The following is a 57,671-nucleotide window of genomic DNA, read 5'->3' as shown; positions in this document are numbered from 1 at the left end:
CACAAACTTCGCATGGCCAAACTGGCGTTTTTTTACAACGCACGCACACGATTGCCATTTGAAGGTGTTGCTTCTTTTTATCAGGCATTGCAGAAAGGGACTTCAGCAGGTGTATTTAATCCTATCTTTTATGTTTCGAGCAGTCCCTGGAACCTGTTTGATATGTTGACAGAGTTCTTTAACTGGCAGAAAATCCCACAAGGGCCATTAATGCTCAAAGATATTGGCATAAGCAGAACCCAGGTAGGTGGCGCCTCACACCACACCCATAAACTGGCACAAATCAAACTCATCATGTCTATGTATCCCAATCTGCCATTTATACTGATAGGAGATAGTGGTCAGCATGATCCGGAAATTTATCGGCAGGTAGTATTAGACTATCCCGGACGTATCCTGGCTATTTATATTCGGGATGTTAGTAAAGACAAACGTGATCTTGAAGTAGAAACCATTATCTCTAGTATAGCTAATTCCAGTGTTCCAATGTTTTTGATCCCGGATACAGAGGCAGCTGCCCAACATGCAGCAGCCAATGGATGGATTGCCAGAGAAGAGATTTCAGAAGTAAAGGAAGAGATATCCGAAACAAAGAAAGATGTGTCTTCATCTATTCTTCAGTCTGACAACATGACAGAAGAGAAAGGATAAAACAAATTTTCTATAAAATCATACATCTGCTTCTTTGGTCCTGGCAGTCAAACCTGCCCTTTTTCCAAAAAAGTCTAGTTTTTCTGATCAGAACTTTCTAACTTAAACACTATCTTAATATGTTTCAATTAGCAGATGAGCGCATCATCCACATTGACTAACAACTTGTTATCTTTTGTTAACCAGACTTTTCTTCAGGAACTTATACAAGAACTTCCTGTGGTTGTCTTTGCGATCTCTCCCAATCAGACTATTACGTGCTGGAATAAGGAATGTGAACGAACATTGGGATATTCCTCAAAGGAACTTCAGGATACTACAATACTGGCTAAAAACTTATTTGGTCATACACCTATACTAAAAAGTATCACAGAAGCATGGGATAACCCGAACACTACTCTTCCCTACTGTTACTGGGAAGGGGAAATCAAAGCCAAAGATGGTTCTGTAAGATATTTGTCCGTCAACTACCATGTTCGGAATAATTTTGTGCTTGAAGGCCTTCATCTTTGGTGCATTGGTACAGACCTTACAGATAAGGTACAAGGCCAGCGAATTATGCAGGTCAATCAGGAACGCCTTTCCTTGGTTACCAAAGCTGCTAAAATAGGCTTCTGGGACTGGAATGCTCATACTAATGAGGTATACTATAGCCAGGAATGCTTTGACATTATGGGATATAAATGCGATGAATTTAGTCATGCGTACGAAAAATGGATGGAGTTCATTCACCCGGAAGACCGAACCAGGGTTCAGAACAAAGTAAGGGATTGTCTTCATACTAAATGTGACTTTTATACCGAACTCCGTTTCAAAGCCCAGAATGGTAACTATATCTGGCTATTTCTACAAGCCAATGTTTTTGAATGGGATGCACAGGATAAAGCAGTCAGAATTGTAGGTATTATATCTGATATCACATTACGAAAACGGACTGAACAAGATCTTCAGGAAGCTTTGGCTAAAGTAGAAGAACTAAAAGAATCACTAGTAGAAGAGAACCTTCAGCTCAAACAAGAGTTGCAGGAAAGTTTCCGGTACGAGGATATAATTTCAATAAGTGATACCTATAAAAAAGTACTTAGACAGGTAGAACAGGTAGCACCTACTGATGCAACTGTTCTGGTGTTAGGTGAAACGGGTACAGGTAAAAGTCTTATAGCAAACACCATACACCGCCTAAGTCCACGCGTTAATCAGCCACTGATAAAAGTCAACTGTGCAGCACTTCCTGCCAATCTGATCGAAAGTGAATTGTTTGGATATGAAAAGGGAGCCTTTACAGGTGCTTATACAAAAAAAATCGGACGATTTGAACTGGCAGATAAGGGAACCATCTTTCTTGATGAAATCGGAGATCTGCCAATGGAACTGCAGGCTAAGCTGTTGAGAGTCTTACAGGAAGGTGAATTTGAACCCCTGGGAGGCAATCGCACACACAAGGTTGATGTACGTATTATAGCTGCTACCAATCGCAATCTGGAAGAACTTGTACAAAAGGGAAGCTTCCGTGCGGATCTGTACTATCGACTCAATGTCTTTCCTATTGTAAATCCGCCTTTACGCGAAAGGAAAGAAGATATACCACTGTTGGTAAAGTACTTTGTAAATAAATACAATGCCAAGACAAAAAAGCAGATCACTGTTATTCCCAAAAAGACTCTGCAACAACTGGAAAGCTACAACTGGCCAGGAAATATCAGGGAGTTGAAAAATACAATCGAACGGGCTATCGTTTTAAGTACCGGTTCCAAACTGGAAATGGATGCATGGTTTCAAAACCCTGCGAATACCATTTCGCCAGATATATTTTCTGAAACAGCATTTGATACACTGGAAGACCACGAAAGAAAACATATTCTTGAAGCGCTTAAACGTACAGAAGGACGTGTAACTGGTCCTAAGGGGGCAGGTAAACTATTGGGTATAAATGACAAAACACTCCAATCCCGCATGAGAAAGCTGGGTATCAACCGGTTACATGAATTTAAATAATATTTCCTCTTTGCTTGCTTAAATTTAAGCAATTATTCTTTTCTCCTTTTTTTGAAAAAAAATTTTATCATTCAGGTATAACTGTTTTTAAACCAAGCAAAGAAAAATTACTGAGAAGAAGGCATTAATTGTACTTAGCCAATATAGGCACTGGATCTTTTAAGGAATATTTTTTTAGCTTGTTTCCTACCTGCCTTTATACTTTTCAATCCACCTATCCATCTGGATAAAAATGCTTAAATAAAAGCAAAAACTCTTTTGTAAGCATTTTTCGCCCACAAAGAACCTACAGAAACCACCTCAACCATCTGTAAAATAAACACTTACACAAAATGGCACGATTTTTATAATATAGTATCTCAATAACTATACAAAACTAAAAACAGCGAGGACATGAAAAAGATATCAGAATTGGACTTCTCCAATGAGGTAATTCAGACAGACGGGCTACAGATCGTTCATTTTTATAATCCTTATTCCAGTCATTCAAACGACACTGACACTATACTGGAAGAATTGTACAAAACTCATAATGATGTTAATTTTTTCAAAATCAACCTGCTGCATTGCGGAATGCTTTGTGAGCGCTATGGGATATCACTTCCCTGTGTATTGGTTTTTGAAAATGGAGTATTACAGGACTTATTACAAGATGTGATTACAAAAGATACACTGGTAACTAAACTTACCTCCCTTTTGTCAAGCAATTAAAAGACGAGTGACTAGATGAGCAGCTAGATTGTATTCATTACTAATTAAACTATAAACCTAAACTTTCCAACCCTATTTTTTTTAACTGCTATGGAAGAGGTAGATCAACCAGAAGCGATGCAGATTGCTAACCACCAACAGTTTATTAACTGGGAATCCCTGTCTAAAGAACTGGAAAAAGTAACATTTGAGTTGAATACACTGACATATCGCCTAAGCCATGATTTCAATGCTCCTCTTAGTTCTATCCTGGGCCTGATAGATCTGATAGAACTAGAGCATGGTGATATAGCCAGCCAATATCTTCATATGATGCGTGGACGCATCAATCGTATGAGGGACATTATCCGGGATCTTGTATATTCTTCCCGGATGCAAAACCAGACATCTGTACTTGAAAATGCAGATTTGAGTACTATTATACAGCGGGAAATTCTGGAACTAAGTGATTTGAATAATTATCATAAACTAAAAATTACTACACAGATTTCAGGAGACTGTCCCGTTAGAACAGATTTATTTCGGCTACGGATTATTCTTAATTGTCTTGTATCCAATAGTATTAACTATGCCAATCTGATTAACAAAAAACCGACAGTAAAAGTACATGTTAAATGTAGTGCTAAAGACCTTCAGATCTTAATTAAGGACAATGGCATAGGTATCCCTCAGGAACAACAGATTAAAGTTTTTGAGATGTTTTACCGGGGTACTCATGCATCCAATGGTTCAGGTTTGGGGCTGTTTCTTGTACAGAAGGCCGTTCATCAGATGAATGGCACCATCACATTAAAATCAGAATCAGGCAAAGGTACCACCGTTAAAGTTACAATACCCAATCATTTCTCATAAGACAGAGAGAGTATATCTTAACTTTTCTGGTTATTCTACCTTAATACCATATTTTGCTAAAATGCCCGCAGCTCCAAATAATGAGATACGGGCATTTTTTAATAGGTTCCTTTCCGGATCAATAATATAATTATAGGCTGTTACCAAATCAGCATCTTTCAGATTGGTTCTATCAAACTCAGCATTTTCCAGATCGGTATTGGCAAATACCACATGATGCAGGTCTGTATTACCAAATGCCACATGTTTGAGTGAGGAGTTCACAAAATGCGTTTTTGGCATCTTCTTCTGAACAAAGGAGGCATAGTCCAGCACACAATTTTCAAACCGAACACTAAAGAGAAAATCTTCACAAGTACTAAAATTTACCCCAATCAGTTTACAATCTTTAAAAGAAGCATTATGTATAGTACATCGGGTTAGCTTCATCATTGCCAGATTGCAATTTATAAAAACACAATCGCTAAAGCGGCTTGAACTAAAATGGCTTTCAGAAAAATCGCAGGAATGAAAGGCACATTTCTCAAACTCTCTATTGCGAATATCTTTTCCTGAATAGATTACTTTCTCAAAAGTTTTGTTCTGGTGTGTTAATTCCATTGACGTCAGTTCTGATATAAAATTTATTCCAGTTGCTATCCTTTTCGAGGAGCAAACAAACCAGAATCGTATTTAAGTAATGTTTTAAGTTGCAAAACAGCAAGCTTTTCTGCGCCACTATCTCCTTCCACCGGATAAATTTCCTGAATTACTTTAGGTACAATATCTTCAATCTTTAGTAGCTCCTGCATTACGGTCTCTGGACGTAATGACATCCGGTTTCCAGCCTGTGCAGCTTCTACCAAAAAGTCCGGGGACCAGTCTTTTGTTTTGGTAGCATGCTTATTAAGCAAATGCATTACTTTCTTCAGACGAGAAATCTTGCCTTGTACACCGTTGAGTAAATCCAGATTATCAATAGGTTGAAGCTTTAAAACAACTTCTACAGGCTCATGTACAGAAAGCTTATCCAGCGTAATAATTGTAGCAATCTGATTGCCTTCATACTGCCAGTGAAAGTCTACAGAATCTACATCTTCTTCCATAAACTCATAGGGGACCTCATTCTGGTTGCAATATATGGCTTTAGGTGGTAAAATGCCACGTACATGAATTTGATAACTACGTTCAGAAGGACCAGATGGATAAGCCCCTTCAACCGGATTAATGCGTATGATCAATGTATCATCATCTGGCATGTGTTGAGCTATGGAAGTCCAGGTATATCGCCCTTCCAAATAACCATTAGTATTGTATTCGTCCTCATACAAACGGGTTTCACCATGCCGGGCTGGTAGTACGGTCAGTACCAGATGCTCCAAAGGTTTCTCAGCTACAGGAGTTATTTTTTGCGTACTCATCATTGGAATAACAGAACCAGCCCGTACATATAAAGGAATCTCATCTAAATCAAAATGACGTTCAATCACCCTTGGTCCAACAAAATATTGTCCACTAAACCACTCTACCCAGGTACCCTCCGGAAGCCATATTCTTTGTTTGGCGAGTCTGTTATAGTCTGATACCGACTCTGTAACTGGTGCTACAATCATATTATCACCAAACATGTATTGCTGGGTAAATGTATATGCTTCTTCTGCTTCCGGATAATCATAATACATAGGACGCATAAAAGCCACCCCTGTCTCATATGTTTTACGGGCTTCTGTATAGATATATGGGATCAGCGCATAACGAAGGAGAATCACTTCACGCATCATCAGAAAATACTCATGTGGATAAGCCCATATACGTCTCTCGGCGTTGGCATTTTTAGAAGTGTGGGTACGTAGCACAGGACTAAATGCCCCAAACTGTAGCCATCGCAGAAATAATTCAGGCGATATTGGTCCAGGCATGTGTCCACCTATATCATGGCTCCAGTATGCACAGCCAACATTGGCTGCAGTAGCTGTAAAATAAGGCTGAAAATCAAGGGACTTCCATACACAAACTGAGTCGCCAGAAAATCCAATCGGATATCTATGGTTACCTAGTCCACCCCAGCGATGGAAAATTAATGGACGTACTTTGCCTTGTCGCTCCATATCTGCATAATGCACATAATTAAGCCACATCGTTGGACTCATACCGGGTATGTTTGTAGTACTCCATTGTTGCCAGTCCAGCCACCAAAAATCTACACCCTCTTCTTCCAGAGGCCGTAATACCAGATCCAGATAGGCTTGAGCAAATTTTTTGTCAACAATGTCAAAGGGAACATATTTTTGAGAATCCGGATCTATCCCCATAGCTTTTGCTACTGCCGGATAGGCGTCTTCGTGTGGCTGAATCCCTGAGGCTGGATGCAGATTCAATGTCACTTTCAGATCTTTTTTTCTAGTCCAGTCCAGAAATGCTTTGGGACTTGGAAAAAGCGTTTTATTCCAGGTAAAGCCTGTCCACCCTTTTCGTTCTCCTGCCTGATCCTTTTCTTTCTTCCACCAGTCTTTCAGAAAGGTAGTGTGCCAGTCCATATCCACCACAAGCACATCGACAGGAACATTATGAATCTGAAACTCTTTTACCAGATGGCGCATCTCTTCTTCTGTATAAGGCCAGTAGCGTGACCACCAGAAGCCAAAAACAAACCGTGGAGGCATAGGAATCTTTCCAGCTACTAGTGTATAATCATATAGAGCCTGCCGATAGTTATGTCCATACCCGAAGAAATACAAATCCTGACGATTACGTTGCGGACGTGCTTTTATCCATGCCCAATCTCCATCTTCAGCCAGTAATGGCCGTTCAGAATCATCCACAATTGTCCACCCATCTCTTGACAAGATGCCAGGCTCAATCTCTACAGCACCTTCCGCCCTATCCAGTGTACGATTTGTACCTCTCAGATTACCTGTATCTTCCTTGCCTGGCTGCCACCTGATCTGTCTGCCACTCAAGTCTAACCCAATAGACAAATTATCTTCTTTAAACTCTCCAGACCCTATTTTATACTTTAATAACAGCTTCTCTGTATGAATAATCAGCCACTCACCATTCTCTTCTATCGTATAGGGAGGCACTGGCATATTCCGATTGATAAATACAAAAGAGGCAGAATCCTCAAAAGTAGCTTCAGGAGCCCACTCCATACGAATCATCTGTGATGTCAGTATAGTAAACCGGACATCACCGCGAATGATCATTGCATCAGGATTCGCTACAGGATCTATAGTATGAGCAGAAACAAAAGAAGTCGACGAGATCATATCAGATAAGGAATTAGACAAAAGTGAATAAAGTTATCTATTCTTTGCATACACACAAAGAATATACCTACTTCAGGATATAAGTATTTATTCCTTCAACGACTGGATCTTCAGAATGTTTGAAATAAGTGGATGGTATAGCTATTGAAAAGACAAGCGCTACCTGTGATATACAGATCACAGATAGCGTTGAATTAATATTCAGTTATAACTTACTTGTGAGCAGCAATTTTGGATTCACTGATCTCACGAGACTTCCCATCAAAGGAATAAATCTTTACAGCAGACACACCTTCTGGAATCGTCAGCACTCGAGCTGATTGTGATAAGTAAGAACCTCCATAGGGTAAATCCACCTTTCGTTTTCTTCCATCTTTCAACATCATCTCAGCCCAGGCATCCATTGCTTGTAACCGCACAATCTGCTGAGCGGGTTTACTAACAGAGGTAAATACTTTCAGACTGTCCAGATTTTGGGTAGCTAAGTATAGCTCATCCCCCTTACTGGTGTATATTCGCGCCAAAGCTTTAGCGTCTCCATCTACAAAAAAGTTACTTTGACGAATAGAAAGAGGTTTAAATCCACCCTTCCCATCTCCTTTCAGATATAGTCCAACAAAAGCATCATACCGACCCGTAAATGTTTCTCCTGCATAGTTGTTTCCAGTCAAAAGCAGATCTGCATTTCCGTCCTGATCCATATCCTGTGCCTGTATTCCAAAGACAGGAGCCACCTGTGCCTGAATTGGTAAGATGTGAAGTTCAAACTTTCCATTCCCTTTATTTTCCAGGTAACTGGAAGCAAACTGGGTAGCATGATAAGCAATAGCATTCTTCTGTTCTTCTTCTTTCAGAATCTTATTAATATCTGCTTTTCCATAAATATTATAATAAGGAAACTCACGTCGTACCCGTAAAAGCAGTGTTACCAGATCATCACGAGAATGAATTGGGAATGAGTGTATCTCTCCTGTTTCATCTTTTCCATAACATACCAGAATCGGGTCCATTTTACCATTATTATCAAAGTCATTGGCATACATACTAAATGGAAGTTCTGGAGAACATTTGTAATTAGAGTTTAGCCCCAGATTACCTGCTATGTAGTCCATATCTCCATCATTGTCTATATCAGCAGCAGCCAGGCTATTCCACCAACCTATTGATTTTTCTACACCTGTTTGGCCCTGTTTTACCAGTTTTCCATTCTGTGTTTTAAAGAATGTAACCGGCATCCACTCTCCTGCTATAATTAGATCAACCCAACCATCATTATCATAATCAGACCAGATTGCATCTGTAATCAAGCCAGCTTTTTTCAATTCCGGAGCCACTTGCTTTGTCTGATCTGTAAATTTGCCTTTTCCATCATTCACTAGCAAATAACTATCAGGAGTAATAGGATAATGTCCGGGAACAACACGTCCGCCCACAAATAAATCCAGATCGCCATCCCGATCATAATCTGCAGCTCTAACACAGGAGCCTGCTGAATAAAAGACAGGTAAGGCGTCCGGATCAGGTATGAGTTTACCATTCCCTGCATTCCTGTAAAAACGATGTCTTAATGACAATGTATCAGCAGCAAACTCATAACTACCACTTACCACATATAAATCCTGATCGCCATCCTGATCTGCATCAAAAAACAAAGCACCTTCATCTTCTGACTGCTTCCCTTTTTCAGTTATTGCACTTACCTGGTTAAACTTACCGTCTGAAGTTTGCTGATATACAATTCCCTCCTGAGAAGCCGCTCCACCAATATATATGTCATCCAATCCATCATTGTTTATATCTCCGACTGCAAGCCCGGGACCATCCTGAGAGAATTTATGTGGAAGGGTACTTTGAACGTTAAAATCTATTTTATCTTTTTCTGTATGAATAAATACAATACCTGATGCCGTTGTAACATCTTTCATTAGAGGCATTGTAGTGTTACTCGGATAGGGTTGAAAGACCAGTTCTTTTCCAGCTTCTTTGTAGTGTACAGTAATAACCTGATCTGCTGACACATTTTGTAGTAACTGATACTTACCATCCGGCCAGAATACTTCCAGAGAATCTATGGTTGTAACGTTTCCTAGCCCAAAATGGGCTACACTTTCCACTGTAGATGTATACCCACGATACGGAGAATGTTCGTAAAACTGTTGTTTACCCTTTCCATACAGTATACGTATCTTTGTAGCCAGACCAGAAGTACGACCAGGTGCGGCATCCAGTTTTACTCTTAGATAATGTGCTTTATCTTTATTTTCGGGTTTATTCAACTGATTCTCGTAGACAAACGCAGGGTCGTTGATATTATTAATTACTACATCCAGATCACCATCATTATCCAGATCGGCATAGACAGCTCCATTAGAGAAAGCAGGTACTTTCAATCCCCATTTCTCTGATACATCTTCAAACTGAAGATTGCCATTATTGCGAAAAGCATAATCAGCCACCCGAGCAATTGGGATAGAATCAACCAGCATCATCGGACTAGCCACTGCTCCTGCCGGACCAGCACGATACATAGCAAAGTCGCGGTCGGTTACATCTCTGGGAAATCCATTGGTAATAATAATATCCCGGTTACCATCATTATCAAAATCAGCTACCAGAGGCGCCCAGCTCCAATCGGTTTGATAAATACCTGCGAGTTGCCCAATTTCACTGAATGTCGGATGCCCATCCGGAGTTATTCCATTATTAATCTGTAATACATTTCGTACATATTGGTGCAGATAGCCATATTCCTTATTATTAATATAATCGGTATATTTATTTGCACCAATCATTCGTTTTTTCCGCAGATTGTCTTCTGGTAGCATATCCAATGCTACAATATCTACCAATCCATCATTATTAATATCCACCACATCGTTGCCCATAGCAGAGTAACAAGTATGTTTGAGATATTTCTCGGCCTGATTGGTAAATGTTCCATCATGGTTGTTGATATACAACAAATCATTAGATATATAATCGTTGGTTACATAAATATCCGGCCAACCATCTAAATTTATATCTGAGATATTCAATCCAAGTCCGAAGCCTTCATAGATGATACCTGCCTGTTTGGTAACATTGGTAAATGTACCATTGCCATTATTTCGATACAACTGGTCATTATTGGCAAAAGAACCATCCGTGACTTTCTTCCGGTAGTTGGTAGGAATATTTTTATTAATTACATCTTCGAGCACATACAAATCCAGATCACCATCCTTATCATAATCAAAAAAAGCCGCAGTAGTAGTATGTCCTTTGTCATCAATGCCATATTTGGCAGCCTCTTCTGTAAAAGTAGGCACTCCATCAGCATTATTTCCCTGATTGATATAAAGTAGGTTAGCCCGGCTGGCGGAGTCCGCTTTTATTGTTGCTCCAACATAAATATCCTGGCGTCCATCCTGGTTTATATCTACCACAACTACACCTGAACACCACTTTCCACTACCATTCACTCCTGCTTGCTCTGTTATATCTTCAAAAGATAAATTTCCCTTATTGATGTAGAGTTTATTTGGTACCATATTTCCACTGAAATACAAATCCACCAATCCATCTCCATTAAAGTCTCCTGCTCCCACACCACCACCATTATAGATAAACTCCTGAACCAAGATATTCATGGTGTCGCTCTCTGTAATTGTGTTGGTAAAAGTAATATTTGATTGATCTGCAGGCACAAGTCGGAAAAGTGTATCAGGGTTTTGCTTACAGGAAACGAATCCAACAAAAACAATAAATATACAAACTACTATTTTCATAAGTACAACTGACAGGCCTTTGCAAGCACTTCTGTTTTTAAGTAATAGCTAAGAAAAACTGTATTATTCAGACAATAATATAGTACTTTATAAAGAGACAAAAAAGTTTATGACTTTTTATCTGACAGAAAAAAAGAGATGGTAATATATACCATCTCTTTTATGAGATTTTCACTTATATCAACTATTAGAAACCTGGATTTTGTGTCAGGATATCTTTTCCTTGAAGGTCAATTTCTCTCTGTGGAATCGGCAATATCGAATGTTTTGTTGTAAAAGTAGCACCATTAAAGTGAGATGGAATCTTTGCCGATTCATAATTCAGATAAGTATTAAGAGTTTCCTCTTCAATACCCCATCTTACCAAATCATAGAATCTATGACCTTCTAGTGCAAGTTCCAGTTTACGTTCAAACCGAACCCGTTCGCGAGCTTTAGCTTGTGTATCAAAATCAGATGCAGGATAAGGCTCAATCTGATAGTTAACAGTAGCACCAACAAATCCAGCAGGATTTGCCGCTCTATCACGAATCATATTTACATATTCACGGGCTTTTTCCAAGCTTCCAACCTCTACTTCACATTCAGCAGCCATTAGCAATACATCTGCATAGCGAATGATCATGAAGTTAACTGCCAAATAACCGGGAGTCCAGCCACTACCATCTAATGTTGAAGTTTCAGATTTTGCGTAAGTATACTTCTTAGGTGTGTACGGTCCAGCATACGACTGATCCCGTATCCAGGAATACCCAGCATGTGGGCCCCAATCCAGAAATTCAACACCTCTGCGACCTATAGTAATATCTAAACGAGGGTCGACAGGACCTGTATCAGGCGTAAAAGGAGCATCGCTCTTTAATCCCTGATCAGTCTTTAGTTCATTTGCAGGCAATCTATAAGAACCATCCAGTAATGGCAATCCGGATGCATTGGTACGGTATGAACTAGCTAATTCAAAACTAGGGGCAAAGAAACCACAACAGTTACCAGGCAAAACGTTGTAAGGATAATTCATGGCCATGTCTTGGTTTGAATTATTTACGTTTTGAGCCTTCCCTGTTGCCTGATAGGCAAATACAGATTCAGCAGAGTTTTCATTTGCAAAACGAAACAATCCATTAAAGTTTGGATATAGTGCATACTTTTTACCATCTGAAGTCTTGCCATTAGCAATCACCTGATCAAGAATTGCTTTTGCCTCAGTAAATTTCTCTTGAAAAAGAAGGCACTTGCCCAAATATGCACCAGCAGCCCACTTATTAGCTCTACCAACTTGTGCCTGCGCTTCAGGTAAATTATCAAAAGCAAATTGAAAATCTGCTTGAATATTAGGCCACAGGTCTGTATCATTCTTCACATCAGCTATACCTGTAGAGTAATCTAACGTTTCATCTACCCAAGGAGCCATGTTAAAGTTTTTCTTTAGCTCAAAATAGTAGTGTCCTCTGAGGAAGCGAGCCTCACCTGTAATCCGAGTCAGCACAGCTTCATCCACATCAGTAGCCAATGGAATTAAAGAAAGAAGTTTATTGGCACGGGCAATTCCTTCAAAACAACCTCTCCATTTGCCAAGTACTTCCGTATTGTTTGGATCTGTTTCAAAGCGTTCAACAGGGTTCATACTGGAAAAGTCACCAGAGTTTGTACCTTTATTAGCATCTCCTCCCCGAATACTTCCCCACATCCAGTTAGAAGCACCTGCATGCCAGGCTGCACTGGCATCACGACCATTCATTACAGAATAAACACCAACCAGCAAACCTTCCAACCCTTTTTGAGTGGCTAGCTGAGCATCTGTAATTTGTCCTGTAACAGGTTGATCTAGAAAGGAATCTTTACAAGCAACAGGCCCTAGAAATAAGGCACCCAGTGCAAGATAAATAAGTTTATTTTTAAATATTTTTCTCATATAGATTCAGTTTTTTGGATGATTGGAAATCACATACTTTTATTTAACAGGATAACCAATCGATTAGAAGCCAACATTAAGTCCAATATTAAAACCTCTTGTTACAGGAGGGTTACCAACATCAATTCCCAGGTTCTGGTCAGCAGCACCACCTACACCAGGATCTAATCCAGAATATTTGCTTATAGTAAACAAGTTGGTACTTTGAACATATATTTTCGCTCTTTCAATACCAAAGCGATTTAACAATGTCGCTGGCAATTTGTAAGCAATTTGTAGGTTGGTTAATCTGGCATAATTTCCTGATTCTACATAATAAGAATTGGAAACAGTGTTAGTACTTAAATTAGAAGCATCTTCAAAAATAGGCACAGTGTTACCACCATTCTCAAATGTGAAAGATTCTTTTACCCGATTTCCAATAGCAGCACCTTTGAAAGATGGATAGAAATCAGTATACCATCTTGACAGGTTAAATACTTTAGCTCCCAGTGCGGCATATAAGTAAGCTACTAATTCAATATTCTTATAGCCTAAAGTTAAGTTAAGTCCCCCATTGAACTTAGGTACAGGGCTACCCAGAGGAGTTCTGTCATCAGGAGTAATTTTGTTATCTCCATTGATATCTGCATACCGGAATCTTCCAATACCTTTTCCATCCTGTGAGGGAGCAGAATTCACTTCTTCCTGATTCTGGAATAGACCAATCACTTTATAGCCAAAGAATGCAGAAATTGGTTGACCAATTTGGTTTCGAACAGGTGTGATACCCCGCATAGAATAAGGCTCAAAATAATCAACGCCAGGAGCAAGAGCTATTACCTCATTCTTTAACCAGGAACCTGTAACATTTACTTCATAAGTTAAATCAGAGACGATATTACCTCTATTGATGATCTGCAGATCTATCCCTTGGTTTCTCATTTTACCAATGTTAATTGCCGGATCTGCTGCCAGAGGACCAACCACAGCAGGAGTTTCCAAAGTATATAGTAGATCTTTGGTATCTTTTCTCCAAACATCAAGAACCAATTCAACTTTTCCATCCAGGAAAGTTCCATCAACACCAATATTTGAAGTAGTACTTGTTTCCCATTTAGCATTTGGGTTACCTATCCGACTGCGATAAAACCCTTCTGCTGGAGCACCGTTTCCACCAGCTATGTCATAATAAGCTCTACCTAAATTTGACTCGAATAAGCTAAACTGGTTATAAGGATCTACGTTATTGGAGTTACCCATTTGTCCCCATCCACCTCTTATTTTCAAATCTGAAATAAAAGGGATATCCTTCATGAAAGGTTCGGCAGAAATACGCCATGCAGCAGATACGGCAGGGAATACACCATAACGGGTGTTAGCACCAAAACGAGAAGAACCATCACGACGCAATACACCATTCAGGATATATTTTTCACTAAAGTTATATTGAACCCTTCCAAACAGTGAATAAAAATTAACTCCCAATGTATAGAAAGTAGCATCTCTGTTAACGTTCTGGTTACCCACATTAGGCAGTATAATATAATTAATATCTGTAGAAAACGGATTTTGACCTCTTGCTTCTAATTGTCTTCCATTATTAGTGTTCAAGGCCTCAACACCCGCTAACACATCGATACCATGGGCGCCAAATTTATTCTGATATCTTGCAGTATTTGTAAATACCCAGTTTTTATAGGCACTTGCACCTTCACCATATGTGAATGTACTATTGTTCTCAGAGTTCTCATAAGATGGTCGATTATAGTAGTTATAATAACCAGCACTTATTCCACCTCCAAAACTACTGCGTAGAGTCAATCCTTTAATAACATCTACTTCTGCATACACATTGCCAATCGCTCCGATATTATATCCTCTGTTATCGGCTGCTCTATTCCGTTCAGCAACAGGGTTACGAGGGTTGTTGAATCCACCAGCCAGTGTACCGGCATATCCACCAAATTCATCATATACCGGAATAATAGCAGGCATACGAAAAGCAGATAATACCTGTGTTTCTTCACCAGATGCACCACGACCACCGTTTCCACCAATCAATCCTTGTCTGGAAATATAAAGACCTACAACGTTTTGGCCAATACGTATATTTTTTGATAGATTGTGTTCAGAATTTATACGAAAGCTATACCGTTTGAAATTCTGGTGAATGATAATACCCTGCTGATCCTGCATACCAAAACTTAAGTAAAACTGGCTTTTTTCACCACCTCCAGAAAAACTTAATGTGTGTCGGTTAAGTATAGCGTTCTGAGTAATAGCGTCCCACCAATTAGTACCAGCCTTGTTTGCCTTCATTACAGAATAGATAGAACCTTTATCCGGATTAACATTGTATTTGGCACGCTCCTCTTCCAGATTGATTGTACCTCTTACACCTGTATTGGAACCAACCAGGATATAGTCAGGAAGAACAGGAGTAGCACCATTACCGTACTGCTGACTTTCAAAAACAGGAGTTTTACCCAATTGTGTGGCAGTGTTACGAATGGCATTCCAAGTCCAGTCAGCCTGCTCCTGAGGATTTAGTATGTTATCTACTTTTCCAGGAGTTGTTACACCAAACACCCCGTCATAGCTTACATGTAGCTTACCATCTCCTTTTTTGCCTTTTTTAGTGGTGTAAATAATTACACCGTTAGCAGCACGAGCACCATAAATAGAAGCAGATGGCGCATCTTTCAATGCTGTAACAGACTCAATATCATCTGGCTGCAAAAAGTCGGTAGAACCAACAGGAATTCCATCAACAATATATAGTGGCTCATTTCCACCAAAAGCGCCAAATCCACGCAAACGCACAATACTATTTGTACCAGGCTGTCCATTAGTAATAACAGTTACCCCTGATATACGTCCTTGCAAAGCCTGCTCAACGTTACCAGAAGGTACAGCAACAAGGTCTTTGGATTTTACAGTAGCAACAGCACCTGTTACTTCGCGTCTGTTTTCCGTTGTATAACCAGTTACGACTACTTCAGACAATGCCTGCAAGTCAGCAGTTAATGGTACATCTACCACACTACGATTTCCTACTGATACTTCTTCAGTAGTGAAACCAATAAAACTAAAAACCAGAACGGATGTAGGACCATCTACAGCGATACTATACTTACCGTTAGCGTCAGTAGTTGTACCACGAGTGGTTCCTTTTACAGATACACTTACACCAGGTAGTACTCCGCCGTCTTCCTGAGAAGTTACTTTGCCGGTTACAGTCGTCTGCGCAAAGGCGCCAACTACTGAACACAGAAATACCAGGCAGAGCAATACACTTGCTCGTAGATAATTGTGTTTCATGGAAAAATTGTTTAGGGGTTATAATATAGAATTTTTACTATCGATCAATTTCACAAAATTGTATATAAAGTGTATTGATCTAGTACAAATTTATGTTTACGATTATAATAATACAATTTTTTGCAGAAAAATTTAAAATATTTTTTCAAAAAATATTCTTTCTACAAAATATCCTTCATATAAGGTGTTATACTCTGCCAACTAAGACACAGGCCGAATACAGCTTTATTATTCAGAATACAATTAAATTAAACCGTAAATGAATAAGTAAACAGTATTGATAATACGTTGTTAACTTACAGATAGATTAGTTCTCCCATCCTGCTTTTGTTATAAAAATATAATTACAAGATTAACAGCCTATTACATATTATATATACAGCCATATTTCTACGTATCTACATTCAGGTCTATACTATAGAGTTAATAAACAACAGACACTTCCAGACCAATCAGGTTTTTAATACCTTTGCAGCCTGTTATTAAGGAAAGTCGATTATGATTACTGAATTTGAAATAAAATATGAAACAGCGGCTTCTATACCGCCTCCCTATTGCTATTACTATCATATCAAGGGATTAGTAAGCCCCAACGATATTAAAATCGATTTTGCATGGGTATACCATAATCGGGAAGGACTTACACAGGAAGATATAGAGGATGAAGGTTTTACAGGTCAGGATGACTTTTCCTGGAAAGGAAACATCTCCAAAATATGGTTACCACTCATGGAAACGTTATTAAAAAGTAGTCGTACATCCACCAAAACAGATAATAATGATCATCCTTTTTTGGAATTAACCTTCAAAACACAGAAAAACGTCCTTTTTCAAGGAAGCCCTGATTCGATATGGGATTGGGAGTATTTTCTGCAGGAGTTTATTCAAGGTATTTATGAAACCTCAGGTAAAGAAGCTCCACTTCTTATACGCTATAAAAAAATAGCGGTACAATCAACACTTTTCTGCTCTCTTAAGATACAATTTAAAGATCGTAGCGTAGCTATCCAGACGCGTCTGAATGATGCCAAAATGCAACAAAAATCAGGTAACTGGGACGAAATGAAAGACCTATTGGAATTAATATTTTCATTATCCTATATCTCAGAAAAAGCAGAAAAAAGAGAACCCCATCTGCAAGGCTCTTATATTGACATTGGAGAAAACCTCTGGTATGAGTTAGGAAAGGTTGCCCTAAACCCTTCTTTGAAAGTAAATACGATAGCTCAGATAGAACAATATATTAACAAAATTGTAAAATTCAGATAGGTTTAATCCTACAAATTATTACATCAACTAGTAACTACCTATTAACCAACGAAATATACATTAACATCAAACTGATTTACTAACACATCAGATACTAACATAGGTAAGCTCATGCATAACAACTATTATTATTTGCAACAAGTTTCTTCTGCACTGGCACCTATATTGATCGGACGCACAGTAGACAGCGCGTTTAGTCAGGATAAAGATGAACTGGTGGTTAGCTTTTTGAGTAAAACTGACCTTTTCTTTATCCGAGCTATTTTAAAGAATAGTTTTGTCTGCCTCACCTTTCCATCTGAATTTCATAGAGCACGTAAAAATACAGTGGAACTATTCTCCAAATTAACAGGGAGAACTGTTGAAAAAATCATTCAGTATCAAAATGATCGAAGTTTTGCCATTCAGCTAGATTCCGGTCTATTACTTTTGTTTAAGCTACATGGGAATCGTTCTAATGTATTATTATATCAGGATAATAAGGTAATAGAATTATTTCAGAATAATATCGAAGCAGATCTTTCTCTTTCACCAGAATCGCTGCATCGGGATATCAGCCCTACATTTGAAGATTTTATTCAAAACAAACAAAATCCTGCAACTGTTTATCCAACTTTAGGAAAACCAGTTGCAGCCTATCTGAAGCAGGAAAAATTTCCTAATAAATCAGCTCAGGAACAATGGACAATCTTGCAACAATTTATATATAACCTGGAAAATCCTTCTTCTTTTTATGTTGTGCGTTCCCCAGCACACCTTAGCACAGGCAATAGCAGTTTCCAACTTACTTTATTTCCAACAGGTAATACAGAGTTTGAATCATCAGACCCTTTGGAGATTGCCAATCGCTTTTATAGCTTATATGCTAGAGAAAGTACTTTCGATAGAGAAAAACAACAGGTATTACACAAGCTAGACAAGCAAAAGAAGCAGACAGAAAGTTATCTGGCCAAGACTTATGAAAAGCTAAATCAAATTCAAACAGAGGCTCGTCATGAACAATTAGCCAATATCCTAATGGCTAATATTCATCAGATCCCTTCTGGTAGCGAAGCAGTAGAATTATTTGATTTTTACCATAATCAAACAATTCGCATAAAGCTAAAAAAAGAATTCTCTGCTCAAAAAAATGCAGAGACTTATTATAGAAAAGCCAAAAATGAAAAGATTGAAATAGAGATACTGGAAAAAGCTATTACTCAGAAAGAATTAGAGATGGCTCAAATTAAGAAGTATATGGCTGATATAAGTGCCATTCAAAACTTGAAGGTTCTACGCAATTATGTAAAAGATCACGATTTGGCATCAGCCTCAACTATTCCTACTATACAGGAATTATTTAAAAGGTTTGAATATCAAGGATTTGAGATTTTAGTTGGTAAAAACGCAAAAAATAATGATCTGCTAACACGAGAGTATGCATGGAAAGAAGATCTGTGGTTGCATGCCAAGGATGTTACAGGGTCACATGTAATTATTAAATACCAGTCCGGCAAGAAATTTCCGGAGCCAGTAATTGAAAAGGCAGCTCAATTAGCGGCTTATTATTCCAAACGAAAGAATGATACTCTTTGTCCTGTTACAGTTACCCCCCGCAAATACATTCGGAAACCGAAAGGTCTTCCGGAAGGAGCTGTTATCATTGATAAAGAACAAGTTGTTTTGGTTGAACCTGCAGATTTCTCCGGATTATAATTAACCACACTATTCTTCTTTCTAATTAATTACTTTACACAAACAATACATATTTCCATGATTGCAGTTATTCAAAGAGTTACAAGTGCATCAGTTACTATTGACAATCATATAAAAGGACAAATAGAAAAAGGCTTACTTATTCTATTGGGAATTACTCATACAGATACAGAAGAAGATATAGAATGGTTAAGCAAAAAAATAGTAAACATGCGCATTTTTGGAGATGAGGAAGGAAAAATGAATCTCTCCGTTTTGGATGTAGATGGAAATATATTGCTTATCAGCCAGTTTACTTTATATGCAAGCACTAAAAAAGGAAACAGACCTTCTTTTATTGATGCAGCTAGACCTGAACAAGCTATACCATTGTATGAGAAGATGATCTCATCCCTTAACACTGAAATCAAAAAAACAATCGAAACAGGCACCTTTGGAGCAGACATGAAAGTAAGTTTGCTTAACGATGGTCCGGTTACGATTGTTATAGATTCAAAAAGTAGAACTTGATACTATAAATAAAATCCATTATAACCTATTTTCGCTGATCTTGCATCATGCATAGACGGCTACCTTGGATTTAGTCTTAACTTCTTGTTCAGCAAAGAAATAAAAAAACAGAAGGTAGCTCATAAAACCAAAAAACACAATTCCCTTTTGTCTCTGTAATAGTGCTTCTGTCAAACAATTCAAAAAGACATATAGAATAAAAGTCATATAAAAATAATTTTTCTGTCTCCAAGCCAGAAAAAAGCTTACCATAAAGATTCCTAATAGGACCAAAACTCCTACTAACCCACTTGCCATCATTGTTTGTAAAAACTGATTGTGGGCATTATATCCCTGATATCCATTTTCAAATACATAATTATTTTTGTAAAACATCTTTACCAGTTCTTCCTGAGTATCTCCCACTCCAACACCTGTAAAGAAATTGTTTTCGATCACACCTAATGATGATTCCCAAATGGCAAATCGTACAGCAGAACTACTGGACCATGGTAGGTTCATTTTTTGGCGAGAGTGTACATTTTCAGTTACAGCATTTGTATTCAGGTTTTTAATATCTGAAAAACGCTGCATAAGAAATGACGACTGAGAAATTAAAATAACTACTAGTAAAGGAGCAATCATCAGAGAACCAAGGGTCTTCATATTTTTACCTTCTGTCTTTATCAGATATAGCAAGCAATTTATTGCTCCTAATACAAGAGTAGTTATCAACGTAGTACGAGATGTAAGCAAAAGCATTACACCCAGAAAGTAGATAATCAATAGAAACAAACCTGTTCTCTTCAAAAGAGAAAGTTCACGGATATTATCAAAAAGATAAGCACCTAAACAAAGAGTACAAAAGCCTAGGAAGAAAGAAAAATATATAGAATTTAAATCAATAGGCCTTGTAAAAATATCATAAAACCAATGATCATTTGTTTGTAAATTACCCCATAATGATATATTTACTGCAGTTAGCACACAAATAAGAGTTGCAACAAAACAGGAGGCAATAAACAGAGAGACAATAGTATAAATGTCTTCTTTCTTCAAAGAAGGCATAGAACCTAAGACTAAAGGAAATAATAGCAATGGTATGTAGTCTAACAATGTCTGAAGACCTCTCATAATATTGTGACTATATAATAATCCTATAACATGTAACAGGAAAAATGAAACAGCAAGTAGTATAATAGGACTTTGCATTAATCGAAGTTTTTTTTCTCTCCAATTGCCCTCCACAATCCAAATAACACCTAATACTATAATGCTAATATTATTAATAGCAATGATTTTAGGATAACATAAAGTTACAGCAATAATAGAAAGTATATAAAAATACAATTTATCATATTTTATTGCACTCAAAGCTAGTACCATACAAACTATTTTAGGTTGAAAAATAAGTTTTAAACATACCAAAAGCAGCTAAAAAAAATTAAAGATATAACTTTTACTTTCTTATTTTGCCAAAATTTGCACTAAAAAAGTATGCCTAGATTTTAATTACAGCACATAAACAAATTATAAATTTGTAATTTTCTTAGTTCACCTTCCTATGACCCGTTTTTCAGGAAAAAGGTTGCAAACATTTGTAAATATTTTTTTATGACTTTAAAAGACGCACAAAAAACAGTAGATCTCTGGATAAAAAATACTGGTGTTCGGTATTTTAATGAACTTACCAATATGGCTATACTGACTGAAGAAGTTGGAGAAGTAGCCCGGATTATTGCCCGACAATATGGAGAACAATCCTTCAAAACATCAGACAAAGACAAAAATCTAGGAGATGAACTGGCGGATGTCTTATTTGTAGTGATTTGCCTTGCTAATCAAACAGGGGTTGATTTGACAGAGGCATTAATCAAAAACATGGAGAAGAAGTCAATTCGGGATGCAGAACGACATAAAAATAATGAGAAGCTAAAATAGTCCTTACCAAGAACACAAAGCAGGCGACGGAATTCAAATACCTCTGATATATCTTTGTAGTAAGTATAATCAGAGGTATTTGTTATATTTCTTCAATTACAGATTCTCCTGAACTATAATCACCACTTGTCCATTGCCATTTTTCGTGCAAACGAATTTTTCCATTTTCCATTACTTCAGGGATAGACTGGCAAATTCCTGTCATTAGTACTCCTACATTATTTACATGGTGGTAACGCATATTTAAATGTCCTACTTCATCTACAAGAGCAATCAGGTGTCCAGTCACAATACTTCCTCCTGAATAGGAAGCAGTTACTATAGTATCATATTGCTGATAGTGAAAAGTGGTTTCTGCACTTACCTCACCATTATCTGTATTGTTTACAGAACGAAAAACTTTGTTATGATAATTAATCATAGGGATTAAAAAGATATTTTAACTTTCAACCAGAAAGATATTCATTCTATACTAGAATCTATACATAAACTAGCTCTCTGTAAAATAAAAAAGCCTGACTCCTTTGGAAATCAGGTTTTTCATTCTAACCACTTTCTACCAACGTTGTTCTGGTATCGTAAATTCTATGTCTTTTTGCTGTACTAACATAGTATAGCCCCCCCCTTCTTCAAGCCTATTATGTTTCAATTGCCGTTTATTCAACATTAACTGACAAAAAATCATACAAGGATGTCAGGACAAAAAAAGACTCTCCCTTCAGGAGAGTCTTCATATTTTCTATTAAAATATATTAAATTAGGTTGGAGCAAAGCTTAATCATCGAAAAGTGAAGATAAAATAGCACCAACAATAGACACAACAAAACTAAAAATCAAAGCCCATAAAAATCCATCTACTCGAAATCCTGTAATCAAGGCATCTGTGATATATACAATGATTACGTTAATCACCAATAAGAACAAACCAAGAGTAATGATGGTAATAGGGATAGTTAAGAAAGTAAGTACAGGTTTTAAAAAAGCGTTCAAAAATCCTAATACAATAGCAACAATGATAGCAGTTGCAATTCCATTTACATGGACACCTGGTAGTAACCATGAGCTAATTATAACAGCAAGGGTTGCTACAATTAATCGAATGAGTAAGTTCATAAGTCAAGTAGTTTATAAAATAAAAGTTGCGCTAGTATATAAAATTAACGTGCCATATCTGCAATCAGTATACTGTCTTTTATCAAATAATTCTTCTATATCCATTATAAGTACTGAATAATCGACCCTTTCATTGGTTATTAGGAAAAGACTAGATTCATAAATTTAAGATCACAATAAGTAGTGAAGTAGTAAATATATAAAACCATTTATGAAGAGGTATATTTTCTCATGTAAACATTCAATTTGTACCTTTGTCTTCAGTGAGACACTTTTCCCCAAAGCTTACTATATTAGTGTACCATAAACAGATAAATGTATTCAATTCGGGAACTTTTCGCCACGCTTTTGTATTTTTTCTAGAAAACAGACACAACTATGGACTATAAAGATTATTATAAAACTCTTGGTGTTGAAAAAAATGCAACAGCCGACGAAATAAAAAAAGCCTACAGAAAACTGGCTGTAAAATACCATCCGGATAAAAACAAAGATGATAAGCAGGCAGAGGATAAGTTTAAGGAGGTAACAGAAGCCTATGAGGTACTGAGTGATGTAGAGAAACGTAAAAAGTATGATGCCTTTGGTGAAAACTGGAAGCATGCACAAGCTAATGGCAATGGAGGTGGTCAACCTTCAGGAGGAGGTTTTGGAGGTTTTGACTTTGGAAACTTTAGTGGCAATACAGGTAGCACTTTTCATGAATATAGCACAGACGAACCTACCTTCTCAGAGTTTTTTGAGATGTTATTTGGCAGACGTCCCGGAGAAGCCAAAGGCCGCACGAGTAGTAAACGCAAAGGGCATGATTATCGGGCTGATTTAACATTAACCTTGCAGGAAGCATACCAAGGCACTGAACGTCTGGTAGATGTAAATAATCAGAAACTGCGCATCAGGCTCAAACCAGGTATTGAACACGAGCAGGTTATAAAATTGAAGGACAAAGGTGCTCCTGGTACCAATGGAGCACCGAATGGCGATCTATATATTACTATACACATTGCGGATGACTCTTATTTTGACAGAAAAGGGAATGATCTATATACAGACATTGCAGTTGACTTATATACTGCCATATTAGGAGGTAAAGCAACTGTAGGAACACTAAAAGGCAATATAAAGATTGACATTCCGGAAGGAACAGAACATGGAAAAGTGTTGCGGTTAAAAGGATTGGGAATGCCTGTATATAATACACCTGGTACATTTGGCGACTTGTATGTAACCATTCAGGTTCGTATTCCCAAAAATCTGTCCGAACAGGAAAAAGCATTATTCCGACAATTGGCAGCATTAGGCAATCCGGCATTTGCAACCACATAGATCCTCTATTGTGTCTACCATCTTCTTGAAAGTAATCATACCCAAACGTCCAGCATAGATGATATGCTGGACGTTTTTTGTATTTCATAAGCTTTATCTCACTGAAAACTCTTTTTACATAAGAAAATTTTACTACCCTCCTTCTTTATCTGAAGGCACGAAATTCGTTATCTTCATCAACAGAATCTATGACAGTAATCATGTAACACCTTCATCAGATGCATTAGCTTGCATCTGCAATCAAACCATCCACACTATGGCTACAACCTTTCAAGACTTTTTACAGTCATATCAGGCAGATCCGGCATATCAGAATCGTACGGCATATTTTTGTATGGAGTATGCCATTCATCAATCACTAAAGATCTACTCAGGAGGTTTGGGCTTTCTCGCAGGATCACATATGCGTAGTGCTTATGAGTTTAAGCAAAACGTGATCGGAATAGGCATTTTATGGAAGTATGGTTACTATGATCAGACTCGTAAAGGAGATCAGACAATGGATGTGCTATTTCAGGAAAAGGTTTATGGCTTTCTGGAAAAAACGGATATCAAATTTTCAATACAAATCAATCATGCACCTGTATGGGTAACAGCCTATTATCTACCTCCTGAAGTATTTGGGACAGTACCTGTATTTCTACTTTCCACTGACCTTCCTGAAAACGATTATCTCGCCCAGACTACCACACACAGATTATATGACCAAAATCTGGAAGCAAGGATAGCTGCCAGTATTCTGCTAGGCATCGGAGGAGCACGTTTACTCGAAGAACTCCACTATCAGCCAGACTCTTATCACCTCAATGAATCTCATGGTTTGCCACTGGCGTTTTATTTATATACCAAATATAACAAAGATATTAAAGAGGTTAAAAAACGTCTGGTGTTTACCAACCATACTCCGGAAGAAGCAGGCAATCAGAAAACAGATATTTACCTTTTGGAACGCATGGGTTTCTTTTCAGACCTTCCTCTGTCAGAAGTACGGACTTTATCTGATACTCATACCAACATTTTAGATCATACCCTTGCCGCCTTTCGACTAGCAGGGTTATCCAATGGCGTATCTAAAATGCATACACAGGTATTACAAAAAATGTGGGGACGTGCCAGTGATATAAGTCCAATCTTATCCATTACCAATGCACAGAATTTTACCTACTGGGCAGATAAGGAGCTTTATAGTACTTTTCAAAATAAGGACACAGATAAATTTACAGACCGAAAGAAGTTTTTTAAGAGACAGCTATTTGAAGAAGTAGCTGACCAGACAGGTGAAATTTATAATGAGAATGTACTAACTATCGTATGGTCGCGAAGATTTGCTGCCTACAAGCGGGCAGATCTGTTATTATATGATACGGATCGCTTTATTCAATTGCTAACGAATAAAAAGTATCCTGTTCAAATTATCTGGGCAGGGAAACCCTATCCTACTGATTATACAGGCATATCCGTTTTTAATCGGCTGGTACATTTTACCAAAAAATATTTTAACTGCTCTGTTCTGGTGGGATATGAACTTAAGCTTTCGGCTATGTTAAAGCGTGGAGCGGATGTATGGCTCAATACACCGCGTATCACCCATGAAGCCTCTGGTACCAGCGGCATGACAGCCGCAATGAATGGTGCTCTCAACTGCTCTACTCCAGATGGATGGATACCTGAATTTGCGCGAAATAACGAAAACTGCTTTGTGCTTCCACCCAACGATCCTACCCTTCCTGAACATGAAATTGATGAGATTGATGCATTGAACTTGTATAAATTACTGGAAGAGGTAGTGATTCCAATGTATTATGAAGATCCTAAACAATGGCAACACATGGTCAATACTAGCATGACAGACATTTTGCCTTATTTTGATTCAGGTCGAATGGCAAAGGAATACTATGAATTATTATATACACACCATGTATCTCCAGAAGTGACTAATCTATCAAATGATGGACTTGTGAATCTGAAAGTTTAAAGTATTTTTGCTACTCTAATGGTTGGAATGTTAGCTCAGTTGGTTCAGAGCACCGCCTTGACAGGGCGGGGGTCAGGGGTTCGAGTCCCTTACATTCCACTAACACACATCACAAATACCTGTATATCAAGACATTAACACATAACAGGTGACAGATTAGGTGACAAAACCCTGCAAAAACTTTTCATTTCCCCACTAAGTCAAAGAACGTCTTTCCTCAACTTTGAGGAATGAGGATGACTCACTTTTGAGTCATCTATTATTTGTATCACTTATTTGTATCACTTTATTTACATCGCCTTAGTTATCTGGTTCTATTTGCCTTTCGCTTCTTAATCCGTTTATACTTTTCTAAAGAAGGTTCATTGCGTATGGCAGCATAAATCTCCTTTCGAAAAAAGAATAACCGATTGCTTATGTAGTGACCAGGGATCTTGCCTTGTTTAAGCCAGACACTAATAGTAGCTTTAGATACTTGTAATTCTTTAGCCACATCATCCATTTTCATCAGGGCTTCCCTCTCCTGATCTTCAATAGACTCAACCATTTTATAAACCTCTGATCGTACTATATTGATCTGTTGCTTTGTAAGACCAATCAGAAATTCTTGGAAGGCAACAGTAAGCGTTTTAATTTCATCTTCCAGTTCCATAAATCACTTTGTTTAGATTGAACATACTTATGACTTCTATCAAACGAGATGAGTTTCTTCAATCCTTCCGACGTGTTACCATGCCTCAGGATCCCAACTTGAAGGTCTGACCATCTTTTCTTTAGGCAATCGATAGTCCCATTCTTTTGAAAAGATCTGTTTTCTATTATCATAAAAAAGCTGCTCGTATTGTTTGGGTATAGGTTTGCTATCTATATGAGTGACCAGATTACCTCTTCTCACAGAGTAATATGCACTACCCATATAGCCATATTCTTTTGAGAAAAGAGTAGCCCCTTCTTGATCTACAGGAACATTACCTCTTTCATATTTATATAGCTTAATAGATGGGTCTTTTTTATCTTCAAATACATGAACGAGTTGATAGGGTTGAAAAGCATCGATCATTTTGAAAGTATCGTTTCGTAAATCAAATGTAAAGTATCGTATAGAGCTTGAACCCAATTTAAACTTATACTCACCATCTGTATAAATTGTCAGCTTTAGTTTAGAATCATTTTTTTGCCTGATAAACGGAAGGGTAAATGGACCAGCCAGCGGCGCAATATCTGCATGTGCCTCTGTTAGTAAAAGAGTAATTGTATCAGTATTAGTATAGGTTTCAGAACTCTTATCCGAAGTAAACTGACAGCATGTAAACAATAACAGACTAGTAACTACCAGACATGTTTTATAGAGTGAGTGCATACGATTAGATAGAAAATGGATTTATAGCATCCCATATAAGAGATATAGGATGCAGAAAGCAGAATAACATAAGTCTGACACATTGATTATTTACTTTTCTTATAGTTTCTCAGATTATCTTTCATGATTTCGATTGCAGATGGTACATGTTGCATTTCAATCCAGGCTTCAATTGCCTTGCGGGAAAAGCGACCGCGTATATGTGTCTTTGGGAGTTTCCCGTCTGATGCCCAATTCTGTAGTGTCTTCTTGGTTACTTTCAGAATTGGCACTAAGTCGTCATAGGTGAGTAGTTCATCCATGAGATAAGATAGTTAAAGTGAATGATTAGACCAGCTCAATCAGGAGCTGGTCTAAGTTATCAAACTATCTTATACAGATTATTACGCCGCACTTTTTTCAGGTCCGGGAAGGTGGCTATCGGGTTCTACCAGGGATTTGTAAACAGAGAGAGTTTCCAGTATATCATTGAGAGGACGGCTCATTGACTGAATCTCTCGTACATCTCTGAGCTTATCCCCTCGTATGATCGTTTGTAGGATAACCATAAAATCTGTATTCAGACTTAGTCGTAAGCTGTCTATTTTGCTATAGTCAGGCTCTGCAAAATTTAGTATATCATTTAACAGAAAGCATCCTACCTGTTTAGCTGAGTAGAGAATATATTTGCCTGTATCTTCATCAAAATCAATCGGACTTGTAGAAGAAACAAGGTTTTTAAATCGTAATACCAGCGTTTGATAATCCACATTGGCAAGCCTTACTTTTTCAAAGGCTATCACTTTTAATAAAGTATTATAGGTGAACTCCAGACTATAATTAAACTCTCGTAATGCCTCCTGTTCCGTTTCTCCATAGGAAAGAATCATCTTCTGTATTCTCTGCCATAGAAAATTATAGAGTATGGAATTGTTTTCCTCCTCCATATCCGGAGCAGGAGAAGGAAAAGAAGCGGTTCCTTCTGCCTCTACATCAGGAGCAGAAGAAGGAATCACAGGCATTGTAGCTTTAGACTCAGTCTGTGATGCAGCAGCTTGAGCAGCACTGGCATTTAGTGTAGTGTCAGTAATTAAAGAATTTGATTTGGCAGATTTCATGGAGGTTTTCATATAATGAAATAGTTAAGATGAACAGTTAATAAATGAATGGACAGGTTAAAAGGCTGTAAGGGTCTGTTTTGAGGGACTTATCTATATCAAGTGGCTTATCTGGCAGATTCTGCAATATGCTCCAGTTGAGAAAAGAACCTGTAGAGCGTATCCATCTGCATGTAGCGTAAATCAATCTCCTGTGCATTGGGTATAATCTCCTTGCCTTCTAGGTAAAGCATAGACTGCAGAGAGAATAACAGATCCTTATACTGTCTGATCTGTGAAGAAGCCTCTGTAGGGTTATCACTTACCAGAGAAGACAAAGCAGAGAGTCTTTCCTTATTGAAGAAAGGATCACTTAATAGTAAAGCCTTCTTTTCCCGGCTACTGGCAGATGAGGTAGTAGTTGATTCGGAAGCAGGTCTTGGAGTTTCCATAATGAGACTGAATGATTGAGTAAAGAATGATTGGTGAATAAATGACTAGCGATTAATGACTTGATTATAGTACTGAGAATGAGATAAGGCTTTCTGCTTTTAAGCTTCTCCAGGCTTGGTTATCCAAATCAAAGAAGGGTAACACCCAGATGTACTGGTTCTCTCTGGCAGGGTGTTTAGGATGCTTCTCTGTGGGCACTAGATCCATGTTTCTGGTAGCCTTGCGAGTAGTAACTGCTCCGTCAACCTTACGGAATGTAACGAGAACTGCTCCTAACTTCATGAGTGCTTTCAATGCCTGTAACTTCACTAGTGCCCATGCATCTTTCAGAGCCTGAGCCATCGAAATACCTGTTTCTTTTACCAGATTCCAGGCTTCTTGCATTACAAGTAAACGGAAGTTAGAGAGGGCTTTCATAATGCATTAAGAATATTTTTGTGTTATACTGGTACAAAAATTTTGTCCCTGAAGGACATTGCAAATGTAACACAAAAATATTCTTAACACAAAATTATTGATAAGATATTTTTTATGTTAAGAATGAAATATTGTTAACATCGAGAATTTCGATATATTTGCATAAACATTTACACCTATGAGTGATATACAAACACAAAATCGATTGACTGCTTTAAAGCAAAAGATGGACGAATTTGGAGTATCTTACCAAAGACTATCAGAATACTCTGAAAGAAGTCTTACTACAATTTCAAAGATGTTTGGAAGTAACGATACTAGGTACAAAACTGATGGAAACATCAGTGCGGCAGAACAAGGTCTTGAAAAGATTCTGGATGAATACCGTGCTAAATTGTGTGGAGAGAAAAAAGTCTGAAATATGTTCCTCAGACAAAATATAAGAAATAGTATTTTGTATCTGGTAATTAGTGTGTTTTGGTTTGTTACATTTCCCTTTAACAAGTTAAGAGTTTTTTTTCTTGTGGGCCCTTACCAGCTATTTACCCGGCTAAATACTAATTATCATGAATTTTTCTGTCAAGAGCGTATGTATTTCAATACTTGGGCGACTCTTTTTTATTTAATTGTTCTGCTAATCCCTTTCATTGCATTACTACTTTCTTTCCTAATTTCAGATCTAAATATCAAAGCCTATTTTTTAACCCTGACATTCCTAATCACAGGTTGTATTGTTGGGATAATACTACGTCTTTTGATTCTTTGGATTAAATTACTGTTTTACAATTACAACCATATCGTTTTAGATACAGAAGACTGCTTTACAAATCGAACAATGATGGTTGAACACTGGGCTATGGGCGGAATGATAACTGTATTTGTAGTGAGATGGGGTTATCATTTTTGGAAGAAAAGGAATCCACTAATACAATCACCAAGACAATTCTGATGGGTGATACTCTGATTGCTTTTTATCAATACCGTCTTTAAGAACCTGTAAACAATTTTAATGTACTACCATAAAATGGAGGAATTAAAAAAGATTGTATCAGATACGGAATCGCTGATATTCTTTTTCGTCATTGTTGGGATGACAATTCTATTTGCCCTTTTACTTGGCAACTTTCTTCAAAGACAAATTGAAGAAAAGACCAAAGAGCATCAGGTAGATATTACCAGTTTTATTTTTTTAAAGCACATGATTGTCGCAATAGTATATTTTCTGGGTTTCGGTTGGGCACTATTAACATTACCAATAACCCGGACATTTGCCCATTCTTTGATTGCTGGTGCAGGAGCTACCACCCTAATTTTAGGATTTGCCTCACAACAAATTTTCAGCAATTTATTCAGTGGAATTTTTCTTGTCCTTAATAGACCTTTCAAGATAGATGACACAATAGAATTTCAGGGTAGTAAAGGAAAGGTGATTGAAATAAGCCTAAACTCTACAATAATTCAAGACGAAAATGAAGACAAGATTATAATTCCAAGCTCTAAAATTTTAGGCGACAAAATAAAGATATACAAACGGCAAAAGTTGTAATGACTCAATAGATACGCTCCATTTTGGGAGAAGGGGAAAGTTATACTGAATGAGGTTTAATAGGTCTTAGATTATTTGATGAATTAAGCCAGGTAAACAAAGGTTATTTAAGAGATCAATCCTGCACTGAATTGATAGGGAGCCTACAGGTTTAATCTTCTGGACAAATAGAAATCCCCGTCGTAGTGATGGGGATTTTTGCTATGTATGCATTCTTGAAAAGTATTTTTAGTCTACATACCTGAGACTTTTCTATATAAGAATATATATTTATGAATATAAGATTAACAGCTTCGTAGTTTATGAAGCAAAATAAAGTTAGTACAATCAACCCTTTTTTTGGTAGTGTGCAATCAGTTCTCTGGTTAACTGTTGGTGTCTTTCTTGAAGTAGTTTAAGATTCCATTCATTGAGTTGCATAATTTGCAAAGAATTAGGTAATGCATCAACACTCTTGGTAAAGTATTTGTGTTTCTTATCCTGAAATTCTCTATTTCCTAGAGAAGAGTTTTTAGAACGACTTAGTAAAATCAGATTTCCCATTTTGTGCACCCAGTGTTCTATCTGTTCCTGCGTAAAATCAGTTCTCCATTGGCTTCCAGAATCTGGATTTTGAGGTAAAATATGCTCTATTGTGAGATATTTAAAGTCTTGAAATTGGGATGAATGATCTTTTTTCAGAAACTCTAATTTAAATAAAAGATATCTGGCATATGATTTATCATATAGATTATTCTCCAAAATAGGCGTTAATCTATTAATGTCTATTTGAAAAATATTTTTATTCTCAATTACGGATGTTGGACTAGTTGCTTTTTCAATTTCTTTCAGAATTGCATTCATATTATTTATTCTTTGAGTAAGAGAAGGCTGAAGTAACCAATCAGCTGAAAACTTATTATCTAGTTTTAGCAAAAATGTATCTAGCAAGGAATTTTCTTCTACTCCAAACTTTTTGTAAAAATATAGTAAAGGTGGTACCCATTCTACAGACGGAATTCCCCAACCCATAACAGTAATAAGATTTTTAAACCAGTTCGTTAAATGATCATGTTCATCATTTAGCCAATATAGTAAATCATATATCTGTGCATATTCTTTTATAACATTGAATGTGTCTCTTCCTTTTTGAAGAAATCCCTTTTTATAAATATTATCCTCAAATTCAGTTAATAAATTTTCACGGGCTTTATCTTTTACATAAATTGAACGCACATGCGACAATAAGCGATCGAACTCATCATTACCATATTCTCCCTCTATACTTTCCCAGATCTTCGCATATGTGGCCCTATCGTTCGAATTAGGTATAGCGCCCAAATTCCAAGCTTTCAATATATCTGCATTAGTTAGAGGTACCCCTCTGTTATTGAGGATTGTGAATAAACGAAATGCATCCTGTAAATTGTCAGAGGAGACATAAATTAACAGAACTTTGGTAAACAAAAAGACTGCAAAGTCCTCTATTTGATTTGTAGTAAGCTTGCCAAAATAATTATGGATAGCTAATAATGCTTTTGCCATATTAGCTTCTGTAAGATCTGTTGACTCTGACTTAACTTCCAAATCTGCCCTATTAAGTGTTCCTTGGTCTTTAATGACAATATCTTGAATAAAATGATTTGGCAAATATCTAATTAGATATTGAAGTCTAACCTTTTGAGGGGTTCCTGTAAATTTATCCCCTTCTTGACATATAAATGAGTTACAATTTTGCCGTAATTGTTGATTTGTACTTATATCTCTAAGCACAGCAAAGATTAATAGTAGTGTAGTAATACGTTGTTGGCCATCTAATAAATCAGCTTCTATATAATTTTGAGCTGCACTAAAATTTGTTTGTTGAATCACCATAGATCCTAGAAAATATTCTTTTGTAGGCTGATTGCATGTAGCAAACCAGACATCTTCTAATAAGTCAATAACTTGCTCCTTACCCCACAAATAAGGTCGCTGATAGTCAGGAATAGAAAACCAAAACCTAGAGAAAACATCAATAATAAGAGCTTTTCCACTTGCTATCATTCCTGGTGCAGATGGTGTCAATGGATTATTGGATAGTGTAGACATATATAATTAATATTTCTGTTTGAGTTAAGCCAAATGTAGATTTGTCGCATGCTCGTATCAATACCCCAAACGCGGTATATTTCATTTTTAATAAGCTTATTAAAAAATACCCCAAACGTGGTATTGCCTACTTCCTTCTGTTCACAGATATTGCACTTCTCTAAGTTATAACTGTAGTTTATCTCTATCGTTATTTATTAGACTAACTTTTTATTATCCCACAACCTTACAAAAACCTAAATTTCTTTTGATAAATCCACCCATGAGATTCACATAAATCTTATGGACAGAGCCTTATTGTATTTTCTTGACAAATCCAATGCAAGCACTTTCTACAAATCCGATATTAAACAATCCTTATCAGGAACCTAAGAAACACTACTTTACTAATTTGGATGGAAGCCTAAGTTATGAGAAAGCACCAGAAGTATATCGCAGACCATTTATTCCCTCTGCGCCACCAAGTCCAGTAAAAAAGTCTAAAGTACAGTTAGACTTCTTTTCAACGGCTGATTTTCAGTCGAAAGAAGAACATTTAGTTACAATTTTGAGAAGAGAGATAGGTTTATGGAGAGAAAGTGAATATAATGGGTTTACAGATGTCACAAGAGTTACTAAGGACTTACTCACCTATTGGTTTTTAAATCCAAACAGAATAATTACCAAACAGCTATTCTTTGCCCAACGAGAAGTTATTGAAACTACTATTTGGTTAAACGAGGTTGCAGAGAAATCAAATATAGGTTCTTTTATTCTTTCAAAACTTCAGTCAGAACGCAAAAATGTAGGTGAGCTTTTACCTCGTACTGCTTTTAAAATGGCTACAGGTACAGGTAAAACTGTAGTAATGGCATTACAAATCCTTTATCATTTCTTTAATCGACAAGAATATAGAAATGATATTCGCTTTGATGATAATTTCCTCATTATTGCCCCAGGTGTCACTGTTCGGGATAGACTGCAGGTTTTATTTGTTGACAATTGGAATAAAGATAAACGTTATATCAAAGATATTTACTATGATAGAGATTTAGTGCCGCCTAATCTCCAACAGGATTTACCACTATTAAATACCAAATTAGTAATAACGAATTATCATACATTTGAACCACGTACACTAAAAGGCAAGTTTGTTGGTGCATTAGATGGTAAAAAGGGGAATAACTTTCAGAAACCTGAGGAGAGCTTTAATTCAATAATTAAGAGAGTATTAAGGTTTAAGCTAGATTCCCGCTTACTAATATTAAATGATGAAGCCCACCATTGTTATTTACCAAATGGGAAAGGTAAAGACTCAGAGGATGGAGAAATGACAGCTAAAGAAAATGCGGTTGCTTCCATTTGGTATAATGCAATCAGGCAATTGGTAGAAAAATTTAAAGTACGAAATGTATTTGATCTATCAGCTACACCTTATTATATGCAAGGATCTGGTAGGCCATCAGGTTTGCTTTTCCCCTGGATTGCTACTGATTATGGCTTGGTGGATGCCATAGAAGCAGGATTAGTTAAGATACCTTTTCTACCTGAGCGAGATAATACGTATGCAGGTTTAACTGATTCAATCCTCAAAAATATATATTCGGTAGTAAAGTCCGAATTACCAAAGAAGAGCAGTCCTTTTCTGCCCGAACCATTCTTTCCAGATCACGTCACGAATTCACTTGAGATGTTTTACAAACATTATGAAAGTGAATATGAAGCGTTTCAAGGGTTATTTGGTACTAACCCGGTGATGATCATCGTATGTAGTAATACACGGGTGTCCTATGAAATGTATCGCCTAATTGCTGGATATGAAAAAACGCATGTTGATGGTACTAAGCTACTCAAAGAAGGAGCATTTGAAAAGTTCAGTAATGTCAAGGATGGTAAATTTAAAGAAAAGCCTCCTACACTTTTAATAGATAGTTATGCATTAGATAACGCAGAAGCTACCATTGATGAAAGCTTTAAATCCATCTTTGCTCATGAAATTGAAAATTTTCGCCGTGAATATGCTATAGTACATGGACAAGGGGCCGCATCTCAGATTTCTGAATCTGAGATATTACGGGAAGTTTTGAATACAGTTGGCAAAAGAGGTAAGTTAGGATCTCACGTACATTGTATTATTTCAGTCTCTATGCTTACAGAAGGTTGGGATGCCAATACAGTGACACATATTTATGGGTTACGTGCTTTTGGCTCACAGTTATTATGTGAACAAGTTGTTGGGCGGGCGCTACGTCGGAAAGAATACCACTTGGAAAACTATGACAAAGAGGGTAATCCAACCAAAGACAAACGTAGAATCAAAGAACAAAAGTTTCCTCCTGAATTTGCACATATTGTTAGTGTTCCGTTTGACTTTGTAGGTCGTACAGGTAAGACAACAAAAAAGTATGAGATACAATCTGCAAAGCAAATACATGCTATTAGTGAACGGACAGAGAAATATGAAATTCGTTTCCCTCAGGTTACAGGTTACCGAATTAATAGCTTTGATGAAGATATCATGGCTGACTTTGAAAAGGTAGCTAACTTCCAATTAGATGGGAGTATTAAATTAATAGAGGCTATTGTAGGTAATGCGTTTCAGGAAAGCAGAGTTGAATACACTCTTAATCACATAAAAGAAAAGCGTCATCAGGAAATCATTTACCGTTTGACTCAACGGATGCTTTCTACTTACTATGCTGATGAAAAAGGGTATCCGAAGTTTCACAAGTTTAATCAGATTAAGAACATTATTACCTATTGGTATGCACATAAGGTGGATACCTTAAAAGATGCCTTTCCCCAACTAGTGCTTAGAGACATGGATTCCGCTTGTAGGCATATTCAAAAAGCTATATTTCTAGGACAACGAGCTGAGGATAAAGTAGATCTCAGACTCAATATTAACAATCCCATAGGCTCAACAACGAAAGTACAAGGTATCACCACCCGTGAAGTTTTTGAAACAACTAAGAGTCATGTAAATGCTATCGTCTGTGATTCGGATTGGGAACGGGTAGCTGCACAGATCTTAGAAGACATGCCTGAGGTATTATCGTATGTCAAAAATGCATTCTTGTATTTTGCCATTCCTTACACAGCCAAAGATGGTAAAGACAGATTTTACTATCCTGACTTTATAGCAGTATGTCAAACGCCCAAAAAGCATAATGTCAATTTAATCATTGAAACTTCTGGACCTGTTTTTACTAAAGACAAAGAGGAGAAAGTAAGCTATATAGAGCACTATTTCCTGCCTGCGATAAATCGTATTGCACCAGACCACAACTTTTATCCTTGGCATTTTATTGAAATCAAGCAAGATACCTTTCCTAATCTAAAAAACGAGCTTCGTCGTAAGCTTAACAGTATATGAAAAAAGATCAACTCACCTCTACCAAACACCTGAGAGATAAAAAGGCTGTTATTCCAACCTTAGAAAATGAGGGTATGGAAGAAGAGATTGTATTTGAGAAAAAGAAGATATATGATCTTGACCCAATCATTAACCGAGACCAAGACCCGCATTTAGTTTGGCTAGACAAATACAAAAATGATAATTATGAACTGGAAGTAGATGTGCGTTCACTGTATAGATCTGAACATATTGCTCCAGAAATCATTATTAAAAATCTCTATCGTTTACGTGAACACAGCAAAGATCCTGATCAACTTTCTCTTACAGAGATGTTTGGTAATTCTTTTGAACTTGATGAATTTGAAAAGATTAGTCATTACTATAAACATACAGAGAATTGGACTAATCGGATGATTTTGGGAGATAGCTTATTGGTAATGAATTCTTTAGTCGCTAAGGAAAGTATGCAAGGAAAAGTGCAGATGATATATCTTGATCCTCCATATGGGATTAAATATGGATCAAATTGGCAAATTAGAATGAATGATAGAAATGTAAAAGATAATGATGATGCATATATAACTCATGAACCTGAACAAATAAAAGCATTCCGCGATACTTGGGAACTAGGTATTCATTCATATTTAAGTTATTTACGTGATCGCCTATTAGTAGCAAAGGAATTATTAACAGAAAGTGGTAGTTGCTTTGTGCAAATTAGTGATGAAAACTTACATTTAGTTAGATGTTTACTAGATGAAATCTTTGGCAGCGAAAACTTTTGCAATATTATAACTGTACGTAAAACTGGTTCTGTAAGTAGTCCTAATGCTAAACTTAGTACTCTTGGCACTTTAGGGGATTTTATAATATGGTATTCTAAAAACAAGGACAATGTAAAATATCGTCAAGTTTTTAGCGAGAAGCTTGATGATGAAAAAATATTTGATCAATATAACTTATTTGAGATGGAAGGGGACATAAGACGTTTGAAAAGCAATGAGATAAGGACTTTATCTCTTGAGCAACGTCTAAATATTTTTCAATCAGTAAGCCTAGAATCAAATGGATATTCTGAAAGTTTTCACTTCCCAGTATCTGTAAATAACAGATTATATCGTCCAGCGCCCGCGAGACATTGGAGTACAACAGAAAAGGGAATAAGTAAACTATTAAAATTGGATCGAATATTAGTTGGTGATAATAAATTAAGATTTAAAAAATATTTAGGAGATTTCCCTGCAACTCCAATAGGCAATATCTGGACTGACTTAATGGGTACAAATGATCTACAATATGTAGTTCAAACTAATGGTAAAATTATTGAGCGTTGTCTTTTAATGACTACAGATCCAGGTGATTTAGTAATAGATCCAACTTGTGGAAGTGGTACTACAGCCTATGTAGCTGAGCATTGGGGAAGGCGTTGGATTACCATTGATACTTCCCGAATTGCCCTAAATATTGCTAAACAACGATTAATGACAGCCGTCTATCCTTACTATAAATTGTACGATGATGTAGGAAAAGATATACGTCAAGGGTTTATATACAAGAAGGTACCTCATATTACTCTTAAATCTCTTGCTAATGATGAGCCTCCAGAAGAAGAAACATTATATGATCAGCCAGAATTAGACAAAAATATTCTTAGAGTTGCAGGATCATTTACTGTAGAAACCCTTCAAAGCCTTAATCCTATCTCTCCTGAAGAATTAGAAGAAAGACAAAAAGAAGCTCCCTCAGATCAAGAGTTTGAAGAACGCATTTTTAGCCATCTGCGTACTGCTGGAATTCGTAACGGAATCAAGAATGAACATGCAAGGTTTGTACGTATAGATAAATTAACTAATCAATATCTTCATGCGGAAGGATATTATTCAAATGGAGATGGCGAGAAAAAAGCCTATATTCATATTGGGCCTAAATTTGGTTCGGTTAGTAAAAAACAGGTTAGCGAAGCTTTTAAAGAAGCTCGTTTACGAAAAGATGCTAATTGGTTGGTAATCCTTGGTTTCTCATTTGAAGCAGATGTAGAGAACATTACAGATAAACAATATGCAGGTCTGCAAGTAACCAAGGTTCGTATGCATGATGATCTACTTCAAGAAGACCTTTCAAAAAAAGACCGCAAAGGCGCCAGTTTTGTTACAATTGGTGAGCCAGATATTAGTGTAAATGCTCTTGAAGATGGACGCGTCCAAGTAGAAGTTTGCGGCTTAGATTTATACGATCCTATCAAAGATGAAGTAAAATCTCGTAGTCTGGCAGATATTAACTACTGGTATCTAGATGACGATTATAATGGAAGTGAGTTTGTAACCAAGCAAATTTTCTTCTGTGGAGGTGACAAGAATGCCTTCGATAAAGTAAAACGGAGCCTAACCGAAATATCTAAACGGCAGATTAAGAAGAAAGCAGAACAAACCCTTCGCTTAGAAATAGATGAAGAGGTATTTGATAACCTTTATGGCTTTCAGTCTTTCCCAATTGAGGTAAAAGATCGTGGACATCGAGTAGCTGTCAAAGTTGTATCCCAGTTTGGTGAGGAAAGTATGAAAGTAATTGAGGTAACAAAATAAAAACACCTTTTAAAAAAGATATTCAAAAAATAATTATTTTCTCGCCAAATAGTAAAGATCATAAAGAAATAACTGCTGGAAATGAGCGATATCAAAGAAGTAACAGAAGCATTACTCCGCTTTAGAGATGAGCGAGATTGGGAACAGTTCCATAATCCCAAAGATCTGGCTTTGGCTATCAGCATTGAAGCCGGAGAATTACTTGAACTGTTTCTTTGGAAAAAGCCGGAAGAGGCAAAACCTGAAAAAGTAAAGGAAGAATTAGCAGATGTACTCTTGTATGGATTACTATTAGCTGATAAATATGGACTTGATGTAAAGCAGATCCTTTTAGACAAGATTCAAACTAACGCACAAAAATATCCTGCAGATAAGGCCAAAGGTAGTTCAAAGAAATACAACGAATTGTAATATGATTGCCTATACAAATACATCCAAAGGGTTTATTGAAGATGTTGAGACTAATCAGATTTCGACAAAGATTAGAACAGCCGTTTTACAGGCTTTTGGTTGGGCCAAAGTTAATAGCAAAGAAGAGGAAGCCTGGATTAATTCCATGCAGTTCATGGGTAATGTAATAAGAAGATCATCGATTGCTGATGACTGTGGCGTTTTGATAGAGTACAATTTACCTTCTACTTCCTTACGGGTTGACTTTATACTAACGGGTACAGATGAGGCAGAAAAGCAAAATTTTATTATCATAGAATTAAAGCAGTGGAAAGAAGCCAGTGCCACAACAAAGGATGGTGTTGTTTTTACCTCCTATCACGGTAATGAAGCTCATCCTTCTTACCAGGCTTATTCCTACAAGTTGTTTTTAAAAGATTTTAACGAGAATATTTACAATAGTTCCTTACGTGCTTTTTCGTGCGCCTATCTGCATAATTATGTTGAAAAAGATCCTGAACCACTAAAAGCAAAGATTTATGAGTCAATCGTTAAGGAGTCTCCTTTATATTTAAAGAATGACCAGAAAAAACTAGAAGAATTCATACGCACCTATGTTGGCAAAGGAAAAGGAAGTGATATTATTTATCACATTGAAAAAGGGAATATTCGACCCAGTAAAAAATTAATTGACCACGTTGCAGAGCTATTTAAGCATAACATGCTATTCCATCTACTGGACAATCAGAAAGTAGCATTTGAAATAGCTAAGGATTTTGCTCTTAATGCTAAGAGTAAAACAATAGTAATCATTACTGGTGGACCAGGAACAGGTAAGTCGGTGATATCAATGAATCTTTTAGCCGCATTACTTAAGAAAAAAAATGCCGTCTTTGTTGCGCCTACTGCTTCATTCAGAGATGTAATGGTTTCTGCTTTGACTAGTTCTTTTGGAGTAAATCGTATCAAACACCTATTCAAAGGATCTAGTAGCTTTTTTGGTGCTAAGAAAAATACTTTTGATATTCTAATTGTAGACGAAGCTCATCGGCTGAAGAACGAAAAGGCTTTTATGTATAAGGGTAAGAATCAGGTTGAAGATATTGTCAATGCAGCTCAGGTGAGTATCTTTTTTATTGATGAGAAGCAAATGATAAGACCTGATGATATTGGTACCGTACAGGAAATAACAAGAGTCGCGCAACTCCATAAAGCTCAAGTTCACACACTTAATCTGACAGCTCAGTTCAGATGTTCAGGTGCAGATGGGTATATAAACTGGATTGATGATGTGTTGCAACTGCAAGCCACAGGCAATTTTAATGGCTGGGATAAGCAGGACTTTGAGTTTAAAATTTGTGATGACCCAAATGAGTTACGAGAATTAATAAAAAGTAAAAACGACGAGGGGCTAAAAGCAAGAATACTGGCAGGATACGCTTGGAAATGGACTGCAGCTGATGCAGGAAATTTATACGGAGAGATTGAAGATGTATCAATTCCTGAATTTGATTTTAGTATGCCATGGAATTCAAGAAGTTCCGGATCGACTTGGGCTATTGATGAAGAAGGTGTAGACCAGATAGGCTGTGTCCATACTTCACAAGGATTAGAGTTTGACTATGTAGGTGTAATCATTGGTAATGATTTACGATTCAATCCTACCACAAGTCAATATTTTACCCAGTGGAAAGAGTATCTGGATACCAAAGGGAAAAGCGGACTGAATAAAAAGCCTGCTGACTTGAATAAGCTTGTGCGAAATATATATCGTATTCTGCTGACAAGAGGCATGAAAGGGTGTTATGTTTACTTTATGGATAAAGAGGTGGAAAAGTATTTTCGTATGCGTAGTTAATCTATACTTAGATCTGCAAATAGCTATTAATTGTTTTCGACCATTTTACTTTAATGCATTCCACAGATACACCCTACATACGCCTGCATCCAGACGACATCAAGCTAATAGCTGAGGAAGTAGTCAAGCTGCTCACAGAGAAACAAGTCAGTGCACCTGCTCAATCCGATCTGATAGGCTATGATGAACTAGCTGTAATGCTGAAGGTCAAGAAACAGACACTTCGAAACTGGGCATATGAAGGCAAGCTTCCAAAGACATACACCAGAGGCAAGTTCTCCAGGAAAGCAATCGAAGACTGGATACAGATGCAGCATATTCCCTCTGCTATTGAATTAATGCAGGATCTGATGAAACCAAAGGGTAAAAGGAAGTATTAATACAAGCAAGTACAGTATACGTGTGTTTCCTTTTGAGAGCAACTAGCATTAATGGTGATTGTTCTATACCTCATCCATGAAAAAACTGCTCACCCTCTGTCTACTTATAAATTGGTTTATGCTCATTGGCTGTAACTCCAAACAGCAGGAAAAACAAAAAACACAAGCAATAAATGCTCAAGCAATAAGTGAAGCCAGAGTCCACAAAGGGATTGATTACCTATTAACTCATCCCAGTCCCGTTGATACGGTAAGAGAATTTCAGATTTACAATTATCAATCTATCCACACTCACCTGGATTCTTCAATAACATGCTTATTGAAAGCTGAAAGGGGTTATAATGAAATTGATCAGTATCTGCAAAAGGTTAAGCATCGGGATTCCCTAGAGGGTAGAAACCAAAAAGAAATGTATGACTTGTATCAAATTTTCGCTGATTCAGCTATGTCTAATAAAAAGTGGCTCATCAAACATAATAAAATAGATTCTATCTGTACAAAGTACTTTTCTCATCAGTGCAGAATCAATAATCGAGACTCTACTTTAGTGATTATTACTAATGCCAATGATAGCATACTCAGTTTTGATGCTCCACAAAAACAAAAGTAAATAGTATAGTCTATACCTTTCCAAATTGCACTCAGACCACCGTCACTGTCACAACCTCTTATATATAGGTAAATTCAGTGATTTATTACCTAACCGCTGGAAAAGGGTATCTGTATGACCATGTAGCCTAGCTTAAGAAGTTCCTTATCTTTATATACAAAAAAGGCGGGTTGCCCGTACGGATACAAAAATGCTAATACGCTATACAGCAATAGAGAAGTTTGGTCCTCATAATAGGGAAAGTTGGATAAACTATGTATCATGGTCTAAGCTATGCCATTTACAAGAGGTAATCTCGTTAGATCCCATGCTTTGCCCTTCTATCGTAGAGGCCGATTTTGAAAAGGATAATGAGTATTTGATTTGGGAAAACTTTACTTCAGACCAATATTCAGATTTGAATTACCTAAAAGTCAAGTTGAAGGATACAGACAATTCTCTTTATCATATTCTAGCAGTAGTCAAAGAACCTGAACAAGGCTGTGAAAGGATAGCTTTAGCTAACGCTGAATTTGTAGGTTATGATTTAGTAGATACAGAAGGAAGCGCTAGTGCTTTAACCAATTGCGGTGGATTTGAGGAAACATTTTCTCCTAAGGACCTTAATGTTTATGGTTTGATTCCCTTTTATGAGAAAGCTTACTCAATACGAGAGGCATTAATAAAGAATAATCCACACGAGCACCATGCCGACTGTTACGTATGGGCAATATGGCGAATCAAATGATAGAGATCCACCTGGCACCCAAAAGCAAGCATATTCTTAAACTTACTACTCTGGACTAATCAGACATTCACCTGTCCCAAAAGTGTCCCGTCCCGAAAATGGGACAGTGGACAAATGGGACACCTTGGACAAGCTTCTTAAAATTCAATATAGAATAAGATCGCATCAATCTCTTTATCTGTCAAGTCTGGAAAAGATTGCATTACAATATTATTATTGTCAGTAAAAACTTTTACTCCATATTCATCGCCTGATGCAATCACTTCGGAGGAATTACGAATCCACCGTCCAATCCATTCTCTGGACTGCCTTTTGGTAACATCCTTTAAGCCAGGACCTACAATAATTTCATGCGTTTTAGAGTGACACGCTTCACAATTCTTTATAAAAAGCTTTTTGCCTTGTTTATACATCACAGCTTCAGGAGAGATTGCCTTCTGTTTAGCGGGTTGAGGACTTGTTTGTTTTATCGGCTTTTCGTCTTGCGTAGAATGACAAGCAAACAAGATACAGGAGCTTAAAAGTAGGATTAATAGTCTTTTCATTGGTAGATGACAGCTTACCTCTATTAATACCTGTCAATGGTAAAAGATAAACTTTTAAGCTGCCTCTGACATTATCAGACCCAGGTAGTAACCACTGGTCACCCTTGATAGTCGTAAATGTAACTCATAGAATAACTATTCAGATCTACTTTCTATATTCTTCAATTTCGATATTCTTCAATCTGGTATTTTCTACCAATTAACTCGCATTTCTTGGTCACATTCCAGAAGGCAAACATAGTATCGCCCGTTGGCATATCCCAATATTTGATTTCTTCATCTGCAAGCATGATGCCGAATGGGAGTATATGGCCTTTTCTTTTAGGATGGACAGGCCGCTCTAACAGACCAAGTAAAATGCCTGTCTTTCGTAATATACCTATCTTTCTTCTGGCAGTTTCTTCATCCCATAAAGGTCCTTCATGAAAGCGAAACTGCTCATATGGAATTTTTTCCAAAGAAGATTTCTTTATCTGGATAAAGTGTTCAGTTGTATTAAGAATCCATTCTTCTTCTCTTACTCTTGTCAGCAATACAGGTAATTCGTAGGTAGATAACTTAATCCTACTTAAAATAGTCTCTCTCCAGACCTGGTACTTTATCAAATAAGGTACAGCCTTCCTTTCCTTTGATAGCTTTCTGTTCAAGTCTGTAATATCTCAAATACCAAAAAGTTATTTGTTCTTTGATTCGACTTGCGCTTTTTACTATTCTTTCTGTTTCCATTCGTGTTTAGCCTCTTTTACTGGCGTATGTGCTTATACAAACAAAGATTTAATCTCATAAAGAAAGCGAAAAGATAATAAATGATTAGAACAGCAAAAAAACCTCTCAGAAAAAGCAGGATGTCGCCAAATCCTGCACACTCAGTACACATAGACGTTCCTCATCAGAAGAAGGAGATAGAAATTTAGTTGTCTTTACAGTATTTCAGAATATAGTCATTTACGCCCGGATACTTATACTTTAAAGCTATTTGCCAGTGTGGACAGTATGTACTATCACCTGTCTTAAACTTAGCCAAACCATAATAGAAAGAATCAACTGCATACTCTTCAAATTCTTCTGTCGAGGAAAGACACTGGCAGGCTTGATAATCTTGCAACGCCTCATTATATTCTCCTTTCTTCATTCTGATCCTTGCTCTTAGTAATCGGGCATCAGGATATATATTCCAGTAATAAATAGCACTATCCAGATCATTCAAAGCGGCTAGTGTATCTGTTAATCTGATTTTACTTAAACTGCGATAATAGTAAAATTTCTCTCGTGGTGTGGAAGGTTCTGCAGGAGGGCATAACTCAAGAGCAATTGTGAAATCATTAATTGCTCCATGGTAATCTTTAAGTGCGTGTTTGGTAAGGCCTCTATCCCCAAAAAGATATCCTGCATTAAAAGCAGAATCTATTCGGATTGCTCGGTTAAAGTCATCTATTGCTCTTTCATATTGCTTTATCTTATAATATTCATCTCCTCGTCTCCAATAGGCTTCTACATTTTGAGGTTCTCTTTTAATGGCTTTTGAATATAGACTAATAGCCTTTTGTCCATCTTCTTGAAATCCTTCATCAATTATTGACTCTACGGTTTTGCGAGAACAAGATATAAAGCTTAAGAAAATAACCAGTAGTAAGAAGATGCGAGCCATTTTGAAAGATAACGGATAAGTCCGTACAAAATATAACTAATTCATTTGCAAATCCAGTCCGTAAATTCTACGAAGTGGTTTTACTGAGATTGTAGTAAAAGAGTCTGATTTGAAATTGTAGCCTTACTATGAGAGTGAAATATACCTCAAATGAGGTATTGTTTGGTAATCAATTAAATCAAATCTTCGCTTTTATTCAAAGTCTAACTATTCTGGGAATATGGATTCAGATATTCTTAGTGCTCTAGTTTCTTTTATATTAGGTAGTCTCTTTAGCATTTGGCTTAACAAAAGAGATTATAAAAGAAATAGAATAACAACAAGTGTAAATGAAGTAATCTTGTTACTGAATAATTGGTATAATCAATTACATGAAATCTATATTGATATAACAACTAATGGTATCCCACCAGCATATTCAAAAAATTTGTTTTATTTAAATAATCGCTACATTCTTCCTAGTCTGATCAAAAACCTTGAAATAATAAGAACTCAAAGAAGCAAACAAGAAATTGTACGATTGACTGAAGAGTTTTTAAAAATTGTAACAGATTATAATCAGACTTTTGAACATGTTACAAATGAAATTTTTACTAAATCTATAATAAACAGGGAAATAAATAGCCGGATTAGTTGTGTAGATCTATTTTCTCCTGATTATGTCATTCCGTTTCCAAATAACCAAGAGAATGTTGACAAGAAAGTAGATGTGAAAGACAGGCTTCAATCTATATTAACACACCTAGATTCAATACTTCAGCAAATTAATATAATGATTGCCAGACATTAAATAGTTATATCTAAAACATCATAACTATTGCATAATAATTAGGCAAGCCAATCCACTTTCAAGAATTTCCAATAACAAAAAACCGAAAATCGTTGTAGTTGGCTACGATTATTTGAAATAAATTGTATTAAAATCTTAGTAAAAAAATCCGATCTAAAAATAGTACTTTTTAATTAAAATGAACATTCCATAAAAGCGAAAAGATACTATTTGTCTTAATAGTTATCCTACAGGATATTATTCTGTTTTTAGAAAGTATTAATGCTGAAAAGAAATCTAACTTACTCAGAGATGATAGATGAAAAGATGATTAAAAATATACTATTTAGTGGACTAATAGTTGCACTATTTATTTATCATGGGTTGACTATTTTGCAAGAATATGCTTTTCACATAAAAAGTAATAGCTGGGAAAGTTTAATGACAATAACACGAATTTTAGTAACAACTGTCTTACTTTTTTTAACCTTAAAATGGAGATGGTTAGTATCTATTTTTCTTGGTGATGCTTTTGTTGTAGGTAGCTATGAGGGTATTTCAACACAGAAACAGAATCCTAATAATGTTGATCATCATGAGGATTTTGTAATCAGCCAGTCCATTCTATGGACAAGAATCAGTGGTAGGTCAAAATTAAAAAACGGCCCGCTAGTATCTAACTGGAAAGGGAAACTAATCGATTATGATGGTGATAAAGAATTTCGTTTTGCGATTGAACTTCAGACATCAAATGGAAATAAGTGGGGGATATTAACATTACGCATTGATAAAGGAATTATATCAGGTTTTTACTTTCCAACAGATACAACTCAACCGAACTACATATCGACAATTGGAGCTTTAGCAAAGTCTCTCAACACAAACAAAAAATAAATTATCAAGATCAATACTACATTCATTTCATACATATAAAGTTCTGCCTCCAATATTATTACTCCTGTGCTAATGTAAATATCTTCCTTAATAGTCTAGTTGAAATGTATTTTATTTAAATATGGCTAAGCAAAAAAACGGCTCTCCAGATAATAGAGATGCAAATCCTCCTACTGTAAGGAATCGAAGCACAAGAAAGAAAATAGAATTCGTACTTTTTTTTACTGGAATATCTTTACTGGTTTTTGCAACAATACTTGTATTCGTTTTTCAAGACATAAATATAAAAGGAGGCATAAGATATGAGATTGTAAAAGTAATTCTTGCCTTGTCTGCAGCGCTAATTGTATCACAAATACCGGGTATGATCAAAATAAATCTTCCTGTTGGAATCCGAGCAGCAGGAGGAATTGGCTTTGGTGTTATGATATATTTATTAGCCCCAAATATGAGCAATGTAAATTCATTAGATCCAAATGATGAGACAGAAATCAATGATGAGCTTGGGAAATGTAGTTATTCTAAAGTTAAACTTGTTATCCTTTGTAGTGGTAATAATGATTATACACGAAGTATTACAACAAGTCTCGTCAATTCTTTGCAAACACTTTTACCTCTTAAGAATAAAAAGTGCCTTCTATATGATATCCACTATGGGCCTAGAGAGCCATACGACTCTACAGCTATAAGGAATACTTATCGAGACGAGGTCGCAAATATCTTCAATAGAGATACTGAATACGATTACTATGTGAGTATTGGGACTTCTGCCTCTTTAGCTTTTAAAGATTATTTCAGGGAAAGAGATATCTCTGATAAGAATCTTGTTTTCCTGGGTGTAACAGATCCTGTTGCTTGTGGGTTGGTAACTACACTAAAACATAGACATGACTCAACAAACATTGGTGGGGTTGCCTATTGTGGTGATTTTGCAGAGTTGCCAGCAAAAATTCATGAAATATATCCACATAATAAGATGGCATATATTTACTGGAAGGCTTATCCACAGGATAGGCAAATTGCAGGTAGAATCAACAATACTAGCTTTATACAAGATTCAATCCTTCAAATTATTGAGTTAAATAACCTACCTACTTATGCGAACATGTCTGACACCTCTTTAGTATATTTTTCATGGGTAACTTTAGAGAATTTATTTGAGAGTCATGGAATAGAAATGTTGCGTAATGTGAAACATTTAGTTTCTACTACACAAACACATGCGGTACAAGGCTTAGTCCCCTTTGTAGTTAGCACATCTGATTATGAAATTGGAGCTAAAGGTGCCGCTTTAATCTCTGAAAATCTGAAAACAGGAAAAAGACTAGGGTTATTAGATGTATATATTCCAGAATGGAAAATATATGTCAACTGTTTGAAGGCGAAGGAAAAAGGCATTAGTAAGCAAAGAACAGCTATTGCTGATCAAAGATTTGATTGTAGTGATTAATTACAAACCTTGAAACTTATTGCAAGTTAATCTATTGATCTAATAAAAAAGAGCCAACTATCTGCCGGCTCCTTTCCTATGACACTCTTATATGGATTGTAGAGGTATTACCCTCCTACTTTGTCTAGTTTACCCTCTGTTTCTCTGAGTCGTAGTAAGAGCGTTTGTAATCCTCCCACTAGTTCAAACTCTCCTGATATAAATAACCTGGATATGGTACTACCTTGTACATTGGTTGCGGATGCCACCTGAACATTTGTTCTATCTTGTTTAGTAGCTACTCCCGCATCCTCATTACTAAATCCTGTACTCACAGTAGGTTTACCACCTCCCGCCCCTAATGAGCCTCCACCTGCGCCACCTAATGCACCTGCAATCGCTTTCAAGGCTACACCGGCCGCAATATACAACGCCCCTGCGCCCGCTGTTGTCGGAGTAAATAACATAGGTGTACCAATAGCAATCAAACCAACAGCCAGTTGTGAAGCGATGCCTGCCAAAAACTTGCGTACAACCGTTATCGCATCATCTGAACCCGATGCCAGATTAGCGGCTACATCTCCTAATCCCTGTGCAGCAGAGGTAGCCAGAGACTTGAATAACTGATCAAACTGTTGTTTTGCCTCTTCAAGTACTAATGTCTTTTCTACGAACTCGTCCATAGACAAACCAGACTGCTCAAACTGCATTTGTAAGTCTTGCAGAGAGACAATAATCCCCGCAAAGGGATCACTTAACATACTAGCAAGTTGACTGAGTCTACCTAAATCGTCCAGGTACTCATTTAAGCTTTTTCCGGATGCTATAAAACCCGCCCCTAACTGTGATATACCAATACCTGTGTTTTGTGCAGCCTGTTCGAGTAATTCTGCCTGCTCTCTGGTTAGTTTAAGTTGTTGCTCGTATCCAATAAGTGGATCTATGTCTATTTCCGGCGTGAGTGGGGCTCCTGTAAAGATGCCTGATGGATTGGCCCCTCCCGGGTTAGGATTAAGGGTATTGTTGGGTTTTAGTGAGCTCACAATCAAAGACATGTTTTCCGCTTGCTCGAGTAATGCAATCAGGTTCTTTACTTCAGCAGAAGTTGGTTTTAAGCCCTTTTCAAGTAAAGAATTAATACCTGATTCGAGTATCTTTACACGTTCAGCCCCCAATTGAAACTGATCTCCAAACAAGGATTCTTTGCTGTTGGCTACTTCTAGCTTGTCAAAGACGTCGCTATAAATCTTTGCAATCTCTTCCTGTAGCTTTTTAGCATTCGAATCTACTTCGACAGGCACTTTCACGGCGAAGTCTCCTGTCTTATTGATCATGTCAATACGTCGCTGAAACCTTAGTAGTTCTCCATTGGCCTTTTCTATCTGCACCTGTAAGTCATCTCCGGTAGAATTAGGCAACCCAACGGCTTTTAGTGTGGATTCATCATACAAAGCATTTACTTTTTGTAACTTACCGTTTAAATCTTCTATCTGTGCCGAATACCTTGCTACCTGATTCTGTGCATCCTGCGCAAGAAACTGTTCGGCTTTCTTTCTGGCTTCTTCTGCACTGTCGCCTGCCTTCTGGTATACCTTAGCCTGTTCTTCTATTTCTTTCGTGAAAGCCTCTGCATCTCTACCCAGTTCTTTCAAGGCTGCTTGTTTAGCCAGTTCTTGATTGGAGGTGAGGAGTTTATTGGCTCCCTTCAAGGCTTCTGAAAAGAAGTTGATCAGCCCTTGTCCCGGGCCGGAAAGATTATTGCCTATGGTAAAAAACAAGCTATCAATCGTATCTCCCAGATTGGAGATACTGCCTCCTAACGTTTTAGAGACAGCAGCCGTTGAACCTGCCACTCCATCAAACTTACCAATAGCGGTTACCAGGTCTAGCGCTCCCTGTTCTGTTGCCTTGGCAGACACGGTTTGCCCTTTGAAAGAGGCTGTAATCCTATCTCCTGCTTTCGATACCTTAATCCCTAATTCATTCCACCTTTCTGTATTGGATACATCCAGTATTGCCTCTGTCAGGCTTTCAAGTGGTTTACCTAGTGAATTAGCCACATCTGCCATTGCCTGTAGTTGCTGTGTAGTCGCATTGACATTTCGGTTAGCCAGTTTGGTAAATGAGTCTGTCAGCTCTAAGACTGAAAAATTAGTTTGGGCTGCAAAGTCCGAGATCTTGGCAAAAGCAATGGCTCCAGCCTCTTGTGAGCCTAAGGTATTTGTCAGCACTGCCTGTAACTTCTGAAACTCAGTGGTGACGTCTAGTACTTCACCACCCAGTTCGGTTAATTTATCCAAAGCGAACAATCCGGTAAATGCGCCTGTTATTCCTTTGAAAACATCATCAAGACCTCCGGCTGTTTTTCCTAGCTTTTCAACGTGTTTTTCCAAACCACCTAAACGTTGTCCCATTTCTGCGATTGCCTGGTTGAGGCCTGATAAATCCCCATCAATCCCAACGGTTATTCCACTAATCTGTGCCATACTCTGTATTGATTGTGTGTTTGTTATTCAATTCGTGATAGTATATGATTTAGTCTAATACAACATCTTGCTCTCGTCTGGCAAGAGGGACTCCTGTATCGTGTACAGTGATTTGAGCAATCTGAAACTGTGCTTCTATCTGTGGTTTTGCCTGCTCCCATTCTGCAAGAGTCATTTCTTGTTTGGGAGGTCCTATAGTTTCAGTAGCCAGTGAGTCTAGTTTTACCTGATCGTTATGCACTGTAACTAGTATCCATGGTTTTTCAGTGCCTTGTGATAGGACCTTTTTCAGTTCTTCCCCATTGGTAATCTTACCCTGTAGAATACCCTTAACCAGGTTACGAGCATTCGTTACTTTTGCTGTGCTGTCTTTCTGTTCCATTGTCCATTGTGTTTATATTCGTCTGTATTTATGTTCGTCTATTGCTGTTCTTACGATACTATGCAGCAGTCTGAATAAATTGTGTTAACTGCTCATCCAATCCATTTAAGTAAACCTGTTCATTCACCCTCTTACTTAGTTCTACCTTTGGGTAAAACCATTGGATATAGCGGAAAAGTACTTTGCAACAGTGCAGGCATTCACTATCTGAAACGATATCCGTTTTTCGCTCTTTCTGCCATCTTTCGTACAGGCTTTCATGATCTGAAAAACTATGTTCAGGCTCTATTTCCTTGATTTGACGAATAGCTAACCAGGAATAAAAATTTACTGCATTCTCGGGCCACCGTCTTTCTGTAGGATCTTCACTTTTGACATAAATCAATCGTGCACCGGCCTTATTAAGCAGATAGTAATATTTGAGAAGTGCATTCCATCCATAGGTGTGAATCATTTGTGTCACATCTGTTAGTTGCGGGCGCTTCAGATACCATAGTAACCACTCTGCCTCCTGACTTGTAAATCGTTTGAGTGAGAAAGGGAACATAGCAGGACGTTTCCATTCTGCAGGCACATTCCCTTTCAGAATGCCTTGCAACTGCGCTTTAGCAGTCTGAGTATTGGCAGTTCGAACAGGTGAGTTATTAGATTTGTTGTTGCTGTTTTTCATTTTCTAGTAAGGTATTTAACTCGTTTATGATCTTGTTCACTTAAGGGGTAGCTTACCTTTTCTCCACGTTTTTTTAAGATAAAGTAAACAGATCTCTCAAGTTGTTCATTGGTAAATTGATGTGGTAGAAGGCCTTTTGTTTGCTCACACAAGGCAGAATATTCTATACATTCCTGTGTTGTCAGATGCTCAAAAACAACCAGTTTAGGCATTTTGAATTCTCCTTTCAGAATAGCCTTCAGTTTTTCTTTACTTGATAGCGGTTTGTTCATTGTCGTTTATAGTGTTTTCGTTTATAGAATTGTTAGTTGTAGAATTGTTATTGGTAGGATTTTCATAGGATTGATACATGCGTTTTTCCAGTTCATTAGCCAAGTCAAGCATCTGCTGTTCAGTCAGATTGTCAACCAGTTCTTTGATGGAGAAGAAGGCGCCCAGATGTTTCCCTATCTTTTCCAGTGCAGAGATCTTATCATAGAGCCTGAACTCTGTTTCAATGGTCTCTGTCTCCTCGTCTCCTTTCCTGAAAATGCGTTTCTTTGTTTTAACCGAACTGACTGCAGCGGCTTTCCTGCGTCTGATTTTGGATAAATCCTCTACTGTGTTCTCGTCCGTGATGTAATCCTGTATGTTGGAAAAGCCAATCTTGGCCAGTTCTGCAATCACTTTCTCTACGGTAATTCCTGTCTTCTTCTCCATTTGCTTCTGATGCTTTTTGATGTAATCCTGTATGCTTTGTTTTGCTAGTAGCCTGTAAGCGTTTGCATTGGCAACCTCTTTACTCTCAACTCCATACACATCCATATAGGACTGGGTCGCATTACCAGTAACCAGATACCGATTCACAAAGGCTAATTGCTTTACTGTCATTCTACATAGGTGTTATTGTACTCCCTGTTATTGAACCAATTCTCCAATCTCTTCCAGTCCGGTTCTTTCACGGGCTAACTGATAAACTCTTTGCATGTCTTCTTTCCAGGAGCCAATCAGAAAGGACAATTCAATAGCAGACAGGTACTTTTGATCTGCTGCTTTCTGGATATCTGCTTCAATGGTTGCTCGTATCTGCTCGTCAATAGAAAGAATGTCTACTAAAAACCACTGACTTACTGAATGTATCATGTCTGCTTTGGCCTTCTCGATCTGATCAAAGTTTCGCATGATAGCTGTCAGTGATAAAGACAGTGTATCGAGTGGGAACTTCTTATGCCATGCATTAGAGGTAAATTGCTCTACAATAATTTGATAGGGGTCCTTTCCTTCTGTTGTATTATCTAATCCATGGGTAACACATTGTTGAATGATCTGTAACCGTAGTAAATGTGCCTGGCTTTCCTGATAGGTTTCACTGTAGAGCACACGTACCTGATCTATCTGTTTGTTAGCTACATCTTGGTTGTTAGCTACAGCATTACTGCTTATATGTGTCAGGAGAGGATTAGAGGTAATGTGTTTGAGTATATTCAGATGAAAACTCAGTGTGGATAAAGCTTCTGTCTTTGTCATATAGCACGTATTGTATTTTATGTATCTTTGTTATGACACTCCTTGGTGAGTGTATTATTCAAACTGTGTTGAAAACCCCGTGTTCGATGGATGTGGGGTTTTCTTTATGGTAATTCCTCTTTACTTTTCTTGTTTACTCTTCCAATGGTACATCTGTTCTACCTACTTATTCCTGGTGAAAACAGCTTATAGTAACTCTTGTGATCTTTTAGTAGATAATAAGCTGATTTACATTACTTTCTCTCGTTTGCCGCCTTTATGCATGATAGTATCCCAGATCTTCTGCCTATCTTTATACTAAGTAATTGAAGTAGTTAAGTAGTAATGACAAAATATATTTGATGAAGAAAACCCATGGCTGTTTGTAGCTGTGGGCTTTCTTGTTTTCACTCCTTAGTTCAAAAATCCGAAAGTGACTGTCTTGATTTGCTGTACGAACTGTAACATCTGAGAGTATTCTTCCTTGTAATCCTGATCTGCGCTCAGTGATTCAAACAGTTCCCGTATCTGATAGCCTGTTTCAATCGCTTCTGTAAACAGATCTGCAATGCTCTCATTTCGGATATCCGTGTTTAGTTCTGCTTCTACCGTATCTGCCAGTGTCATAGGCTCCATGTCTCCTGCTTCATTCTCTCTGTAAAACTGTAAGGGTGCACCTTGTTTTGCCAGGAACTTGAAAGGGGAGAAAGCGGATTCATTGCGAACCATCAGCAGAAAGTCTGCATAGTCTTGTGCTCTACTGGTACCTAGTCCCTCACCCCGAACCTCACAGTTTTTGCCTTCTTCATGATAGTTGCCTCCAATGTATGCAGTAAGGGTATAGTGCAGTGTATAGGATTTGAGACTATCCCAGTCTTCTGTGTATCTGACAGAGCCGTCTTCATTGTAATCGTTGTCATCACCTCCATACTCTTCTATAGAAAGCATACGTTCCTGCGTGGCATAGGCCTTCCAATCTGCTTTGTACTGTTCAAAGTATTTAATCAGCTCTTTCTCTACTTCCAGTATAGCATTATGAAACTGTCTGAGACCATTGGAAAGGATAGCTAACTGATAGTGTCTTTCAAAGCGTGTATAGGCATCATAGATACTTTCTGTATCTACCTTTTCCCGATCAATGGATGCATTATGTACTTTCATTGAATAGTAAATCGGATCATGGGTAATCTCAATGATGGAAAGGCTATTCATGAAGGCGTTGAACAGTTTGGAAAGTGGAGTGTCGGATTTGATAGGCTTGAGTCGCATAGTATTATGTCTTTTATGTGAGTGACTGATTAGAATAATTAAACAAGTGTATTGAAGCCTGTATGCAGGCAGTGGCAGATACGTTTTCCTCTGGCATCTACATAGATCTGTTTGTCTGAGTCCTTATGTATGAGTCTGAGTAATCCCTGATTCAGATAGGTTAGAAAGATCAGGTTGTTGATGGCTAATTGTCGTGGGCTTTCGAGTATGGCTTTCATGCAGCATGAGTTAAGGGTGTAGGTACTATTTCTTCTATAGTCATAGGTAGATCCCAGTCAGCAGGATATCCGTGTTCATTGAGCACAATGTCAATCTGTTCTCCTGTAGATTTGATTATGAATCTTTCAACTCTACCTGTTTCTACCATAGGAACAACAGGCTTACTTTCTGCTTCAAAGGCTTCGATGTGTCCTGGATTGGTTAAACCTGTTGGCTCAATTCTGGGTATGCTTTGAAGTATTACAGGACTTTTGTCGGTTTTGTCGGTAGGTAGACCTACGCATTCTTTTAAAATTATCCCATGATTTCGGGCTAAAGCGAATAGGAAGTCTTCTGTAAAATTGTATCCATTCCGTTTGAGTGATTCATTGTATTGTTTGTCTGCCTCTGCTGGTTTGTACTTTGGGTGAAACTGTGAAAGAGCATGAAACCATTCTCTCCCGGATTCTCCCAGGGTAGCAGCCAGGGAAAATCCCAGATTCCTCCAGTCTTCGTACTTAGATGTCAGATCTACTCGTTTGTCTGCGATGAGTTCTAGTAACTGTATCAGACGATTAGAATTACTACTGATAGGTTTAGCGACATAGACAGGCTTATTTTCTTTCTTTACACCAAAGGGCTTTGCCTCCGGGTTAAATCTTCCTTCTTCATCCGGACAGACAAACCGGAAATCCGTAGGATTCTTACCCTTACTATCTCTTTTTACCTTCTGTCCTGCGGCTTTGTCTAATAATGAATACACAAATTCATGTGCCGCTGTCCATTGGGAAGTATAACTATCCAGATCCGTACAATCCAGATTGATCAAAAGCCATACACCATCTCCCCGGGTTGAAATACCAGCATATACCACAAAGTAGAGTTTTGCTAATTCATCCCGTACCTGAGAAGGGGTAAATCCATATTGGCTTAGTCCATCAATATCTATCTGTCCAAAACCTGAAAAGGATACCATTACTTTCTCGTCTGTACCATCTGCTTTAGGAGCCCAATCAATCTGTCCTGCTACGACCATACAGGTAGTGGACTTACGTTTCAATAGCTTCTGTTCCTCTTCTGTTTTGGCAGAACGTATCTTGTCCCGTTGAGCAAAATGTCTGGGCTCTCTACTGAGTACAGCTTTCATCAGAGGAGCTGTCGTAGGTAGCTTGGTTTCCGTATTGGGTAAGTATGTCACGTGTATTTCCAGGTTCATATTACTTATAGTTTGCTGTCCCAAAGTGTCCCGTCCCATTTTTGGGACAGGTGGGACATTATTGTTTTGTCCACCTTAGAATAGTTGATTTAGGAATACCCAACTCTTTGGCTATCTCTCTGATGGACTTACCCGCGTCCTTCATTGCCTGAGCTCTTTCTATATTTTCAGACTTTTGAGCAAATTGATTGTTCGCAATAGTGGCAGGCATTTGTTCTACCATCATTAGAGCATGATCTTTATAAAGTTCTGCAAGAGTAATAGCCGTATCAAAGTCTACATCAGAACAGATAAGATTTGAGTTTACCTCTACAGAGATTGTTTCATGGAAATGGCGAACGATGGTTAAAATCATGGCAATCCGAAAACAGATTAAACCCATCCGCTTTACACTACTTATTGCATCCGGAATATCTTCTTTGATCTCATCTAACCACTGAGTAAATCTGCTGTTTAATCGGGTCCACTGTGATTCTGTCAGTTCAAATCTGTGATCACAGATCCTTACTACTTCTGCAATTTTTAAAGCTTCTTCTTCTAAGAGCGTAAAGTGTTTGTTTAAATTGACACGACCTTTTGCAAAGGGACTTACATCTCTCCAGGATGCATCGATAGAGAAGGAGTAGAACATAAACCTTGAAAACAACCCATCTTCTACTGAATGGATAAGGCGACTTACCTGTGCAGGTGTACCAGACAGGCAGACAGACAAACGAGGTCTGTTAACCTCATTTTGAACCGGCTTAGGCCCATTGCCTTTTCTGGAAGAACTAACAGGTTCATGATGAAAAGCTTTTCTGAGCACATCGGAGAAGTTACCCCAATCCTGCATTAAAGAACTGGAAAGCGTATCTGCCTCAGATTCAAATAACACCCCGTTTCCTTCTGATTCATAGAGATTACGCAAGATCATTGCAGCACTTGTATTAGCAGGAAAGTATAGGATCTTATAAGGAGGTATTACAGGCTCAACAGAATAAGGATTATTTTTTTTGGTCTGATTGTATTCAGTGAGCATTGTACTATACATATCGAAAGCTGTGTCACTTTCTCCCTTTAAAAGCTTATGATAGCCATTACCCAGATATTTTGCCCAAACCATTGATCCTTTGCCACTGGCAGCTGGTGCTACAATAAAAGCATAGAGGTTGGCAAAAACATCAGTACCATCGTATTCTCCCGTTACGGTTGGAAAACAGCCAGATAAAACAGCAAGGGAGGCTGTTAAAAAGACATCTCTTTCTCTTTCGTTCGGGAATACGGCACAAGCTTTCGATAACAATAAAGGCAAATTATCATATATGGTATTCGGGACATTAGTGTCCCATTTGTCCCGTGTCCCATTTTCGGGACGGGACACTTTTGGGACAGTAGAACCATTTACGACCTTTTCTATCTCTTTGCGTCCAGTTTCTTCAGTGGTGAAGACATCGTCTATTCTAAACTCTGTCATGCAATACCTCCCTTCAGCATATACCAGTAATAGAGTTTATTATTTTCAAGAGCGGTGCATCTTCCCAGATAGGTAAATAGAGTGATAACCTCCTCAAAAGAATAGCCTTCCTGTTTTATGATTGCCTCTATTTCTATGTCTGCATAAGGCAAATCAGGAGTAAATAAAGTTTGC

At 37.4% G+C, this 57,671-nt stretch carries 51 protein-coding genes and 1 tRNA gene (2 of these 52 running past the window's edge); 23 read left to right on the top strand and 29 right to left on the bottom strand.

The window, feature by feature from the left end:
• From QNI22_RS14430 to QNI22_RS14415, 4 genes are all read left to right on the top strand, one after another.
• Window positions 1-651, top strand: the 3' portion of a protein-coding gene (locus tag QNI22_RS14430) for an App1 family protein (RefSeq protein WP_314511562.1). 525 nt of this gene lie to the left of the window's left edge; 651 of the gene's 1,176 nt are visible here — the last part of the coding sequence; its start codon lies off the left edge, out of view; the stop codon is at window positions 649-651.
• A gap of 135 nt (window positions 652-786) precedes the next feature.
• The gene (locus QNI22_RS14425) at window positions 787-2,646 is read left to right on the top strand and encodes a sigma 54-interacting transcriptional regulator (RefSeq protein ID WP_314511561.1); all 1,860 of its coding nucleotides are present in this window, start codon (window positions 787-789) and stop codon (window positions 2,644-2,646) included.
• Window positions 2,647-3,039: 393 nt separating this feature from the next.
• Window positions 3,040-3,357, top strand: a complete 318-nt coding sequence (locus QNI22_RS14420; RefSeq protein WP_314511559.1) for a thioredoxin family protein — start codon at window positions 3,040-3,042, stop codon at window positions 3,355-3,357.
• 90 nt (window positions 3,358-3,447) lie between these two features.
• Window positions 3,448-4,209 carry a sensor histidine kinase gene (locus QNI22_RS14415; protein ID WP_314511557.1) on the top strand — a complete coding sequence of 254 codons (762 nt, stop codon included), beginning with the start codon at window positions 3,448-3,450 and terminating at the stop codon, window positions 4,207-4,209.
• Between the two features lie 30 nt (window positions 4,210-4,239).
• Here QNI22_RS14415 and QNI22_RS14410 read toward each other — a convergent pair whose 3' ends face one another.
• The 5 genes from QNI22_RS14410 to QNI22_RS14390 form a co-directional block, all read right to left on the bottom strand.
• Window positions 4,240-4,809, bottom strand: a complete 570-nt coding sequence (locus QNI22_RS14410) for a pentapeptide repeat-containing protein (RefSeq protein ID WP_314511555.1) — start codon at window positions 4,807-4,809, stop codon at window positions 4,240-4,242.
• A 35-nt stretch (window positions 4,810-4,844) separates the two neighbouring features.
• A complete protein-coding gene (locus QNI22_RS14405; protein WP_314511554.1) occupies window positions 4,845-7,457 on the bottom strand; it encodes a glycoside hydrolase family 31 protein in 2,613 nt (870 codons plus the stop codon).
• A gap of 212 nt (window positions 7,458-7,669) precedes the next feature.
• Complete coding sequence (locus QNI22_RS14400; RefSeq protein WP_314511553.1) at window positions 7,670-11,224, bottom strand: VCBS repeat-containing protein; 3,555 nt, start codon at window positions 11,222-11,224, stop codon at window positions 7,670-7,672.
• 187 nt (window positions 11,225-11,411) lie between these two features.
• Complete coding sequence (locus QNI22_RS14395) at window positions 11,412-13,136, bottom strand: RagB/SusD family nutrient uptake outer membrane protein (protein ID WP_314511552.1); 1,725 nt, start codon at window positions 13,134-13,136, stop codon at window positions 11,412-11,414.
• Window positions 13,137-13,199: 63 nt separating this feature from the next.
• Window positions 13,200-16,439, bottom strand: a complete 3,240-nt coding sequence (locus QNI22_RS14390) for a SusC/RagA family TonB-linked outer membrane protein (protein WP_314511551.1) — start codon at window positions 16,437-16,439, stop codon at window positions 13,200-13,202.
• Between the two features lie 498 nt (window positions 16,440-16,937).
• Here QNI22_RS14390 and QNI22_RS14385 point away from each other — a divergent pair, with 498 nt between their 5' ends.
• The 3 genes from QNI22_RS14385 (at window position 16,938) to dtd (ending at window position 19,913) form a co-directional block, all read left to right on the top strand.
• Entirely contained in the window at window positions 16,938-17,708 is a 771-nt protein-coding gene (locus tag QNI22_RS14385) for a hypothetical protein (protein WP_314511550.1), read from the top strand.
• A 111-nt stretch (window positions 17,709-17,819) separates the two neighbouring features.
• Window positions 17,820-19,403 carry an NFACT RNA binding domain-containing protein gene (locus tag QNI22_RS14380; RefSeq protein ID WP_314511548.1) on the top strand — a complete coding sequence of 528 codons (1,584 nt, stop codon included), beginning with the start codon at window positions 17,820-17,822 and terminating at the stop codon, window positions 19,401-19,403.
• Between the two features lie 57 nt (window positions 19,404-19,460).
• The gene (dtd, locus tag QNI22_RS14375; RefSeq protein WP_314511546.1) at window positions 19,461-19,913 is read left to right on the top strand and encodes a D-aminoacyl-tRNA deacylase; all 453 of its coding nucleotides are present in this window, start codon (window positions 19,461-19,463) and stop codon (window positions 19,911-19,913) included.
• Window positions 19,914-19,958: 45 nt separating this feature from the next.
• Here the strand turns inward: dtd and QNI22_RS14370 are convergent, their stop codons facing one another.
• Entirely contained in the window at window positions 19,959-21,104 is a 1,146-nt protein-coding gene (locus tag QNI22_RS14370) for an O-antigen ligase family protein (protein ID WP_314511544.1), read from the bottom strand.
• Window positions 21,105-21,506: 402 nt separating this feature from the next.
• On the opposite strand from QNI22_RS14370, the gene QNI22_RS14365 reads away from it, so the two are divergent.
• The gene (locus QNI22_RS14365) at window positions 21,507-21,833 is read left to right on the top strand and encodes a nucleotide pyrophosphohydrolase (protein WP_314511543.1); all 327 of its coding nucleotides are present in this window, start codon (window positions 21,507-21,509) and stop codon (window positions 21,831-21,833) included.
• A gap of 82 nt (window positions 21,834-21,915) precedes the next feature.
• On the opposite strand, the gene QNI22_RS14360 is transcribed toward QNI22_RS14365, so the two are convergent.
• On the bottom strand, window positions 21,916-22,254 hold the full coding sequence (locus QNI22_RS14360) for an avidin-fold protein (RefSeq protein WP_314511541.1): 339 nt from the start codon (window positions 22,252-22,254) through the stop codon (window positions 21,916-21,918).
• Window positions 22,255-22,607: 353 nt separating this feature from the next.
• Window positions 22,608-22,946, bottom strand: a complete 339-nt coding sequence (locus QNI22_RS14355; RefSeq protein WP_314511539.1) for a phage holin family protein — start codon at window positions 22,944-22,946, stop codon at window positions 22,608-22,610.
• Window positions 22,947-23,324: 378 nt separating this feature from the next.
• On the opposite strand from QNI22_RS14355, the gene QNI22_RS14350 reads away from it, so the two are divergent.
• From QNI22_RS14350 to QNI22_RS14340, 3 genes are all read left to right on the top strand, one after another.
• A complete protein-coding gene (locus tag QNI22_RS14350; RefSeq protein WP_314511537.1) occupies window positions 23,325-24,272 on the top strand; it encodes a J domain-containing protein in 948 nt (315 codons plus the stop codon).
• Window positions 24,273-24,528: 256 nt separating this feature from the next.
• On the top strand, window positions 24,529-26,247 hold the full coding sequence (gene glgP / locus QNI22_RS14345; protein ID WP_314511535.1) for an alpha-glucan family phosphorylase: 1,719 nt from the start codon (window positions 24,529-24,531) through the stop codon (window positions 26,245-26,247).
• Window positions 26,248-26,271: 24 nt separating this feature from the next.
• Window positions 26,272-26,346 (top strand) — tRNA-Val (locus tag QNI22_RS14340).
• A 205-nt stretch (window positions 26,347-26,551) separates the two neighbouring features.
• Here the strand turns inward: QNI22_RS14340 and QNI22_RS14335 are convergent.
• The 6 genes from QNI22_RS14335 to QNI22_RS14310 form a co-directional block, all read right to left on the bottom strand.
• Window positions 26,552-26,899 carry a helix-turn-helix domain-containing protein gene (locus QNI22_RS14335; RefSeq protein WP_314511534.1) on the bottom strand — a complete coding sequence of 116 codons (348 nt, stop codon included), beginning with the start codon at window positions 26,897-26,899 and terminating at the stop codon, window positions 26,552-26,554.
• A gap of 75 nt (window positions 26,900-26,974) precedes the next feature.
• Window positions 26,975-27,607: a hypothetical protein gene (locus tag QNI22_RS14330; RefSeq protein WP_314511531.1), complete on the bottom strand. Its 633-nt coding sequence runs from the start codon at window positions 27,605-27,607 to the stop codon at window positions 26,975-26,977.
• 86 nt (window positions 27,608-27,693) lie between these two features.
• Window positions 27,694-27,909 (bottom strand): helix-turn-helix domain-containing protein, encoded by a 216-nt coding sequence (locus tag QNI22_RS14325; RefSeq protein ID WP_314511530.1) that lies wholly within the window; start codon window positions 27,907-27,909, stop codon window positions 27,694-27,696.
• Between the two features lie 81 nt (window positions 27,910-27,990).
• Complete coding sequence (locus QNI22_RS14320) at window positions 27,991-28,716, bottom strand: hypothetical protein (protein ID WP_314511528.1); 726 nt, start codon at window positions 28,714-28,716, stop codon at window positions 27,991-27,993.
• Between the two features lie 95 nt (window positions 28,717-28,811).
• Window positions 28,812-29,135, bottom strand: a complete 324-nt coding sequence (locus QNI22_RS14315; protein ID WP_314511526.1) for a hypothetical protein — start codon at window positions 29,133-29,135, stop codon at window positions 28,812-28,814.
• Window positions 29,136-29,199: 64 nt separating this feature from the next.
• Entirely contained in the window at window positions 29,200-29,553 is a 354-nt protein-coding gene (locus QNI22_RS14310) for an SH3 beta-barrel fold-containing protein (RefSeq protein WP_314511524.1), read from the bottom strand.
• A gap of 178 nt (window positions 29,554-29,731) precedes the next feature.
• Between QNI22_RS14310 and QNI22_RS14305 the strand changes: the two genes are divergently transcribed.
• Both QNI22_RS14305 and QNI22_RS14300 read left to right on the top strand, forming a co-directional pair.
• A complete protein-coding gene (locus tag QNI22_RS14305) occupies window positions 29,732-29,971 on the top strand; it encodes a hypothetical protein (protein WP_314511522.1) in 240 nt (79 codons plus the stop codon).
• Window positions 29,972-30,577: 606 nt separating this feature from the next.
• Window positions 30,578-31,099: a mechanosensitive ion channel family protein gene (locus tag QNI22_RS14300; RefSeq protein ID WP_314511520.1), complete on the top strand. Its 522-nt coding sequence runs from the start codon at window positions 30,578-30,580 to the stop codon at window positions 31,097-31,099.
• A gap of 327 nt (window positions 31,100-31,426) precedes the next feature.
• On the opposite strand, the gene QNI22_RS14295 is transcribed toward QNI22_RS14300, so the two are convergent.
• Window positions 31,427-33,169 (bottom strand): DUF262 domain-containing protein, encoded by a 1,743-nt coding sequence (locus QNI22_RS14295; RefSeq protein ID WP_314511519.1) that lies wholly within the window; start codon window positions 33,167-33,169, stop codon window positions 31,427-31,429.
• Window positions 33,170-33,488: 319 nt separating this feature from the next.
• Between QNI22_RS14295 and QNI22_RS14290 the strand changes: the two genes are divergently transcribed.
• The 7 genes from QNI22_RS14290 (at window position 33,489) to QNI22_RS14260 (ending at window position 43,053) form a co-directional block, all read left to right on the top strand.
• Window positions 33,489-36,524 carry a BPTD_3080 family restriction endonuclease gene (locus tag QNI22_RS14290; protein WP_314511518.1) on the top strand — a complete coding sequence of 1,012 codons (3,036 nt, stop codon included), beginning with the start codon at window positions 33,489-33,491 and terminating at the stop codon, window positions 36,522-36,524.
• Window positions 36,521-39,088 (top strand): site-specific DNA-methyltransferase, encoded by a 2,568-nt coding sequence (locus QNI22_RS14285; RefSeq protein WP_314511517.1) that lies wholly within the window; start codon window positions 36,521-36,523, stop codon window positions 39,086-39,088. Before QNI22_RS14290 ends, QNI22_RS14285 begins: the two co-directional genes overlap by 4 nt.
• An 81-nt stretch (window positions 39,089-39,169) precedes the next feature.
• Window positions 39,170-39,499 carry a nucleotide pyrophosphohydrolase gene (locus tag QNI22_RS14280; RefSeq protein WP_314511515.1) on the top strand — a complete coding sequence of 110 codons (330 nt, stop codon included), beginning with the start codon at window positions 39,170-39,172 and terminating at the stop codon, window positions 39,497-39,499.
• Between the two features lies 1 nt (window position 39,500).
• Entirely contained in the window at window positions 39,501-41,336 is a 1,836-nt protein-coding gene (locus tag QNI22_RS14275) for a DUF2075 domain-containing protein (protein ID WP_314511513.1), read from the top strand.
• Window positions 41,337-41,389: 53 nt separating this feature from the next.
• Complete coding sequence (locus QNI22_RS14270) at window positions 41,390-41,716, top strand: helix-turn-helix domain-containing protein (RefSeq protein ID WP_314511511.1); 327 nt, start codon at window positions 41,390-41,392, stop codon at window positions 41,714-41,716.
• Window positions 41,717-41,792: 76 nt separating this feature from the next.
• Complete coding sequence (locus QNI22_RS14265; RefSeq protein WP_314511510.1) at window positions 41,793-42,326, top strand: hypothetical protein; 534 nt, start codon at window positions 41,793-41,795, stop codon at window positions 42,324-42,326.
• A gap of 190 nt (window positions 42,327-42,516) precedes the next feature.
• Window positions 42,517-43,053 carry a hypothetical protein gene (locus tag QNI22_RS14260; protein WP_314511506.1) on the top strand — a complete coding sequence of 179 codons (537 nt, stop codon included), beginning with the start codon at window positions 42,517-42,519 and terminating at the stop codon, window positions 43,051-43,053.
• A 137-nt stretch (window positions 43,054-43,190) separates the two neighbouring features.
• Here QNI22_RS14260 and QNI22_RS14255 read toward each other — a convergent pair whose 3' ends face one another.
• The 3 genes from QNI22_RS14255 to QNI22_RS14245 all read right to left on the bottom strand — a co-directional run bounded on the left by QNI22_RS14255 (window position 43,191) and on the right by QNI22_RS14245 (window position 45,246).
• The gene (locus tag QNI22_RS14255; RefSeq protein ID WP_314511505.1) at window positions 43,191-43,598 is read right to left on the bottom strand and encodes a c-type cytochrome; all 408 of its coding nucleotides are present in this window, start codon (window positions 43,596-43,598) and stop codon (window positions 43,191-43,193) included.
• A gap of 161 nt (window positions 43,599-43,759) precedes the next feature.
• Window positions 43,760-44,203 carry a hypothetical protein gene (locus tag QNI22_RS14250; RefSeq protein WP_314511504.1) on the bottom strand — a complete coding sequence of 148 codons (444 nt, stop codon included), beginning with the start codon at window positions 44,201-44,203 and terminating at the stop codon, window positions 43,760-43,762.
• 305 nt (window positions 44,204-44,508) lie between these two features.
• Window positions 44,509-45,246, bottom strand: coding sequence for a tetratricopeptide repeat protein (locus QNI22_RS14245; RefSeq protein ID WP_314511503.1), 738 nt, complete (start codon window positions 45,244-45,246; stop codon window positions 44,509-44,511).
• A gap of 220 nt (window positions 45,247-45,466) precedes the next feature.
• Between QNI22_RS14245 and QNI22_RS14240 the strand changes: the two genes are divergently transcribed.
• From QNI22_RS14240 to QNI22_RS14230, 3 genes are all read left to right on the top strand, one after another.
• Complete coding sequence (locus QNI22_RS14240) at window positions 45,467-46,036, top strand: hypothetical protein (RefSeq protein WP_314511501.1); 570 nt, start codon at window positions 45,467-45,469, stop codon at window positions 46,034-46,036.
• A gap of 291 nt (window positions 46,037-46,327) precedes the next feature.
• Window positions 46,328-46,909 (top strand): hypothetical protein, encoded by a 582-nt coding sequence (locus tag QNI22_RS14235; protein ID WP_314511499.1) that lies wholly within the window; start codon window positions 46,328-46,330, stop codon window positions 46,907-46,909.
• 121 nt (window positions 46,910-47,030) lie between these two features.
• Complete coding sequence (locus QNI22_RS14230) at window positions 47,031-48,359, top strand: hypothetical protein (protein WP_314511497.1); 1,329 nt, start codon at window positions 47,031-47,033, stop codon at window positions 48,357-48,359.
• Window positions 48,360-48,466: 107 nt separating this feature from the next.
• On the opposite strand, the gene QNI22_RS14225 is transcribed toward QNI22_RS14230, so the two are convergent.
• From QNI22_RS14225 to QNI22_RS14175, 11 genes are all read right to left on the bottom strand, one after another.
• Entirely contained in the window at window positions 48,467-50,824 is a 2,358-nt protein-coding gene (locus tag QNI22_RS14225) for a hypothetical protein (RefSeq protein WP_314511495.1), read from the bottom strand.
• Window positions 50,825-50,873: 49 nt separating this feature from the next.
• Window positions 50,874-51,206, bottom strand: coding sequence for a hypothetical protein (locus QNI22_RS14220; RefSeq protein ID WP_314511492.1), 333 nt, complete (start codon window positions 51,204-51,206; stop codon window positions 50,874-50,876).
• Between the two features lie 58 nt (window positions 51,207-51,264).
• The gene (locus QNI22_RS14215; protein WP_314511490.1) at window positions 51,265-51,876 is read right to left on the bottom strand and encodes a hypothetical protein; all 612 of its coding nucleotides are present in this window, start codon (window positions 51,874-51,876) and stop codon (window positions 51,265-51,267) included.
• Entirely contained in the window at window positions 51,873-52,148 is a 276-nt protein-coding gene (locus QNI22_RS14210; protein WP_314511489.1) for a hypothetical protein, read from the bottom strand. The genes QNI22_RS14215 and QNI22_RS14210 overlap by 4 nt, the downstream gene beginning before the upstream one ends.
• Window positions 52,126-52,746 carry a terminase small subunit gene (locus QNI22_RS14205; protein WP_314511488.1) on the bottom strand — a complete coding sequence of 207 codons (621 nt, stop codon included), beginning with the start codon at window positions 52,744-52,746 and terminating at the stop codon, window positions 52,126-52,128. The genes QNI22_RS14210 and QNI22_RS14205 overlap by 23 nt, the downstream gene beginning before the upstream one ends.
• Window positions 52,747-52,773: 27 nt before the next feature.
• A complete protein-coding gene (locus tag QNI22_RS14200; RefSeq protein ID WP_314511486.1) occupies window positions 52,774-53,382 on the bottom strand; it encodes a hypothetical protein in 609 nt (202 codons plus the stop codon).
• A 393-nt stretch (window positions 53,383-53,775) separates the two neighbouring features.
• Window positions 53,776-54,630, bottom strand: coding sequence for a hypothetical protein (locus QNI22_RS14195; RefSeq protein WP_314511484.1), 855 nt, complete (start codon window positions 54,628-54,630; stop codon window positions 53,776-53,778).
• Window positions 54,631-54,668: 38 nt separating this feature from the next.
• Window positions 54,669-54,848, bottom strand: coding sequence for a hypothetical protein (locus QNI22_RS14190; RefSeq protein WP_314511482.1), 180 nt, complete (start codon window positions 54,846-54,848; stop codon window positions 54,669-54,671).
• Entirely contained in the window at window positions 54,845-56,083 is a 1,239-nt protein-coding gene (locus tag QNI22_RS14185; protein WP_314511480.1) for a PriCT-2 domain-containing protein, read from the bottom strand. Before QNI22_RS14185 ends, QNI22_RS14190 begins: the two co-directional genes overlap by 4 nt.
• Before the next feature lie 19 nt (window positions 56,084-56,102).
• Complete coding sequence (locus QNI22_RS14180; protein WP_314511479.1) at window positions 56,103-57,497, bottom strand: DUF3987 domain-containing protein; 1,395 nt, start codon at window positions 57,495-57,497, stop codon at window positions 56,103-56,105.
• A protein-coding gene (locus QNI22_RS14175; RefSeq protein WP_314511478.1) for a hypothetical protein crosses the window boundary here: on the bottom strand, window positions 57,494-57,671 show its 3' portion. 17 nt of this gene lie beyond the right edge of the window; 178 of the gene's 195 nt are visible here — the last part of the coding sequence; its start codon lies off the right edge, out of view; its stop codon occupies window positions 57,494-57,496. Before QNI22_RS14175 ends, QNI22_RS14180 begins: the two co-directional genes overlap by 4 nt.

This window comes from Xanthocytophaga agilis (genome assembly GCF_030068605.1).
GTDB lineage: Bacteria > Bacteroidota > Bacteroidia > Cytophagales > 172606-1 > Xanthocytophaga > Xanthocytophaga agilis.
The sequence above is the reverse complement of the archived record's forward strand: the minus strand, read 5'-3'. Positions and strand labels throughout refer to the sequence as shown.

What these genes read in the sequence shown, in the direction of transcription:
- QNI22_RS14200 (WP_314511486.1), bottom strand. Translation starts at nt 53,382, where the DNA reads ATGACAAAGACAGAAGCTTTATCCACACTGAGTTTTCATCTGAATATA.
- QNI22_RS14210 (WP_314511489.1), bottom strand. Translation starts at nt 52,148, where the DNA reads ATGAACAAACCGCTATCAAGTAAAGAAAAACTGAAGGCTATTCTGAAA.
- QNI22_RS14205 (WP_314511488.1), bottom strand. Translation starts at nt 52,746, where the DNA reads ATGACAGTAAAGCAATTAGCCTTTGTGAATCGGTATCTGGTTACTGGT.
- QNI22_RS14325 (WP_314511530.1), bottom strand. Translation starts at nt 27,909, where the DNA reads ATGGATGAACTACTCACCTATGACGACTTAGTGCCAATTCTGAAAGTA.
- QNI22_RS14335 (WP_314511534.1), bottom strand. Translation starts at nt 26,899, where the DNA reads ATGGAACTGGAAGATGAAATTAAAACGCTTACTGTTGCCTTCCAAGAA.
- QNI22_RS14395 (WP_314511552.1), bottom strand. Translation starts at nt 13,136, where the DNA reads ATGAGAAAAATATTTAAAAATAAACTTATTTATCTTGCACTGGGTGCC.
- QNI22_RS14380 (WP_314511548.1), top strand. Translation starts at nt 17,820, where the DNA reads ATGCATAACAACTATTATTATTTGCAACAAGTTTCTTCTGCACTGGCA.
- QNI22_RS14290 (WP_314511518.1), top strand. Translation starts at nt 33,489, where the DNA reads ATGCAAGCACTTTCTACAAATCCGATATTAAACAATCCTTATCAGGAA.
- QNI22_RS14185 (WP_314511480.1), bottom strand. Translation starts at nt 56,083, where the DNA reads ATGGGACGGGACACTTTGGGACAGCAAACTATAAGTAATATGAACCTG.
- QNI22_RS14300 (WP_314511520.1), top strand. Translation starts at nt 30,578, where the DNA reads ATGGAGGAATTAAAAAAGATTGTATCAGATACGGAATCGCTGATATTC.
- QNI22_RS14310 (WP_314511524.1), bottom strand. Translation starts at nt 29,553, where the DNA reads ATGAAAGCCCTCTCTAACTTCCGTTTACTTGTAATGCAAGAAGCCTGG.
- QNI22_RS14255 (WP_314511505.1), bottom strand. Translation starts at nt 43,598, where the DNA reads ATGAAAAGACTATTAATCCTACTTTTAAGCTCCTGTATCTTGTTTGCT.
- QNI22_RS14370 (WP_314511544.1), bottom strand. Translation starts at nt 21,104, where the DNA reads ATGCAAAGTCCTATTATACTACTTGCTGTTTCATTTTTCCTGTTACAT.
- dtd (WP_314511546.1), top strand. Translation starts at nt 19,461, where the DNA reads ATGATTGCAGTTATTCAAAGAGTTACAAGTGCATCAGTTACTATTGAC.
- QNI22_RS14365 (WP_314511543.1), top strand. Translation starts at nt 21,507, where the DNA reads ATGACTTTAAAAGACGCACAAAAAACAGTAGATCTCTGGATAAAAAAT.
- QNI22_RS14180 (WP_314511479.1), bottom strand. Translation starts at nt 57,497, where the DNA reads ATGACAGAGTTTAGAATAGACGATGTCTTCACCACTGAAGAAACTGGA.
- QNI22_RS14400 (WP_314511553.1), bottom strand. Translation starts at nt 11,224, where the DNA reads ATGAAAATAGTAGTTTGTATATTTATTGTTTTTGTTGGATTCGTTTCC.
- QNI22_RS14265 (WP_314511510.1), top strand. Translation starts at nt 41,793, where the DNA reads ATGAAAAAACTGCTCACCCTCTGTCTACTTATAAATTGGTTTATGCTC.
- QNI22_RS14315 (WP_314511526.1), bottom strand. Translation starts at nt 29,135, where the DNA reads ATGGAAACTCCAAGACCTGCTTCCGAATCAACTACTACCTCATCTGCC.
- QNI22_RS14245 (WP_314511503.1), bottom strand. Translation starts at nt 45,246, where the DNA reads ATGGCTCGCATCTTCTTACTACTGGTTATTTTCTTAAGCTTTATATCT.
- QNI22_RS14390 (WP_314511551.1), bottom strand. Translation starts at nt 16,439, where the DNA reads ATGAAACACAATTATCTACGAGCAAGTGTATTGCTCTGCCTGGTATTT.
- QNI22_RS14195 (WP_314511484.1), bottom strand. Translation starts at nt 54,630, where the DNA reads ATGCGACTCAAGCCTATCAAATCCGACACTCCACTTTCCAAACTGTTC.
- QNI22_RS14410 (WP_314511555.1), bottom strand. Translation starts at nt 4,809, where the DNA reads ATGGAATTAACACACCAGAACAAAACTTTTGAGAAAGTAATCTATTCA.
- QNI22_RS14360 (WP_314511541.1), bottom strand. Translation starts at nt 22,254, where the DNA reads ATGATTAATTATCATAACAAAGTTTTTCGTTCTGTAAACAATACAGAT.
- QNI22_RS14425 (WP_314511561.1), top strand. Translation starts at nt 787, where the DNA reads ATGAGCGCATCATCCACATTGACTAACAACTTGTTATCTTTTGTTAAC.
- QNI22_RS14215 (WP_314511490.1), bottom strand. Translation starts at nt 51,876, where the DNA reads ATGAAAAACAGCAACAACAAATCTAATAACTCACCTGTTCGAACTGCC.
- QNI22_RS14330 (WP_314511531.1), bottom strand. Translation starts at nt 27,607, where the DNA reads ATGCACTCACTCTATAAAACATGTCTGGTAGTTACTAGTCTGTTATTG.
- QNI22_RS14260 (WP_314511506.1), top strand. Translation starts at nt 42,517, where the DNA reads ATGCTAATACGCTATACAGCAATAGAGAAGTTTGGTCCTCATAATAGG.
- QNI22_RS14235 (WP_314511499.1), top strand. Translation starts at nt 46,328, where the DNA reads ATGATAGATGAAAAGATGATTAAAAATATACTATTTAGTGGACTAATA.
- QNI22_RS14420 (WP_314511559.1), top strand. Translation starts at nt 3,040, where the DNA reads ATGAAAAAGATATCAGAATTGGACTTCTCCAATGAGGTAATTCAGACA.
- QNI22_RS14275 (WP_314511513.1), top strand. Translation starts at nt 39,501, where the DNA reads ATGATTGCCTATACAAATACATCCAAAGGGTTTATTGAAGATGTTGAG.
- QNI22_RS14305 (WP_314511522.1), top strand. Translation starts at nt 29,732, where the DNA reads ATGAGTGATATACAAACACAAAATCGATTGACTGCTTTAAAGCAAAAG.
- QNI22_RS14415 (WP_314511557.1), top strand. Translation starts at nt 3,448, where the DNA reads ATGGAAGAGGTAGATCAACCAGAAGCGATGCAGATTGCTAACCACCAA.
- QNI22_RS14320 (WP_314511528.1), bottom strand. Translation starts at nt 28,716, where the DNA reads ATGAAAACCTCCATGAAATCTGCCAAATCAAATTCTTTAATTACTGAC.
- QNI22_RS14295 (WP_314511519.1), bottom strand. Translation starts at nt 33,169, where the DNA reads ATGTCTACACTATCCAATAATCCATTGACACCATCTGCACCAGGAATG.
- QNI22_RS14230 (WP_314511497.1), top strand. Translation starts at nt 47,031, where the DNA reads ATGGCTAAGCAAAAAAACGGCTCTCCAGATAATAGAGATGCAAATCCT.
- glgP (WP_314511535.1), top strand. Translation starts at nt 24,529, where the DNA reads ATGGCTACAACCTTTCAAGACTTTTTACAGTCATATCAGGCAGATCCG.
- QNI22_RS14240 (WP_314511501.1), top strand. Translation starts at nt 45,467, where the DNA reads ATGGATTCAGATATTCTTAGTGCTCTAGTTTCTTTTATATTAGGTAGT.
- QNI22_RS14190 (WP_314511482.1), bottom strand. Translation starts at nt 54,848, where the DNA reads ATGAAAGCCATACTCGAAAGCCCACGACAATTAGCCATCAACAACCTG.
- QNI22_RS14270 (WP_314511511.1), top strand. Translation starts at nt 41,390, where the DNA reads ATGCATTCCACAGATACACCCTACATACGCCTGCATCCAGACGACATC.
- QNI22_RS14385 (WP_314511550.1), top strand. Translation starts at nt 16,938, where the DNA reads ATGATTACTGAATTTGAAATAAAATATGAAACAGCGGCTTCTATACCG.
- QNI22_RS14405 (WP_314511554.1), bottom strand. Translation starts at nt 7,457, where the DNA reads ATGATCTCGTCGACTTCTTTTGTTTCTGCTCATACTATAGATCCTGTA.
- QNI22_RS14225 (WP_314511495.1), bottom strand. Translation starts at nt 50,824, where the DNA reads ATGGCACAGATTAGTGGAATAACCGTTGGGATTGATGGGGATTTATCA.
- QNI22_RS14285 (WP_314511517.1), top strand. Translation starts at nt 36,521, where the DNA reads ATGAAAAAAGATCAACTCACCTCTACCAAACACCTGAGAGATAAAAAG.
- QNI22_RS14220 (WP_314511492.1), bottom strand. Translation starts at nt 51,206, where the DNA reads ATGGAACAGAAAGACAGCACAGCAAAAGTAACGAATGCTCGTAACCTG.
- QNI22_RS14355 (WP_314511539.1), bottom strand. Translation starts at nt 22,946, where the DNA reads ATGAACTTACTCATTCGATTAATTGTAGCAACCCTTGCTGTTATAATT.
- QNI22_RS14350 (WP_314511537.1), top strand. Translation starts at nt 23,325, where the DNA reads ATGGACTATAAAGATTATTATAAAACTCTTGGTGTTGAAAAAAATGCA.
- QNI22_RS14280 (WP_314511515.1), top strand. Translation starts at nt 39,170, where the DNA reads ATGAGCGATATCAAAGAAGTAACAGAAGCATTACTCCGCTTTAGAGAT.